This is a genomic window from Enterobacter sp. MEB024 (assembly GCF_030209635.1).
Taxonomy (GTDB): domain Bacteria; phylum Pseudomonadota; class Gammaproteobacteria; order Enterobacterales; family Enterobacteriaceae; genus Enterobacter; species Enterobacter ludwigii.
Map to the genome: position 1 here is coordinate 115,344 of NZ_JARVRQ010000001.1, position 56,367 is coordinate 171,710.

55 protein-coding genes and 1 other RNA gene (2 of these 56 running past the window's edge) are annotated in these 56,367 nt (G+C 54.9%); 33 read left to right on the plus strand and 23 right to left on the minus strand.

The window, feature by feature from the left end; genetic code table 11:
• From secD to QRN24_RS00565, 4 genes are all read left to right on the plus strand, one after another.
• Positions 1-488, plus strand: partial view of a protein translocase subunit SecD gene (gene secD, locus QRN24_RS00550; protein WP_014168844.1) — the 3' portion only. Its footprint begins 1,360 nt before the window's first position; 488 of the gene's 1,848 nt are visible here — the last part of the coding sequence; its start codon lies off the left edge, out of view; it ends in the stop codon at positions 486-488.
• Between the two features lie 10 nt (positions 489-498).
• On the plus strand, positions 499-1,470 hold the full coding sequence (gene secF / locus QRN24_RS00555; RefSeq protein ID WP_020885225.1) for a protein translocase subunit SecF: 972 nt from the start codon (positions 499-501) through the stop codon (positions 1,468-1,470).
• 142 nt (positions 1,471-1,612) lie between these two features.
• Entirely contained in the window at positions 1,613-1,978 is a 366-nt protein-coding gene (locus QRN24_RS00560) for a VOC family protein (protein ID WP_020885224.1), read from the plus strand.
• A gap of 14 nt (positions 1,979-1,992) precedes the next feature.
• Entirely contained in the window at positions 1,993-2,673 is a 681-nt protein-coding gene (locus QRN24_RS00565; RefSeq protein WP_014168847.1) for a helix-turn-helix transcriptional regulator, read from the plus strand.
• Between the two features lie 48 nt (positions 2,674-2,721).
• On the opposite strand, the gene QRN24_RS00570 is transcribed toward QRN24_RS00565, so the two are convergent.
• Entirely contained in the window at positions 2,722-3,606 is an 885-nt protein-coding gene (locus QRN24_RS00570) for a nucleoside-specific channel-forming protein Tsx (protein WP_025204975.1), read from the minus strand.
• Positions 3,607-3,872: 266 nt separating this feature from the next.
• Positions 3,873-4,412: a SadB/YajI family lipoprotein gene (locus QRN24_RS00575; RefSeq protein ID WP_025204974.1), complete on the minus strand. Its 540-nt coding sequence runs from the start codon at positions 4,410-4,412 to the stop codon at positions 3,873-3,875.
• 152 nt (positions 4,413-4,564) lie between these two features.
• Here QRN24_RS00575 and nrdR point away from each other — a divergent pair, with 152 nt between their 5' ends.
• The 5 genes from nrdR (at position 4,565) to thiL (ending at position 8,171) form a co-directional block, all read left to right on the plus strand.
• Positions 4,565-5,014, plus strand: a complete 450-nt coding sequence (nrdR, locus tag QRN24_RS00580) for a transcriptional regulator NrdR (RefSeq protein WP_008503337.1) — start codon at positions 4,565-4,567, stop codon at positions 5,012-5,014.
• Positions 5,015-5,018: 4 nt separating this feature from the next.
• Positions 5,019-6,122 (plus strand): bifunctional diaminohydroxyphosphoribosylaminopyrimidine deaminase/5-amino-6-(5-phosphoribosylamino)uracil reductase RibD, encoded by a 1,104-nt coding sequence (ribD, locus tag QRN24_RS00585; RefSeq protein WP_063925420.1) that lies wholly within the window; start codon positions 5,019-5,021, stop codon positions 6,120-6,122.
• A gap of 87 nt (positions 6,123-6,209) precedes the next feature.
• Complete coding sequence (gene ribH, locus QRN24_RS00590; protein WP_006176874.1) at positions 6,210-6,680, plus strand: 6,7-dimethyl-8-ribityllumazine synthase; 471 nt, start codon at positions 6,210-6,212, stop codon at positions 6,678-6,680.
• A 21-nt stretch (positions 6,681-6,701) separates the two neighbouring features.
• On the plus strand, positions 6,702-7,121 hold the full coding sequence (gene nusB / locus QRN24_RS00595) for a transcription antitermination factor NusB (RefSeq protein WP_006809908.1): 420 nt from the start codon (positions 6,702-6,704) through the stop codon (positions 7,119-7,121).
• Between the two features lie 78 nt (positions 7,122-7,199).
• A complete protein-coding gene (thiL, locus tag QRN24_RS00600; RefSeq protein WP_020885221.1) occupies positions 7,200-8,171 on the plus strand; it encodes a thiamine-phosphate kinase in 972 nt (323 codons plus the stop codon).
• Positions 8,172-8,252: 81 nt separating this feature from the next.
• Here thiL and QRN24_RS00605 read toward each other — a convergent pair whose 3' ends face one another.
• From QRN24_RS00605 to xseB, 4 genes are all read right to left on the minus strand, one after another.
• Positions 8,253-9,227: an aldo/keto reductase gene (locus QRN24_RS00605; protein ID WP_014168853.1), complete on the minus strand. Its 975-nt coding sequence runs from the start codon at positions 9,225-9,227 to the stop codon at positions 8,253-8,255.
• A 63-nt stretch (positions 9,228-9,290) separates the two neighbouring features.
• A complete protein-coding gene (dxs, locus tag QRN24_RS00610; protein ID WP_284942212.1) occupies positions 9,291-11,153 on the minus strand; it encodes a 1-deoxy-D-xylulose-5-phosphate synthase in 1,863 nt (620 codons plus the stop codon).
• A 24-nt stretch (positions 11,154-11,177) separates the two neighbouring features.
• Positions 11,178-12,077 (minus strand): (2E,6E)-farnesyl diphosphate synthase, encoded by a 900-nt coding sequence (gene ispA / locus QRN24_RS00615; protein ID WP_014168855.1) that lies wholly within the window; start codon positions 12,075-12,077, stop codon positions 11,178-11,180.
• Positions 12,078-12,320 (minus strand): exodeoxyribonuclease VII small subunit, encoded by a 243-nt coding sequence (gene xseB, locus QRN24_RS00620; protein ID WP_008503331.1) that lies wholly within the window; start codon positions 12,318-12,320, stop codon positions 12,078-12,080.
• Between the two features lie 312 nt (positions 12,321-12,632).
• Between xseB and thiI the strand changes: the two genes are divergently transcribed.
• The gene (gene thiI / locus QRN24_RS00625) at positions 12,633-14,081 is read left to right on the plus strand and encodes a tRNA uracil 4-sulfurtransferase ThiI (RefSeq protein WP_014168857.1); all 1,449 of its coding nucleotides are present in this window, start codon (positions 12,633-12,635) and stop codon (positions 14,079-14,081) included.
• A 45-nt stretch (positions 14,082-14,126) separates the two neighbouring features.
• Here thiI and yajL read toward each other — a convergent pair whose 3' ends face one another.
• Together yajL and panE are read right to left on the minus strand one after the other, a co-directional pair.
• Positions 14,127-14,720, minus strand: coding sequence for a protein deglycase YajL (yajL, locus tag QRN24_RS00630; RefSeq protein WP_020885217.1), 594 nt, complete (start codon positions 14,718-14,720; stop codon positions 14,127-14,129).
• On the minus strand, positions 14,683-15,594 hold the full coding sequence (gene panE / locus QRN24_RS00635) for a 2-dehydropantoate 2-reductase (RefSeq protein ID WP_014168859.1): 912 nt from the start codon (positions 15,592-15,594) through the stop codon (positions 14,683-14,685). The genes yajL and panE overlap by 38 nt, the downstream gene beginning before the upstream one ends.
• A gap of 203 nt (positions 15,595-15,797) precedes the next feature.
• Here panE and QRN24_RS00640 point away from each other — a divergent pair, with 203 nt between their 5' ends.
• The gene (locus QRN24_RS00640) at positions 15,798-16,289 is read left to right on the plus strand and encodes a YajQ family cyclic di-GMP-binding protein (RefSeq protein WP_020885215.1); all 492 of its coding nucleotides are present in this window, start codon (positions 15,798-15,800) and stop codon (positions 16,287-16,289) included.
• A gap of 32 nt (positions 16,290-16,321) precedes the next feature.
• On the opposite strand, the gene QRN24_RS00645 is transcribed toward QRN24_RS00640, so the two are convergent.
• The 8 genes from QRN24_RS00645 to QRN24_RS00680 form a co-directional block, all read right to left on the minus strand.
• Positions 16,322-17,683 (minus strand): MFS transporter, encoded by a 1,362-nt coding sequence (locus QRN24_RS00645; RefSeq protein ID WP_032681561.1) that lies wholly within the window; start codon positions 17,681-17,683, stop codon positions 16,322-16,324.
• A 149-nt stretch (positions 17,684-17,832) separates the two neighbouring features.
• Positions 17,833-18,720 (minus strand): heme o synthase, encoded by an 888-nt coding sequence (gene cyoE / locus QRN24_RS00650; protein WP_014168862.1) that lies wholly within the window; start codon positions 18,718-18,720, stop codon positions 17,833-17,835.
• An 11-nt stretch (positions 18,721-18,731) separates the two neighbouring features.
• Entirely contained in the window at positions 18,732-19,058 is a 327-nt protein-coding gene (locus tag QRN24_RS00655) for a cytochrome o ubiquinol oxidase subunit IV (RefSeq protein WP_006176899.1), read from the minus strand.
• Positions 19,058-19,672, minus strand: a complete 615-nt coding sequence (locus QRN24_RS00660; protein WP_014168863.1) for a cytochrome o ubiquinol oxidase subunit III — start codon at positions 19,670-19,672, stop codon at positions 19,058-19,060. The genes QRN24_RS00655 and QRN24_RS00660 overlap by 1 nt, the downstream gene beginning before the upstream one ends.
• On the minus strand, positions 19,662-21,653 hold the full coding sequence (cyoB, locus tag QRN24_RS00665; RefSeq protein ID WP_014168864.1) for a cytochrome o ubiquinol oxidase subunit I: 1,992 nt from the start codon (positions 21,651-21,653) through the stop codon (positions 19,662-19,664). The genes QRN24_RS00660 and cyoB overlap by 11 nt, the downstream gene beginning before the upstream one ends.
• A gap of 16 nt (positions 21,654-21,669) precedes the next feature.
• On the minus strand, positions 21,670-22,617 hold the full coding sequence (gene cyoA / locus QRN24_RS00670; protein WP_284942213.1) for a cytochrome o ubiquinol oxidase subunit II: 948 nt from the start codon (positions 22,615-22,617) through the stop codon (positions 21,670-21,672).
• 478 nt (positions 22,618-23,095) lie between these two features.
• Entirely contained in the window at positions 23,096-24,571 is a 1,476-nt protein-coding gene (gene ampG / locus QRN24_RS00675; RefSeq protein WP_025204965.1) for a muropeptide MFS transporter AmpG, read from the minus strand.
• A gap of 46 nt (positions 24,572-24,617) precedes the next feature.
• Positions 24,618-25,196: a lipoprotein gene (locus QRN24_RS00680; protein WP_014168866.1), complete on the minus strand. Its 579-nt coding sequence runs from the start codon at positions 25,194-25,196 to the stop codon at positions 24,618-24,620.
• A gap of 304 nt (positions 25,197-25,500) precedes the next feature.
• Here QRN24_RS00680 and bolA point away from each other — a divergent pair, with 304 nt between their 5' ends.
• The 9 genes from bolA (at position 25,501) to QRN24_RS00725 (ending at position 35,864) form a co-directional block, all read left to right on the plus strand.
• Complete coding sequence (gene bolA / locus QRN24_RS00685; protein WP_013095855.1) at positions 25,501-25,818, plus strand: transcriptional regulator BolA; 318 nt, start codon at positions 25,501-25,503, stop codon at positions 25,816-25,818.
• A gap of 330 nt (positions 25,819-26,148) precedes the next feature.
• Positions 26,149-27,447, plus strand: coding sequence for a trigger factor (tig, locus tag QRN24_RS00690; RefSeq protein ID WP_014168868.1), 1,299 nt, complete (start codon positions 26,149-26,151; stop codon positions 27,445-27,447).
• 260 nt (positions 27,448-27,707) lie between these two features.
• The gene (gene clpP / locus QRN24_RS00695; RefSeq protein WP_020885210.1) at positions 27,708-28,331 is read left to right on the plus strand and encodes an ATP-dependent Clp endopeptidase proteolytic subunit ClpP; all 624 of its coding nucleotides are present in this window, start codon (positions 27,708-27,710) and stop codon (positions 28,329-28,331) included.
• A gap of 126 nt (positions 28,332-28,457) precedes the next feature.
• Positions 28,458-29,732, plus strand: coding sequence for an ATP-dependent protease ATP-binding subunit ClpX (clpX, locus tag QRN24_RS00700; protein WP_020885209.1), 1,275 nt, complete (start codon positions 28,458-28,460; stop codon positions 29,730-29,732).
• A gap of 183 nt (positions 29,733-29,915) precedes the next feature.
• Entirely contained in the window at positions 29,916-32,270 is a 2,355-nt protein-coding gene (lon, locus tag QRN24_RS00705; RefSeq protein ID WP_014168872.1) for an endopeptidase La, read from the plus strand.
• Between the two features lie 210 nt (positions 32,271-32,480).
• A complete protein-coding gene (hupB, locus tag QRN24_RS00710; RefSeq protein WP_002444653.1) occupies positions 32,481-32,753 on the plus strand; it encodes a nucleoid-associated protein HU-beta in 273 nt (90 codons plus the stop codon).
• Positions 32,754-32,965: 212 nt separating this feature from the next.
• Entirely contained in the window at positions 32,966-34,837 is a 1,872-nt protein-coding gene (gene ppiD / locus QRN24_RS00715) for a peptidylprolyl isomerase (RefSeq protein WP_284942214.1), read from the plus strand.
• A gap of 148 nt (positions 34,838-34,985) precedes the next feature.
• Entirely contained in the window at positions 34,986-35,366 is a 381-nt protein-coding gene (locus QRN24_RS00720) for a helix-hairpin-helix domain-containing protein (protein WP_032677520.1), read from the plus strand.
• Between the two features lie 99 nt (positions 35,367-35,465).
• Entirely contained in the window at positions 35,466-35,864 is a 399-nt protein-coding gene (locus tag QRN24_RS00725; RefSeq protein ID WP_014168875.1) for a YbgC/FadM family acyl-CoA thioesterase, read from the plus strand.
• A gap of 60 nt (positions 35,865-35,924) precedes the next feature.
• Here the strand turns inward: QRN24_RS00725 and queC are convergent, their stop codons facing one another.
• Positions 35,925-36,620, minus strand: a complete 696-nt coding sequence (gene queC, locus QRN24_RS00730) for a 7-cyano-7-deazaguanine synthase QueC (RefSeq protein ID WP_044857055.1) — start codon at positions 36,618-36,620, stop codon at positions 35,925-35,927.
• A 66-nt stretch (positions 36,621-36,686) separates the two neighbouring features.
• Positions 36,687-38,387, minus strand: coding sequence for an SgrR family transcriptional regulator (locus QRN24_RS00735; protein WP_044857056.1), 1,701 nt, complete (start codon positions 38,385-38,387; stop codon positions 36,687-36,689).
• A gap of 101 nt (positions 38,388-38,488) precedes the next feature.
• Between QRN24_RS00735 and cof the strand changes: the two genes are divergently transcribed.
• Positions 38,489-39,307, plus strand: coding sequence for an HMP-PP phosphatase (cof, locus tag QRN24_RS00740; protein WP_014168878.1), 819 nt, complete (start codon positions 38,489-38,491; stop codon positions 39,305-39,307).
• 41 nt (positions 39,308-39,348) lie between these two features.
• Here cof and QRN24_RS00745 read toward each other — a convergent pair whose 3' ends face one another.
• Positions 39,349-40,395, minus strand: a complete 1,047-nt coding sequence (locus tag QRN24_RS00745; protein ID WP_032681555.1) for a PLP-dependent cysteine synthase family protein — start codon at positions 40,393-40,395, stop codon at positions 39,349-39,351.
• A gap of 115 nt (positions 40,396-40,510) precedes the next feature.
• Here QRN24_RS00745 and QRN24_RS00750 point away from each other — a divergent pair, with 115 nt between their 5' ends.
• From QRN24_RS00750 to amtB, 5 genes are all read left to right on the plus strand, one after another.
• Positions 40,511-40,969, plus strand: coding sequence for an Lrp/AsnC family transcriptional regulator (locus QRN24_RS00750; protein ID WP_020885204.1), 459 nt, complete (start codon positions 40,511-40,513; stop codon positions 40,967-40,969).
• A gap of 50 nt (positions 40,970-41,019) precedes the next feature.
• Positions 41,020-42,792, plus strand: a complete 1,773-nt coding sequence (locus QRN24_RS00755; RefSeq protein ID WP_032677523.1) for a SmdA family multidrug ABC transporter permease/ATP-binding protein — start codon at positions 41,020-41,022, stop codon at positions 42,790-42,792.
• Positions 42,785-44,566, plus strand: coding sequence for a SmdB family multidrug efflux ABC transporter permease/ATP-binding protein (locus QRN24_RS00760; RefSeq protein WP_020885202.1), 1,782 nt, complete (start codon positions 42,785-42,787; stop codon positions 44,564-44,566). Before QRN24_RS00755 ends, QRN24_RS00760 begins: the two co-directional genes overlap by 8 nt.
• Positions 44,567-44,788: 222 nt before the next feature.
• Positions 44,789-45,127: a P-II family nitrogen regulator gene (gene glnK / locus QRN24_RS00765; RefSeq protein ID WP_008503304.1), complete on the plus strand. Its 339-nt coding sequence runs from the start codon at positions 44,789-44,791 to the stop codon at positions 45,125-45,127.
• A 35-nt stretch (positions 45,128-45,162) separates the two neighbouring features.
• A complete protein-coding gene (gene amtB, locus QRN24_RS00770) occupies positions 45,163-46,449 on the plus strand; it encodes an ammonium transporter AmtB (RefSeq protein ID WP_020885201.1) in 1,287 nt (428 codons plus the stop codon).
• Positions 46,450-46,524: 75 nt separating this feature from the next.
• On the opposite strand, the gene tesB is transcribed toward amtB, so the two are convergent.
• Positions 46,525-47,385, minus strand: a complete 861-nt coding sequence (gene tesB, locus QRN24_RS00775) for an acyl-CoA thioesterase II (RefSeq protein WP_020885200.1) — start codon at positions 47,383-47,385, stop codon at positions 46,525-46,527.
• A 203-nt stretch (positions 47,386-47,588) separates the two neighbouring features.
• On the opposite strand from tesB, the gene QRN24_RS00780 reads away from it, so the two are divergent.
• Positions 47,589-48,116, plus strand: a complete 528-nt coding sequence (locus QRN24_RS00780; RefSeq protein WP_014168885.1) for a YbaY family lipoprotein — start codon at positions 47,589-47,591, stop codon at positions 48,114-48,116.
• A gap of 30 nt (positions 48,117-48,146) precedes the next feature.
• Here QRN24_RS00780 and QRN24_RS00785 read toward each other — a convergent pair whose 3' ends face one another.
• A complete protein-coding gene (locus QRN24_RS00785; RefSeq protein WP_025204849.1) occupies positions 48,147-48,458 on the minus strand; it encodes an MGMT family protein in 312 nt (103 codons plus the stop codon).
• Positions 48,459-48,628: 170 nt separating this feature from the next.
• Between QRN24_RS00785 and ffs the strand changes: the two genes are divergently transcribed.
• From ffs to QRN24_RS00800, 3 genes are all read left to right on the plus strand, one after another.
• Positions 48,629-48,725, plus strand: an RNA gene (ffs, locus tag QRN24_RS00790) — signal recognition particle sRNA small type.
• A gap of 268 nt (positions 48,726-48,993) precedes the next feature.
• Positions 48,994-49,245 (plus strand): hypothetical protein, encoded by a 252-nt coding sequence (locus tag QRN24_RS00795; protein ID WP_020885198.1) that lies wholly within the window; start codon positions 48,994-48,996, stop codon positions 49,243-49,245.
• On the plus strand, positions 49,242-49,457 hold the full coding sequence (locus tag QRN24_RS00800; RefSeq protein WP_014168888.1) for a hypothetical protein: 216 nt from the start codon (positions 49,242-49,244) through the stop codon (positions 49,455-49,457). Before QRN24_RS00795 ends, QRN24_RS00800 begins: the two co-directional genes overlap by 4 nt.
• A gap of 80 nt (positions 49,458-49,537) precedes the next feature.
• Here the strand turns inward: QRN24_RS00800 and yczR are convergent, their stop codons facing one another.
• A complete protein-coding gene (gene yczR / locus QRN24_RS00805; protein WP_025204848.1) occupies positions 49,538-50,959 on the minus strand; it encodes a MocR-like transcription factor YczR in 1,422 nt (473 codons plus the stop codon).
• Positions 50,960-51,046: 87 nt separating this feature from the next.
• On the opposite strand from yczR, the gene yczE reads away from it, so the two are divergent.
• The 3 genes from yczE to QRN24_RS00820 all read left to right on the plus strand — a co-directional run bounded on the left by yczE (position 51,047) and on the right by QRN24_RS00820 (position 56,003).
• Positions 51,047-51,658 (plus strand): membrane protein YczE, encoded by a 612-nt coding sequence (yczE, locus tag QRN24_RS00810; protein ID WP_032677524.1) that lies wholly within the window; start codon positions 51,047-51,049, stop codon positions 51,656-51,658.
• A gap of 78 nt (positions 51,659-51,736) precedes the next feature.
• Positions 51,737-52,807, plus strand: a complete 1,071-nt coding sequence (locus QRN24_RS00815) for a LacI family DNA-binding transcriptional regulator (protein WP_041162448.1) — start codon at positions 51,737-51,739, stop codon at positions 52,805-52,807.
• 103 nt (positions 52,808-52,910) lie between these two features.
• Positions 52,911-56,003 (plus strand): beta-galactosidase, encoded by a 3,093-nt coding sequence (locus tag QRN24_RS00820; protein ID WP_284942215.1) that lies wholly within the window; start codon positions 52,911-52,913, stop codon positions 56,001-56,003.
• A gap of 33 nt (positions 56,004-56,036) precedes the next feature.
• On the opposite strand, the gene QRN24_RS00825 is transcribed toward QRN24_RS00820, so the two are convergent.
• On the minus strand, positions 56,037-56,367 hold the final stretch of the coding sequence (locus QRN24_RS00825) for a nickel/cobalt efflux protein RcnA (protein WP_284942216.1). The gene runs 530 nt beyond the window's last position; 331 of the gene's 861 nt are visible here — the last part of the coding sequence; the start codon falls outside the window, past its right edge; the stop codon is at positions 56,037-56,039.

Consider the following 56,367-nt stretch of genomic DNA (forward strand, 5'->3'; position numbering starts at 1 on the left):
TGGAAGCGTGTCTGGCCGGTCTGGTGGTCTCCATCCTCTTCATGATCTTCTTCTATAAGAAGTTTGGTCTGATTGCGACAAGCGCACTGGTTGCGAACCTGGTGCTGATTATCGGCATCATGTCTCTGTTGCCGGGGGCGACGCTGACCATGCCGGGGATTGCCGGTATCGTCTTAACCCTTGCGGTGGCGGTCGACGCCAACGTACTGATAAACGAACGTATCAAAGAAGAGTTAAGCAACGGTCGCTCTGTTCAGCAGGCGATTGACGAAGGCTACAAAGGGGCATTCAGCTCCATCTTCGATGCGAACGTAACAACACTGATTAAGGTTCTTATCCTGTATGCAGTGGGGACTGGCGCTATCAAAGGCTTTGCGATCACCACCGGTATCGGTGTTGCAACGTCAATGTTTACCGCTATTGTCGGCACCCGTGCCATCGTGAACCTGCTGTATGGCGGCAAGCGCGTCAAAAAGCTGTCTATCTGAGGAGTGCGTTGTGGCACAGGAATATACTGTTGAACAATTGAACCACGGCCGTAAAGTCTGGGACTTTATGCGCTGGGACTACTGGGCTTTCGGCATTTCAGGTTTACTGCTGATCCTCTCCCTTATCGTGATGGGCGTGAAAGGCTTTAACTGGGGTCTTGATTTCACCGGTGGTACGGTAATTGAGATCTCCCTGGAAAAACCGGTCGATATGGACCAGATGCGCCAGTCTCTGCAGAAAGCGGGCTTTGAAGAGCCGTTGCTACAGAACTTCGGCAGCAGCCGTGACATCATGGTGCGTATGCCGCCGGTGCACGATGCGAACGGCAGCCAGGAGCTGGGCAGCAAGGTTGTTAACGTGGTTAACGAAACAACCAACCAGCATGCGACGGTTAAGCGTATCGAGTTCGTCGGGCCAAGCGTAGGTGCTGACCTGGCGCAAACTGGTGCGATGGCGCTGCTGGTGGCTTTGATCTCCATTCTGGTGTACGTCGGTTTCCGCTTTGAGTGGCGACTGGCGGCGGGTGTGGTTATCGCCCTGGCGCACGACGTGGTGATCACCATGGGCATACTGTCTCTGTTCCACATTGAGATTGACCTGACAATCGTGGCATCCCTGATGTCCGTTATCGGTTACTCACTGAACGACAGTATCGTGGTATCTGACCGTATTCGTGAAAACTTCCGTAAGATCCGTCGCGGTACGCCGTACGAAATCTTTAACGTGTCGTTGACCCAGACGCTGCACCGTACGTTGATCACATCCGGAACCACCTTGATGGTGATCCTGATGCTGTTCCTCTTCGGTGGCCCGGTACTGGAAGGCTTCTCGCTGACCATGCTGATCGGTGTCTCTATCGGTACGGCTTCGTCTATCTACGTCGCCTCCGCACTGGCACTGAAACTTGGCATGAAGCGCGAGCACCTGCTCCAGCAGAAAGTCGAGAAAGAAGGGGCGGATCAGCCGTCTATTCTGCCGTAAGACGACGTGTCGTTCGTTCCCGAAATCCCGGTCTGTTGACCGGGATTTTTTTTATCTGCTCCTGCCAAACACTCCTGACAGTATGCTGTCAGGAGCCCTGTCGTAGACTCTTTTCGAACCCAAACAACAGGCAGGAGGATGTATGAAAAGTGTGATTAACTGGTTTGAAATTCCGGTCGCCGATATGGATCGCGCTATCAAATTTTATGAACCCGTGATGCAGGTACAGCTGAGACGAGAGAAAATGGATGTGGCTGAGTTAGCCGTTTTCCCGCATGACGATCCGGCCACCGGCGGCGCGCTGGCAAAATTTGAGGGCATTACACCGTCCGTACAGGGCGCTATTATTTACCTGCATACTGACAACCTGGCGGCAACGCTCGATCGCATCGCGTCTGCGGGTGGCGAGTGCGTGTTTGGCCCGCTGGAATTGCCGCGTGGCATTGGCACCATAGCCTTGTTTACCGACAGCGAAGGTAATCGCGTCGGCCTCCATCAACCTGCCTGAGAGCTGAATACGATATGACCCGACGCGCTGACCGTTTGTTTCAGATTGTGCAGATCCTGAGAGGCAGGCGTCTGACAACGGCAGCGCATCTGGCGGACAGGTTGAGCGTATCGGAACGGACTGTATACCGTGATATCCGCGACCTGTCGCTTTCCGGCGTGCCGGTGGAAGGGGAGGCGGGAAGCGGCTATCGGCTGATGTCGGGTTTTGACTTACCTCCGCTGATGCTGACGAACAAAGAATCTGAAGCGCTGATGGTCGCCATCCGTCTGCTGAAAACCTGGGGGGGCGACTCGCTCTCGCGTGAGCTTGAGTCGGCGCAGGAGAAGGTACTGGCGATCCTGCCCGAGGAGAGCCGACGTAAGGCGGAGCAGACGCGAATATATGCGCCGGATATTGCGCTTCAGCCGCATTCGCGCAGCGACTTTGATGTTATTCATCAGGCTATTTCTGCCCAGTGCGTACTGGCGCTGCATTATCGTGATGAAGCCGGGCATCTGACATGGCGCGACATTCAGCCGCTGGGGCTGTTCTTCTGGGGAGAGCATTGGCTGCTGGCCGCGTGGTGTGAACGGCGTGATGACTACCGCTGCTTCCGGCTCGACAGGTGTCTGAATATTACGCTCACGCAGAGGCGTTTTAGCGAAAGCGCGGAGCGATCGCTGGCGGATTTTCTGCGTAAGGTTAAGCAATAAAAAAGCCAGCATATCAGCTGGCTTTGTCCGTTTTTGTTTTCTTTCACATCAGAAGTTGTAACCGACAACCAGGTAACCACCCCAGCCGGTAGAACGTACGCTGAAGTCGCCATTGCCAAAGTTCAGGCTTGCGTCATCGTTCCACTGACCGCCGTTATGCCAGTAACGCGCAACAACGGAGTAGTGCCAGTGATCGTAGTTCAGCGCCAGGATGTGGCTGGAGGCGATGGAGTCGTTGGTACGCGCTTTCTTACCGTTCAGGTCACGGAAGTCGTTGTCGCCCAGGTCTGAACCCCAGTCAAAGTTGGTGAAACCGATATAGCTCAGGTTACCGCCCCACAGCTGGGTAATTGGCACAAAGTATTTCACTTTGAAACGGTAGCCATCCCACTCGTTTTCGTTCGCGGCACCGTAGTTCTGCCACTGGTATTTCGCATAGACGTTCAGGGACAGGCTCATTGGCAGACCGGTATCGATGTCGGTACCCAGACCCATATACCAGGTGCTCTGACGACCGGACGCGTTACGGCCCATGTCGTAGATGTAGTTGTTCGCGAAGTACCACTCTTTGAATGGACCAAACGCCAGGCTGGTGCCCGTCAGCTTATCAATGGAGAAGCGGGGTTCGATCTCCATGAACAGGGGGGAACCGTGGTTCCAGATACCTTTCGCATCGGTGTTACCGCCGAAGAAGACCGGCGCATCCATATAGCCGTAGAAATCGAACCAGTCTTTCTTGGCGAAGGCTTCGTACTCCAGGTAGGTATCGTTGCGGATCTGTGGTCCGAAACGGGTGTGATAGCTGCCGACCACGTTAACGCTCTGGTGCCACCAGTCGGAGAGGTATTGTGGTTTATCGTTTTCCGCTGCGTTAACAGTGAAAGTGGAGGAGAGTGCCAGCACGGCGCCAGCCGCGAGTAATGTTTTTTTCATAATCATGCCACTGATTGAAATTCCCTTCCGGGAGTGAAAAATGCACGAATTGCGTTTCTAAATATTTCGTGTTTCTGCGGAGCCTATTATAGGAATCCTTGCTCACAAAAATATGTGTTGTTTCACATATCTCTCACACGCGTAATCGATTGCGTTCACGTTTGCGTACTTTAAACGGCGGGGATTGTAGCGGCAATGATTTCTGTTGCCAATCTTTGCGGATTGTAAATGTTAGCGGAGTGACATTGCACTCCGCTGAAAGGGGATTATTGCGCGGCGGGCTGGATATCGTGAATGCGGATGAAACCTAACTGATCCGGCGTAAGTCCGTTCAGCTGGATCGGAATGTCAACATCGCTCGGGGCCAGCACGCTGGCGGGAGCGGTGAACAGCTGGCTCTTCACGTTCACTTCCTGATAGTTCTCGGTGGTGCCCTGAATCTGCCCCCACTCGACGGTGCCGCTAAAGGCTGGCAGAGGATCGTTGGATTCCCCCTGAATGCGTAATGTTGCGCGAGTACCATCCGCATTGGCCGCCACGTTAACCAGCGACATTTTCAGCGTGCCAATCTGGCTGTTAAGGCGCGCCGGGGTGTTAGACCCGGGCAGCAGATAAACCCCGCTGCTGGATTTGGCATTCAGCGCGTTTTGCTGGGTGATCTTCACGGTTTCTTTGTTCAGTTTGTCCATCGCGGTATTGAGCGTATTCACGCTTTGTTTCATTTGACGGACTTCGGTTTGCTGTGCACAGGCGCTAAGGGTAAACAGACTCCCCACCAGCAATATTTTCAGGTAACGTCTTGTCATTGCGTTTATTTCCTTGAAATAACGGATCTCCGTAATGGTAGCCAGCATCGCATCAACAGGCATAGATCCTTTGTCTCAAAAAGCTCTTCCTTTGTTGTCAGGCCAGATCAGGGTAAAATGAAAATCAGTTAACCACATAACAGGGATACCGTATGCATTGCCCATTCTGCTCCGCTGTGGATACCAAAGTTATCGACTCTCGCCTTGTGGGCGAAGGGTCTTCCGTACGCCGCCGCCGGCAATGTCTGGTGTGCAACGAGCGTTTCACGACCTTTGAGGTTGCAGAGCTGGTAATGCCGCGCGTGGTAAAAAGTAACGACGTGCGTGAGCCGTTTAACGAAGAGAAACTGCGCAGCGGGATGCTCAAGGCGCTGGAAAAACGCCCTGTCAGTGCAGATGACGTCGAAATGGCGTTAAACCACATAAAATCTTACCTTCGTGGTTTGGGTGAGCGCGAGGTGCCAAGCAAGATGATTGGCAACCTGGTGATGGAGCAACTGAAAAAGCTCGATAAGGTCGCCTATATCCGCTTCGCCTCTGTGTACCGCAGTTTCGAAGATATCAAAGAGTTTGGCGAAGAGATCGCCCGCTTACAGGATTAAGCTCATGCAGGATGAGATTTACATGGCGCGAGCCATGAAGCTGGCGCAGCGCGGTCGTTTTACCACCCATCCCAACCCTAACGTCGGGTGCGTCATTGTCAACGATGGCGAGATCGTGGGCGAAGGGTTTCACTACCGTGCCGGTGAGCCCCATGCCGAAGTTCATGCCCTGCGCATGGCCGGCGAAAAGGCGCGCGGTGCAACGGCCTACGTGACGCTGGAACCCTGCAGCCACCACGGCCGTACCCCGCCGTGCTGCGAAGCACTGATTGCAGCGGGTGTCGCGCGCGTTGTCGCGGCGATGCAGGATCCCAATCCGCAGGTTGCCGGACGCGGCCTGTATCGACTGCAGCAGGAAGGGATTGACGTCAGTCACGGTCTGATGATGCAGGATGCAGAAGCGATCAACAAAGGCTTCCTGAAGCGCATGCGCACCGGGTTCCCGTACATTCAGCTTAAGCTTGGGGCCTCACTGGATGGTCGCACGGCGATGGCGAACGGCGAGAGCCAGTGGATCACCTCTGCGCAGGCAAGGCGCGATGTGCAACGTCTGCGCGCGCAAAGCCATGCTATCCTCACCAGCAGTGAAACGGTTCTGGCTGATAATCCTGCCATGACCGTGCGCTGGGATGAACTGAATGCCGATACCCAGGCGTGCTACCCGCAGGAAAACCTGCGTCAGCCGCTGCGTATTGTCATCGATAGCCAGAATCGCATCACGCCTGCGCACCGCATCGTGCAACAGCCGGGCGAAACCTGGATTGCACGCACGCAGGACGATGCGCGTGAATGGCCGCAAGGCGTACGCAGCATCATGGTGCCAGAGCATAACGGGCACCTCGACTTAGTGGTGCTGATGATGCTGCTTGGTAAGCAACAGGTGAACAGTATCTGGGTAGAAGCGGGGCCGACGCTGGCCGGCGCGCTGCTGCAGGCCGGGCTGGTGGATGAGCTGATTGTCTACGTAGCACCTAAACTGTTGGGTAACGATGCGCGTGGTCTGTTTGTGCTGCCGGGTCTTGAAAAACTTGGTGATGCACCGCAACTCAAATTTAGCGAGATTCGTCCGGTGGGCCCGGATGTCTGCCTCCATTTAACGCCAGCGTAATTGCTCCTGAAATAGGGAAGCAGTGCGCAAAGTATTATGATAAAATCCGCCCCCCTGCGGGGCCAAATGAACCCGTAAAGGAAGAGTATGAACATTATTGAAGCTGCTGTAGCTACCCCGGACGCTCGCGTCGCCATCACCATTGCGCGTTTCAACAACTTCATCAACGACAGCCTGCTGGAAGGTGCCATTGACGCCCTGAAACGTATCGGCCAGGTTAAAGATGACAACATTACCGTTGTTTGGGTTCCAGGTGCTTATGAACTGCCACTGGCAGCGGGCGCGCTGGCGAAAACCGGTAAATACGACGCGGTGATTGCGCTGGGTACCGTTATTCGTGGCGGCACTGCACACTTCGAATACGTTGCAGGCGGTGCAAGCAATGGTCTGGCACACGTTGCGCAGGATGCAGAAATTCCTGTCGCGTTTGGCGTGCTGACTACCGAAAGTATTGAACAAGCCATTGAGCGCGCTGGTACCAAAGCCGGTAACAAAGGTGCAGAAGCTGCACTGACCGCGCTTGAAATGATCAATGTGTTGAAAGCCATTAAGGCCTGATTTTTTTGTAAGGGGAATTCCGTGAAACCTGCTGCTCGTCGCCGCGCCCGTGAATGTGCCGTCCAGGCACTTTACTCCTGGCAGTTGTCCCAGAACGACATCGCTGATGTTGAATACCAGTTCCTGTCAGAACAGGACGTGAAAGACGTTGACGTTCTGTACTTCCGTGAACTGCTGTCGGGAGTGGCGACTAATAGCGCGTATCTCGATGGTCTGATGAAGCCATATCTGTCCCGTCTGCTCGAAGAGCTGGGTCAGGTAGAGAAAGCAGTGTTGCGTATCGCGCTGTTTGAGTTGTCTAAACGTGATGATGTGCCGTACAAAGTGGCCATCAACGAAGCGATCGAACTGGCGAAAACCTTCGGCGCTGAAGACAGCCATAAATTTGTAAACGGCGTGCTGGATAAAGCCGCACCTGCGATCCGTCCCCACAAAAAGTGATCCGCAAACCGGAGTTTTGCATTGCCTGCCGGGCAGTGCGGCTCCGGTTTTTTTATTTAATTTGCTGAGGCATAACGTATGGCATGCGGCGAATTCTCCCTGATTGCCCGTTATTTCGACCGTGTCAGAACCTCTCGTCTTGATGTTGAAACCGGCATTGGCGATGACTGCGCACTTCTCAATATTCCCGAAAAACAGACGCTGGCAATCAGCACCGACACCTTAGTGTGCGGACGTCATTTTTTACCTGATATCGATCCCGCCGATCTGGCGTATAAAGCGCTGGCGGTCAACGTAAGCGATTTAGCGGCCATGGGCGCCGATCCCGCGTGGCTGACGCTGGCGTTGACGCTGCCCGAGGTGGACGAAGACTGGCTTGAAGCCTTTAGCGATGCGCTGTTTGATCAGCTCAACTACTACGATATGCAGCTGATTGGCGGTGACACCACTGCCGGGCCGCTGTCGATGACGCTTGCGATCCACGGCTATGTCCCGCTGGGCCGGGCGCTGAAACGCTCGGGCGCAAAGCCGGGTGACTGGATCTACGTGACCGGCACGCCGGGCGACAGCGCCGCAGGGCTGGCAATCCTCCAGGACCGCTTACGCGTCAAGGATGCCGACGATGCGGCATATCTGGTGAAACGCCATCTGCGCCCAACGCCGCGTATTTTGCACGGCCAGGCGCTGCGCGAGCGGGCAAGCTCGGCTATCGATCTCTCTGACGGGCTTATCTCCGATCTCGGCCATATTCTGAAGGCCAGCGGTGTGGGCGCGCGCGTAGATCTGGATCTGTTCCCGCTGTCAGAGCCATTGCTTCGCCATGTGGAGCCCGAGCAGGCTCTGCGCTGGGCGCTCTCCGGCGGCGAAGATTATGAGCTGTGCTTTACCGTACCGGAGCTGAACCGGGGAACGCTGGACGTGGCGCTAGCTCACCTTGGGGCGAAGTTTACCTGTATCGGGCAGATTATGCCGGAAAGTGAAGGGCTGAAATTTGTGCGTGATGGCGCGCCGGTTACGCTTGACTGGAAGGGTTACGACCACTTTGCGTGATTCGTCTGCCGGGTAGCGCTGCGCTTACCCGGCCGAGGGGTTTTGTTCCCTCTCCTTTTGGGAGACGGGCAGGGCGAGGGCTTACTTAAACCCTACCACCGGATGCTGCTGGTACGGCGTTTCCAGCTCGGCGACTTGCTCAGGCGTCAGCGTTAAATCAACGGCACTCAACAACTCATCCAGTTGTTCTTCCCGCGATGTACCGATAATCGGTGCCGCGACTCCGCGTTTGCTCAGCAGCCACGCCAGCGCTACCTGCGCACGTGTGGCACCGGTATCATCGGCAATCCCCGCTAAACGCTCGGCGATCAACGCATCGCTGGCTTCCGTACCTTCGTATAAGGTTTTACCGAACGCATCCGACACCGAGCGGGCGGTGGTCTCTCCCCATGGTCGGGTGAGGCGTCCGCGCGCCAGGGGACTCCATGGGATCACCGCTACGCCTTCCTGATAGCAGAGCGGCAGCATCTCGCGCTCTTCTTCGCGATAGATAAGGTTGTAGTGATCCTGCATGGTGACAAACCGTGCCCAGCCGTGCTGCGCCTGAAGATCAAGCGCTGAGGCAAACTGCGAAGCGTGCATAGACGATGCGCCGATGTAACGCGCCTTCCCGGCCTTAACCACATCGTTAAGGGCTTCCAGCGTCTCTTCAATCGGCGTGTTGTAATCCCAGCGGTGGATCTGCAGCAGGTCGACATAATCCATATTCAGGCGCCGGAGGCTGTCATCAATGGATCGCAGGATTTGCGCACGGGAAAGGCCTTCAGGCAAATCACCCACCTGGTGATATACCTTGGTGGCGACGACCACATCGTCACGGCGGGCAAAATCGCGCAGGGCGCGGCCGACAATCTCTTCGCTGCTGCCGTCGGAGTAACTGTTGGCAGTATCAAAAAAGTTAATCCCGCCGTCGAGTGCGCGTTTGATGATAAGGCGGCTGCTCTCTTCCGGCAGCGTCCAGGCGTGATTTCCCCGGTCTGGCTCGCCAAAGGTCATGCATCCCAGGCAAAGTCGGGAAACCTGAAGGTCTGTTTTTCCTAATGTCGTGTATTGCATGGTTCCGCTCCTGCTTTTTTAAACAATACGTTTAAGCATAGCAGGAGCGGAAAAGGGGAGGGATCAGGCAAGCCAGGAGCGGATTTTCGACTCAATGCCGGCCGCATCCAGGCCAATCGCCGCACGGGCTTCGTCCTGGGTACCTTGTGGAATGAAATGATCCGGCAGACCAAGGTTCAGTACCGGCACGGCTTTACGGTTAGCCATCAGCACTTCGTTCACGCCGCTGCCCGCGCCGCCCATGATGGCGTTTTCTTCCAGCGTGACCAGCACGTCATGAGATTCCGCCATGCTCAGGATCAGGGCCTCGTCGAGCGGCTTCACAAAGCGCATATCCACGAGGGTCGCATTCAGCGTTTCAGCCACTTTCGCGGCCTCCGGCATCAGCGTACCAAAGTTCAGGATCGCCACTTTCTCACCGCGAAGTTTCACCAGACCTTTACCTATCGGCAGTTTTTCCAGCGGCTGCAGTTCAACGCCGACGGCATTGCCGCGCGGGTAGCGCACCGCACTAGGGCCATCCTGATAGTGGTAGCCGGTAAACAGCATCTGACGACATTCGTTCTCATCGCTTGGCGTCATGATGACCATATCCGGGACGCAGCGCAGGAACGACAGGTCAAATGCCCCCTGGTGCGTCTGGCCGTCAGCACCCACAATGCCTGCGCGGTCGATAGCAAACAGGACCGGCAGCTTCTGGATGGCAACGTCATGGATCACCTGGTCGTAGGCGCGTTGCAGGAAGGTGGAATAAATGGCGACAACCGGGTTATAACCGCCAATCGCCAGGCCTGCCGCAAAGGTCACCGCGTGCTGCTCGGCAATGGCAACGTCAAAATACTGGTCCGGGTATTTTTTGGAGAACTCCACCATGCCAGAACCTTCACGCATGGCCGGGGTGATCGCCATGAGCTTATTGTCTTTAGCGGCGGTTTCACACAGCCAGTCGCCAAAGATTTTTGAATAGCTCGGCATGCCGCCGCTGCTTTTAGGCAGGCAACCGCTGCTCGGGTCGAATTTCGGTACCGCGTGGAAGGTGATGGGATCTTTTTCCGCCGGTTCGTATCCACGGCCTTTTTTGGTCATGATATGCAGGAACTGCGGGCCTTTCAGGTCACGCATGTTTTTCAGCGTGGTGACAAGCCCCAGAACGTCATGCCCGTCCACCGGACCAATATAGTTAAAGCCCAGCTCTTCAAACAGCGTACCCGGCACGACCATGCCTTTGATGTGTTCTTCGGTGCGTTTAAGCAGTTCTTTGATTGGCGGTACGCCGGAGAAGACTTTTTTGCCGCCTTCGCGCAGCGAGGAGTAAAGCTTGCCAGAGAGCAGCTGCGCCAGATGGTTGTTCAGCGCGCCCACGTTTTCGGAAATCGACATTTCGTTATCATTAAGGATAACCAGCATGTCTGGCTTGATATCGCCCGCGTGGTTCATGGCCTCAAAGGCCATACCGGCAGTGATCGCCCCGTCGCCAATGACGCAGACGGTACGACGCTGTTTATTCTCTTTTTCGGCTGCCACCGCAATACCGATACCCGCAGAGATCGAGGTGGAGGAGTGCCCAACGCTTAATACGTCGTACTCGCTCTCGCCACGCCATGGGAACGGATGCAGGCCGCCTTTCTGACGAATGGTGCCAATTTTATCGCGACGTCCGGTCAGAATTTTATGCGGATAGGCCTGGTGGCCGACATCCCAGATGAGCTGATCGAACGGCGTGTTATAGACATAGTGCAGCGCCACGGTCAGCTCTACCGTGCCAAGCCCGGAGGCGAAATGGCCGCTGGAGCGGCTTACGCTGTCGAGCAGGTAGCGACGCAGCTCATCGCACAGCTTCGGCAGGCTCTCTTTCGGCAACAGGCGTAACTCCTGGGTGGAGTCAACTAACGCCAGTGTCGGGTATTTGGCAATATCAAAACTCATCAAAGGCTCATCGAGATAGTGTGTTTATTTATCACGCTGGATTATATAGTCCGCTAGCGCTTCCAGTGCCGAAGTATCCAGTGATTGCGCGGCCAGTTGATTCAGCGACTGGCGGGCATCCTCTATCAGATCCCGGGCTTTACGTTGGGCTTGCTCAAGACCCAGCAGGGCGGGGTAGGTACTTTTGCCAAGCTGCTGATCCGCACCCTGACGTTTACCCAATGTTGCAGTATCGCCCACCACATCCAGAATGTCATCCTGAACCTGGAATGCCAGACCGATACTTTCTGCGTATCTGTCCAGTATCGGCAGGGCTTTGCGCCCCTGTTCACCCGCGCTCAGGGCGCCCAGACGAACGGCTGCACGAATCAATGCGCCCGTTTTATGGCGATGAATACGCTCCAGCTGTTCCAGATTAACCTGACGTCCTTCCGCTTCAAGATCCAGTGCCTGACCGCCACACATACCGGCGACGCCGCTGGCCATTGCCAGTTCAGAGATCATTGACAGACGGTCACGGTCGGCCACTTCGGCCATCGGCGCATCGCTCAGAATCGAGAACGCCAGGGTTTGCAGGGCATCCCCCGCCAGAATGGCATTCGCTTCGCCAAACTTGATGTGGCAGGTAGGCTGGCCACGACGCAGATCGTCGTCGTCCATGGCCGGCAAATCATCATGGATCAGCGAGTAGGCATGGATGCACTCAACGGCGGCTGCCGGGGCATCCAGCGTGTTAGCGCTGATACCAAACATATTGCCCGTGGCGTAGACCAGAAACGGACGCAGGCGCTTTCCACCCAAGAGTGCGCCATAGTGCATGGCTTCAACCAGTGGAGTGTTCTGAAAAGGCTGTGGCTCAATAAAACGGCGCAGCGCATCGTTGGCACGCGCGACGCATGCCTGAAGCTCGTTGGCGAAATCCATTTACTCGGCGTCCGGTGTGAATGGCGTAGTTTTAGCGTCTTCGCTGTCGGACAGCAGGATCTGCACGCGCTGCTCGGCCTGCTGCAGTTTGACCTGCCCCTGGCGCGCCAGCTGCACGCCGCGCTCGAATTCATTGAGCGCCTCTTCCAGCGGTAAATCGCCGCTCTCAAGGCGGGTGACAATCTGCTCCAGCTCACTCAGCGCAGTTTCAAAACTGGCCGGTGCGTCGTTCTTCTTCGGCATAGTGAATTGACTCTTATATTCTCAGCCCCGACATGGTAACGGACTCGGGGCAATTATCAAATAACGCGCAATGTGCACAGGAGCGGCGTGAAGATGATATACTTGCGCGCCTGGATGCAGCCACGGGTGTGGGCTGCTATACACGTCATCCTTCAGGTTGTCTCTGTTTGGGCTACGTTTGCGCCTTTCCGTTACTTACTCGCGTAAGCTTGCGGGGGGCTGTGACTCGCCGCGTTGATGCCACCTGAATGATTTTGTGTATATTTCATTTTCCATTACAAGCCTTAAGCTTGCCTAAGAAACATTGCCGCCATGAAGTTTATCATTAAATTGTTCCCTGAAATCACCATCAAAAGCCAATCTGTGCGTTTGCGCTTTATTAAAATTCTCACCGGGAACATTCGTAACGTATTAAAACACTACGACGAAACGCTCGCCGTAGTGCGTCACTGGGACCACGTTGAGGTTCGCGCGAAAGATGAAAACAAACGTCAGGATATTCGCGACGCGCTGACCCGTATTCCGGGCATTCACCATATTCTGGAAGTGGAAGACGTTCCTTACACCTCCCTGCATGACATTTTTGAAAAAGCGCTGGTGCAGTATCGCGATCAGATTGAAGGCAAAACCTTCTGCGTGCGCGTGAAGCGTCGTGGTAAGCATGAGTTTAGCTCCATTGAAGTGGAGCGCTATGTGGGTGGCGGCCTCAATCAGCACGTTGAGAGCGCGCGCGTGCGCCTGACTAACCCGGACGTGACCGTTAATCTGGAGATCGAAAACGATCGCCTGCTGCTGGTGAAAGGCCGTTATGAAGGTATCGGCGGTTTCCCAATCGGCACGCAGGAAGATGTCCTGTCGCTGATCTCCGGCGGTTTCGACTCCGGTGTTTCCAGCTATATGCTGATGCGCCGCGGCTGTCGCGTACACTACTGCTTCTTTAACCTGGGCGGTGCGGCGCATGAAATCGGCGTGCGTCAGGTCGCGCACTATCTGTGGAACCGCTTCGGCAGCTCCCACCGCGTGCGTTTTGTGGCGATCAACTTTGAGCCAGTGGTCGGCGAAATCCTTGAAAAAGTGGACGACGGTCAGATGGGCGTGGTGCTGAAGCGCATGATGGTGCGTGCAGCGTCCAAAGTGGCAGAGCGCTACGGCGTGCAGGCGCTGGTCACCGGTGAAGCGCTGGGCCAGGTCTCCAGCCAGACCCTGACCAACCTGCGTCTTATCGACAACGTATCGGATACCCTGATCCTGCGTCCGCTGATCTCCTACGATAAAGAGCACATCATCGATCTGGCGCGCAAAATCGGTACCGAAGATTTTGCCCGCACCATGCCGGAATACTGCGGTGTGATCTCAAAAAGCCCGACCGTCAAAGCGGTGAAGGCGAAGATCGAAGCCGAAGAAGAGAACTTCGATTTCGGCATTCTGGAGAAGGTGGTGGCGGAAGCGACCAACATCGATATCCGCGAGATTGCCCAGCAGACCGAGCAGGAAGTGGTTGAAGTTGAAACCGTCAGCGGTTTCGGTGCCAACGACGCGATTCTGGATATCCGTTCCATTGATGAACAGGATGACAAACCGCTGCAGGTTGAAGGCGTGGACGTGGTTTCTCTGCCGTTCTACAAGCTGAGCACCAAATTCGGCGATCTCGACCAGAGCAAAACGTATCTGCTGTGGTGCGAGCGCGGGGTGATGAGCCGTTTGCAGGCACTGTATCTGCGCGAGCAGGGCTTTGCGAATGTGAAGGTCTATCGCCCTTAACCGTTTGCCGGGTGGCGGCTTCGCTTACCCGGCTTTCTATACACGCTACGCTTCGTAAAAATTATAAATCCCCGCTGCCATTACTAACGACGACGCCACCTCGTAGGCTTTCTCACGCCCGACCAGCAGGTCGATAATCTTCAGTCCAAAATCGATCGCGGTACCCGGCCCCTGGCTGGTGAGCAGATTGACGCGCGGATCCCAGACCACACGTTTATCCACCCATTGCTCTTCAGGAATGGTCTCTTTCAGTCCCGGGAAACCGGTCATATTCCCGATCGGGAAAATGTTATGCGGCACCAGAACCGTGCCGGCTGCGGCACAAATTGCCGCAACGATGCGCCCCGACAGATGGAATTGCCTGACAGTTTCGACCAGGAGCGGGCTGTCGCGAAAATACTCCGCGCCCTTCAGGCCGCCCGGCAGTACGATGATGTCGTAATCCCCGTCGGCCACCTGCACGAGCGGTGCATCGGCGAGGATTTTTACGCCCCGTGAACAGGTGATGGTCAGATTACCGTCGCTGGCGACACTGGCGGTGGTCACGTTAATGCCGCCGCGCACCATCAAATCAATGGTGGTGACGGCTTCTGTCTCTTCGCTACCAGGGGCGAGGCAGATCAGTGCTGACGCGCTCATATTCACTCTCCTTACGTTTAACCAGGTCATACAGACGGGCATTTTCCGGCACGGCAATGCCGTGGGCGCGGGCGCGTTTAAGCAAATAGCCCGTGATGTAATCAATCTCTGTGTGGCGTAATGCCCGAATGTCCTGCAACATCGAGGAGATGTTTTCTGCAGTACTTTCAATTACCTGCTCAACATAATAGCGCAAATCCTCCGCCGAGGTATGCAGGCCTTCACGTTCGATAACCGAGGCGACCTCCGCGCACAGGGTGGCAATTTCCTGCGGATGATTTTTCAGTTCCCCGTTCGGGCAGTTCCACAGCGCCGTCAGCGGATTGATCACGCAGTTAACCGCCAGCTTGCGCCACAGCTGCGGGCGGATAGTGTCATGCCAGGCCACGTCCGGCAGCACCTTCTGCAGAACATCCGCCAGATAGCTGTAGTCGCCATCCTGCGTACGGGCGGGGCCCATGTGCGTTACGCCGCTGGCGACATGCACGATAATGTTGCCATCGCGGCGTGCAGCGTGCGTGGTGGTCGCCATCAACAAGGGATGCGGGATGCTTTTCAGCTCATCAATGGTTCCCATGCCGTTATGCAGCAGCAGGATGGGGGAGTCTGGGGGAAGTTGCGCGGCCAGCGTCTTTACCGCATCTGATACCTGCCATGCTTTGAGCGTGACCAGCAGTAGATCGCTTTGCGCCAGAAAATCCGGATCGTTCGCGGTGAGTGATTCGTTGAATATACTTCCGTCTTCGTCAATCAGGTTCACACTGCAATAGGGCTGGGGCACGCGCAGCCAGCCCTGTACCTCATGTCCGTGCTTGCAAAGCGCGGTCAGCCATAGCTGTCCAAGGGCTCCGCATCCGAGCACTGTAATTTTCATTGTTCCTCCTCACCTGCAACTGCGCCAGGTGTTACGGCCTAAGTATAGCGCCGTCAGCTAAGCTTCTGTTGAGTAAACCCTGTGACATCTGTGCGGTGTTTCCTCACGTGAGCGGCCAGGGATAGCTGCAACTCGAATTATTTGGGGTATCTGCCTTGTAGCGGGTATTATGCAACGCAACAAAAATGAAGGGAGAAGAAAAGATGCCATCTTTCGATATTGTTTCCGAAGTTGATATCCAGGAAGTCCGCAACGGCGTTGAAAACGCAAGCCGTGAAGTTGAGTCACGTTTCGACTTTCGTGGCGTTGAGGCAACTTTCGAGCTGAACGATGCGAATAAGACCATTAAGGTCCTGAGCGAATCTGATTTCCAGGTTAACCAGCTGCTGGATATTCTGCGCGCCAAGCTGCTTAAACGCGGTATTGAAGGCACCTCACTGGATGTACCAGACGAGTTTGTGCATAGCGGTAAAAACTGGTTTGTCGAAGCCAAACTGAAGCAGGGTATTGAGAGCGCGGTTCAGAAGAAGATCGTTAAGCTCATCAAGGACAGCAAGCTGAAGGTTCAGGCGCAAATCCAGGGTGAAGAAATTCGTGTGACCGGTAAATCCCGCGATGACCTGCAGGCCGTTATGGCGCTGGTACGTGGCGGCGATCTGGGGCAGCCGTTCCAGTTCAAGAACTTCCGCGATTAAGACAAAAATGCCCGGTTTTACCGGGCATTTTTTCAGGCTTTGAGAGCCTGCTCGATTTCGAAGCGGTTAGTCACTTTACTGTCTATTTTGACGTAAGCGCTGCGCTCTTGTGGGGCAATAAGCACTTCACTTACCCCCTCCGTTGCTTCAAGACGCTGTTTTAGCGCGTCGGTAATCTCAACATCCTCAGGAATTTCGACCCGCAGACTGCTGACGTAGCGCGGCTCTTTCATGCTGCTTGCGACCAGCAGCCAGACCATCGCCAGCAGTGCGCCCGCGAGGAACACAGTTTGCGAATCAAACAGGCCGTCCACCCAGCCGCCGAGCGAGCCCCCGATAGCCACGCCGATAAACTGGCTGGTGGAGTAGATCCCCATTGCTGTGCCTTTATAGCCGGCCGGGGACTCCTTGCTAATTAGCGATGGCAGCAGAGCTTCCATCAGGTTAAAGGCCAGGAAGAAGAGCTGCACGCCGGCCACCAGTTCCCAGAAGTGCGGGCCGGACCCCCAGAGCACAATCTCGGCAATCAGCAGCACCGCCACGCAGCCAATGAAGACGCGCTTCATCTTGCGTTTCACTTCGGCGTAGATGATGAACGGCACGACCGAAACGAACGAAATCAGCATGGTCACCAGATAGATTTTCCAGTGCTCCGCGGCAGGGAAGCCCGCGGCGGCAAGCTGACCGGGCAGGGCGACAAAGGTCGACATCAGCAGGATGTGCAGACACATGATGCCGAAGTTAAGTTTAAGCAGGCGCGGTTCCACCAGCACTTTGCTGAAGCAGCCTTTCACCATCCCGGATTCACGGTTAAGGACGTGGTTTTTGCTGTCCGGCACCACCCAAAGGGTCAGCGCAATACCGACGGTCGCCAGCACGGCAATCATCCAGAACAGGGCATGCAGGCCGAGTTTATGGGTGATGATAGGCCCGAGCACCATCGCAATCGCGAAAGTGACGCCAAAGCTCACGCCGATAAACGCCATCGCTTTGGTGCGATTCTGCTCACGGGTTAAGTCTGACAGCAGCGCCATCACGGCGGCGGCAATCGCACCAGAGCCCTGCAGGGCGCGACCAAGAATAATTCCCCAGATGGAGTGGGAGAGGGCGGCTATCACGCTGCCGAGCACAAAAATAAGCAGGCCGCCGACAATCAGCGGTTTGCGGCCAACCCGATCCGAGAGCAGGCCAAACGGGATCTGAAATACCGCCTGAGCCAGACCGTAGATGCCAATCGCCAGGCCAATCAGCGCTTCGCTGGCACCCTGTAGCGCCATGCCGTACGTGGTCAGAACAGGCAGGACCATAAACATGCCAAGCATCCGTAGCGAGAAAACAGTCCCTAAACCCCAGGTCGCGCGCAATTCGCCTGGCGTCATTTTATAATCGTTCATTACCACCTCAATTCAAAAGCAGGCCATAGTGTAGTGCGGGGAAGGGGCGGGGTAAATAAAGGGTTATTTAACAAATATTACATGCGTTATTAATGGATTCGATGAATAAAAAAGGGTGCCGAAGCACCCTTTTATTCACCTGGTGTGACTTACCAGACGTAAGTCAGCAGGTTGTGTGAATCAGGCACCATGAAATCCACGGACATCATCACCGACAGCGAAGTGATAGCGACAATGGAGAACACGAACAGCTTACGTGCCCAGACCTTGTCATCTTCCACTTTGTAGCCGCGCAGGGCCATGCCGAGCCACCAGACGCTCACCGCAGCCGCTACCGCCAGGTATTTGTACCCGGCGTAACCGCCCAGAGAGAGCATCAGCGTTGCCACGGCAAAGGCGATGATGTACAGCGTGATGTGGTTTTTAGCCACGGAAATGCCCTTCACGACCGGCAGAACCGGGATGTTCGCTGCCTGATAATCCTTAAAGCGGAAAATCGCGATGGCATAGGAGTGCGGCATCTGCCACAGGCTAAAGATAGCCAGCAGGATCAGCGCACCGCTGTCGAACTCGTTCGTGACGGCGCAGTAGCCAATCACCGGCGGCGCAGCGCCGGAAAGAGAACCAATCAGCGTTCCGTAGACGGAGTGGCGTTTCATATACAGGCTGTAAACGCCCACATAGACGACGAACCCCATCACCCCCAGCCAACAAGCCAGAGGATTAGCGCCAAACCACAGCAGCATAAAGCCAGCAATACCCAGCAAGGTGGCGTACACCAGCGAGACGGAAGGGGCGATCAGGCCTTTAACCAGCACCCGATTTTTAGTCCTTTCCATCTTCTTGTCGATATCCATGTCGATGTAGTTGTTAAATACACAACCGGATGCAACAACCAGCGACACACCGACCAGCGTAGCGATAAAGAGGGTGTAATCGATGCTGCCTTTAGAGGCCAGCAGGAACCCCCCAATTACGGAGATCAGGTTGCCAAAGATGATGCCTGGTTTCGTGACTTGCAGGTATTGCTTAAACATACTCGCCGCTCTTAGTGAACCATCATGTTGTAGTTAAGGTTCCACATAATCCAGATGGAACCGACTACCAGGATAGCGATGATAATCACGGTAAAGATGAAAGCCGTCATGTTCCAGCCTTCATCGGACTTGGTGTTCATGTGCAGGAAGCAAACCAGATGCACCAGAATCTGAATCACCGCGGTTACCAGGATCGCACCCAGAATAACCGGCTTAGACGCAGAACCGCTCATCACCATCCAGAACGGGATCACCGTCAGAATGATCGACAGGATGAAACCTGTCATATAGGTTTTTACGCTACCGTGGGAAGCGCCATGATCGTTTGAATGACTCATTACATCGCCCCCATCAGATATACAACAGAGAACACACAGATCCACACAACGTCCAGGAAGTGCCAGAACAGGCTCAGGCACAGGATACGCGTGCGGTTAGTGCTGGTCAGGCCACGACGGGAGATCTGGAACATCAGTACTGCCATCCAGATCAGACCAGACGTTACGTGCAGACCGTGGGTCCCGACCAGTGCGAAGAACGCAGACAGGAAGCCACTACGATCCGGCCCGAAGCCTTCCATAATCAGGTGATGGAATTCATAGATTTCCATCCCGATAAAGCCAGCACCAAACAGCCAGGTCAACGCCAGCCAGGAGACAACCTGGCTCTTGTTGTTTTTGTACATGGCGATAGCCGCCATGCCGTAGGTGATGGAGCTGAACAGCAGCAGCGCGGTTTCTACCAAAACGAACGGCAGTTCAAAGATGTCCTTGCCAGCCGGGCCGCCCGCAGTGCCGTTCACCAGAACGGCATACGTTGCGAACAGACAGCAGAACAGAATGCAGTCGCTCATCAGGTAGATCCAGAAACCGAAGACTTTTGTCGGTCCTGTATCGTGGTGCGCATGTTCATGCGCGTGGGCAGTAGAGTGCGCCAAAGTATCAGTTGCCATTTTTCAGCCCCGCTTTAGAAATCTCATCGAAATGCTGGTTTTCCAGTTTTTCGACTTCACGGACTGGTACGTAGTAGTCTACGTCCTCGTCAAAGCTCTTCACAATCCAGCTGATTACGATGCCGGCGAAGCCAACAATCGCCATCCACCAGATGTGCCAGATCATTGCGAAGCCAAATACCGTTGCGAAGGCGGCAATAACAATGCCCGCACCGCTGTTTTTCGGCATGTGGATCTCTTCGTAATGAGCAGGTTGCTTGTACGCTTCACCTTTTTCTTTCATTTCCCAGAATGCGTCGCGTTCATGGACCTGCGGCACAATAGCGAAGTTATAGAACGGTGGTGGAGAAGAGGTTGCCCACTCCAGCGTACGGCCACCCCATGGGTCACCGGTCAGGTCACGGTTCTGATCGCGGTCGCGAATAGAAACGTAGAACTGAATCAGCTGAGACGCGATACCACAAGCAATCAGCACGGCACCGCCCGCTGCAACCATCAGCATTGGGTGGAACTGTGGATCAATCTGCTGGCTCAGACGACGGGTCATACCCATGAAGCCCAGCACGTACAGCGGCATAAATGCAACGAAGAAGCCGATGATCCAGAACCAGAATGCGCGTTTACCCCATTTTTCGTTCAGGGTGAAACCGAACGCTTTTGGCCACCAGTAGGTTACGCCAGCGAAGCAGCCGAAGACCACACCACCGATGATAACGTTATGGAAGTGCGCAATCAGGAACAGACTGTTGTGCAGAACGAAGTCAGCACCCGGTACCGCCAGCAGTACACCGGTCATCCCACCCACGGAGAAGGTGACGATGAAGCCGATAGTCCACAGCATTGCTGAGTGGAACACGATACGGCCCTGGTACATGGTGAACAGCCAGTTGAAGATCTTAACCCCGGTAGGGATTGCGATAATCATGGTTGTAATACCGAAGAAGGCGTTTACGTTCGCGCCAGCACCCATGGTGAAGAAGTGGTGCAGCCAAACGATGAACGACAGAACGGTAATACACACGGTTGCCCACACCAGAGAGGTGTAACCAAACAGACGTTTACGCGAGAAGGTTGCTGCGATTTCGGAGAACACACCGAAGACCGGCAGAACCAGGATGTACACTTCCGGGTGACCCCAGGCCCAAATCAGGTTGATGTACATCATCATGTTGCCACCCATATCGTTGGTAAAGAAATGGGTGCCCAGGTAGCGGTCCAGGGTCAGCAGCGCGATGGTGACGGTCAGAATTGGGAATGATGCAATAATCAGGATGTTGGCGCACAGAGATGCCCAGGTAAATACCGGCATCTTGAACATGGTCATGCCAGGGGCACGCATCTTGATAATGGTCACGAAGAAGTTGATACCGGTCAGGGTTGTACCGACACCGGAGAGCTGAAGTGCCCAAATCCAGTAATCGACGCCAACGCCCGGACTGTACTCAATTCCCGAAAGCGGCGGGTAAGCCAGCCAGCCGGTCTGAGCAAATTCGCCCACACCCAGTGACAGGTTAACCAGGATAACGCCGACAACCGTGAACCAGAAGCTCAGGTTGTTCAGGAACGGGAACGCTACGTCGCGCGCGCCGATTTGCAGCGGAACGACAACGTTCATCAGACCGATAACCAGCGGCATCGCCACGAAGAAGATCATGATAACGCCGTGGGCGGTAAAGATCTGGTCGTAGTGATGCGGCGGCAGGAAGCCGGCTTCACCCGCAGACGCGAGTGCCTGCTGGCTACGCATCATGATCGCATCCGCAAAGCCACGAATTAACATGACGATACCGACGATGCAGTACATGATACCCAGTTTTTTGTGGTCAACCGAAGTCAGCCACTCGTTCCACAGGTAGCTCCACTTACCGAAGTAAGTGATCAAGGCCAGTAAGGCTGCGCCACCGATGATAATTGCAGCAACCGTAACCACGATAATGGGTTCATGGTAGGGCACTGCATCCAGTGTCAATTTTCCGAACATTTTCTTCCTCGGCCCCTTAGTGAGCGGTTTCCGCGTGGCTCATGTCCATGCCTTCCATACCTTCGTGTGCGCTATGCTCACCTTCAGGCTGGGTCATGTCCATGCTCTTGCCGTGATCCATAAATTTGCCAATAACGTCTTTGAACAAATCTGGTTTCACGTTAGAGAAGTACTCCACCTTGTTATATTCGCTAGGTGCTGCCACTTTTTCGAACGCCGCCATGTCAGACATGGTGTTTGGAGACTGCTTCGCTTTTTCAACCCACTGGTCGAAAGCGGCACGGTCTGGCGTCGCGATAGCTTTGAACTTCATACCTGAGAAGCCCGGGCCGCTATAGCTGGCGGAGATACCAGCGTAGGTGCCTGCTTCATTCGCGATCAGGTGCAGGTTAGTCTGCATACCGGCCATCGCGTAAATCTGGCTACCCAGACGTGGGATGAAGAAGGAGTTCATTACGGAGTTGGAGGTCACTTTGAACTGAACCGGAGTGTTCGCAGGGAAGGCGATTTCATTCACGGTGGCAATGCCCTGTTCCGGATAGATGAAGAACCATTTCCAGTCCATGGAGACCACTTCAATGGTAATCGGTTTTTCATCGTGAACCAGCGGCTTGCTTGGCTCAAGTGCGTGAGTGGTTTTCCATGTCAGTACGGCAAGGAACAGGATGATTAGGATAGGTACCGTCCAGACCACAGCTTCCACTTTATTGGAGTGTGACCAGTTAGGGCTATACTTCGCATCTTTATTGCTCGCACGATACTTCCAGGCGAAACCAACAGCCATCAAAATGGCTGGAATAACCACAATCAACATCAGGCCAAAAGCCGTCAATATCAGTGAACGTTGTTCCAGTCCAATCTGTCCTTTGGGGTCAAGTAGTGCAGAATCGCAGCCACTGAGTAATACAGTGCCTGCGAATAATGACAACCATCCCAAACTTTTATTGTATTTCCTGAGTCTCATTTAACGACCTCAATTCCACGGGAGTCTGGTGGCGTTTAAAGTGTGGGGGCATTTTACGGGAAGGTTACATTACTGTAAACATCATTAGACCTGTGTCAGGAAGGTGTTACCGGGTTCTGCCGCACATGTCACAAGTGTTGCAAATTATGTCGCTTTTTAAGACGTAAGCCGCATGGCATGGGCTTTATAACGAAAGGACCCCCAAGCATACCCTAAAAGGGGCAATTGGTATAACCATTGTGAAAAATAAACAAAAAATTAACAATTAATTATCAATAAAAAGACAACTAAAAAACGAAAAATCAAACTCTCTGATGCTGAATCGTTTAATGAAAAATAGCGTTCTGCAATTGACTCCAATAATTTCCGAATCCTATCCCGCACAAAACAACAAATATTTTTTTAGCGGCTGGCGGCTATTTCACCGTTATAATTTCGGGTCGTGATTACAACGGGAAATAACCTTTCGGATTTTACTTCAGGTTAACTGCGTTTTACGCAGCGCCATGAAATCGAGCAGCCCGCCAGTCAGGATGCCGGCAACCGCCAGCAGCGCGCCGGCATCCAGCAGAAGCGCTTCGAGAGGCAGTACCAGAGAGGTGGTGGCATTAATAATGAGCACCACGAGCCACAGCACCAGGGCAAAGCAACCCGCCATTAACAGTCGTAACGCAAAACGGTAAGCGCGATGATATTCCGTGCGTGGCATAAAGTGTTCTGTTCGCTGGGTATATTCCAGCGTCTGGCGACAGACCAGTAACAATAAGAGCCCAGGCACTGCCGCTACCACGGAGAAGAGGTAGAACGTTGGCCAGCCATGGGCTTCAACAAACCAGCCGGCAATCGGCCCGACATACACGCGACCAACGGCGGAAAGCGCCGAGAGCAGAGCGAACTGCGTCGCGGAAAACGATTTGTTGCACAGGGTCATCAGCAGGGCAACAAACGCCGCTGTCCCCATACCGCCGCACAGGTTTTCAAAAAACACCGCGGCGCCCATGCTGATCATATGCTTATCCGTCACCGACAGCAGCCAGTAACCGGCGTTCGATGCCCCCTGCAGGATTCCGAAGATCAGCAGTGCGCGAAAGAGCGTCAGACGCTGCATTAATACGCCGCCGTACAGGGCCCCGACAATAGTCGCAAACAACCCGAGCGTTTTGTTCACTACGCCGACTTCGCCGGCATCAAACCCGACCCCGCGAATAAGGAAGGTGGTGGTCAGGCTCATCGCGAAGGCATCGCCGAGCTTATAAAGGACGATTAACAGCAGGATAAGCCAGGCGTTGTTGCGGCCAAAGAAGTCGCGAAGAGGTTCGGCAACGGCCTGCTCCAGAGAACGTGGAACCGGGATCACATCGCTCGGTTCGGGGGCGAGCAGGGTGGCAATAATACAGGGGATCAACAGGGCGGCCATCAGCCAGTACATGCCCTGCCAACCGAGATAACGGTCGGCCACCCACAGCGCCAGACCACCGGATACCAGCATCCCCAGACGATAGCCCAGCACGCTAATGGCTGCGCCGGCTCCCCGCTCTTCTGCAGGCAACACGTCCGTCTTCCAGGCATCAAAAACGATATCCTGCGAGGCAGAACAGAAGGCGATTACCACCGCAAGGGCGGCCATCCAGCGAAGCTGCGTCGTGGGTTCAAGAAAGCCCATCGCCGCGATTGCGATCAGCAACAGGACCTGGGTCATCACTAACCAGCCGCGACGACGGCCCAGGAACGGCGGGGTATAACGGTCCATCACCGGCGACCACAGGAACTTAAAGACGTAAGCCTGGCCGACGAGGGAGAAGAAACCAATGGTTTTGAGATCGATATTCTCGACGGTCATCCAGGCCTGCAGCGTGCCGGAGGTGAGGGCGAGAGGTAAACCGGAGGCGAAACCAAGGATCAGCAGAATGGCTGATTTAGGTTGCTGGAAAATGCGTAAGTAATGACTCGACATGTTCATATAAAGCTGACCCGGTGAAACACCGGGTCAGGAAGCGGGATTAACGCGCGTTTTGCTTGATGAAGTCGTGGATGCTGGTGTCCTGCGCCATATCGGAAATGGTGTCAGTCAGCACGCTGTTAACCGCGTTAGCAATATTTTTGTTGGACGCCTGGAACGCGCCTTCAACAGAGTAGCTCGCACGGTAGTTTTTGGTCATCTTGTTGCCGTTCTTCGCGGTCGCGATGATGGCGATATCCGCTTTGGTGGAGATGTTGTAGCGAACGTTACCCTGGGACACGTCAGCGTACAGGTTGTTCACGATGATCTGCAGATCAACCGCACCGCTTGGGCCAATCATATAGCCGCGGGAAGTCATCTGTTTCTCGAGCACTTCCTGCAGCAGGAAGCGCAGGTCACGTGAGGCGGTCAACGTCACCTGCTGGTTGTCGCGAGTCACTTTAGCCAGGGCTTGATCCTGACGCTGATCGGCACCGTTAATGCTCACGGTTACGCCCATCAGGCTAGGATCCTGCTGAGGCAGGGTAATCTTAGGGGAGACATCAATAGTTGTAGGCGGGGTAGCGCAGCCTGCCAGCATAAAAAGTGCTACCAACGGAAAGAAGAGTTTTTTTAACATTTTCAGGTTCTCAACGAATCGTAAGCATTACAGAGAAAAATTGCCGCCATCATAACATCGCTAACGGCCAGGGGAAGTGGTCAACGCATGTAAATTCATCGCCTTGTCCGAAAACTGACCAGCCCCGCCTTTTTCTCCACGCGCGAAGGTCAAAAGGTATGAGTCTCACAGTGAACTTCATTCGTCTGAATGAGAAAATAAGACGAAAGCTAAATATTTGTTGTCTTGTTGTAATGGAAACGGTAAAAGCGGCTAATATTTAAAGGGATGGGTGACATCCTGGCGTTGTCGGAGGAGTGATTTCATGATGATACGTGAACAGATAGAAGATAAATTAAGGGCAGCGTTCAACCCTGTGTTCCTCGAAGTCGTCGACGAAAGCTATCGTCATAACGTGCCGGCAGGTTCTGAAAGCCACTTTAAAGTGGTTCTGGTCAGCGATCGCTTCACGGGAGAACGTTTCCTGAACCGACATCGCTTGATCTACAGCACCTTGACGGAAGAACTCTCCACAACCGTACATGCGCTGGCATTGCACACCTATACCATTAAGGAATGGGAAGGCTTGCAGGATACGGTATTTGCATCGCCGCCGTGTCGCGGCGCAGGCACCATCGCCTGATAAATCGGATTTGCAACGGCTGGAGCTTTTCCAGTATGTTGCATACAGATTTCCTCAAAACGGCCTCCGGGCCGTTTTGTTTTGTCTGAGTTTTGAGCGGATGGTGCGTTTTTAAGGCTAAAAATAGCCTTAAAGTGTGAAAAAAGCCGCAGCAACATGCCCCAACCGTTCTCGACTCACCTAAGTGATGCCGCTATAATGCCGCGTCTTAATGAATGTCTTCGGGATGATTCTGGCGACAGGGAATGTGAATCTGCACTAAGAGAGCATCCCGGTATAACAGACAGATTCAGAGTTGACCGAGCACTGTGATTTTTTTGAGGTAACAAGATGCAAGTTTCAGTTGAAACCACTCAAGGCCTTGGCCGCCGTGTAACGATTACTATCGCTGCTGACAGCATCGAAACTGCTGTGAAAAGCGAGCTGGTCAACGTAGCAAAAAAAGTACGTATTGACGGCTTCCGTAAGGGCAAAGTACCGATGAATGTTGTTGCTCAGCGTTATGGCGCTTCCGTGCGTCAGGATGTGCTGGGTGAACTGATGAGCCGCAACTTTATTGATGCAATCATCAAAGAAAAAATTAATCCGGCCGGTGCGCCGAATTACGTTCCAGGCGAATACAAACAGGGCGAAGACTTCACCTACTCCGTAGAGTTCGAAGTGTACCCGGAAGTTGAGCTGAAAGGTCTGGAATCTATCGAAGTTGAAAAACCTGTTGTTTCCGTGACTGACGAAGACGTTGACGGCATGCTGGACACTCTGCGTAAGCAGCAGGCGAACTGGAAAGAGAAAGAAGGTGCTGTTGACGCGGAAGACCGTGTGACCATCGACTTCACCGGTTCTGTAGACGGCGAAGAGTTCGAAGGCGGCAAAGCGTCTGACTTCGTACTGGCAATGGGCCAGGGTCGTATGATCCCAGGCTTCGAAGACGGTATCAAAGGTCACAAAGCGGGCGAAGAGTTCACCATCGACGTGACCTTCCCGGAAGAGTACCACGCTGAAAACCTGAAAGGTAAAGCAGCGAAGTTCGTTATCAACCTGAAGAAAGTTGAAGAGCGCGAACTGCCTGAACTGACTGAAGAATTCATCAAGCGTTTCGGCGTGGAAGATGGTTCTGTAGCCGGTCTGCGTACCGAAGTGCGTAAAAACATGGAACGTGAGCTGAACGGCGCTGTACGTAACCGTGTGAAATCTCAGGCGATCGATGGTCTGGTAAAAGCGAACGAAATCGACGTTCCGGCTGCCCTGATTGACAGCGAAATCGACGTTCTGCGCCGTCAGGCTGCACAGCGTTTCGGTGGCAACCAGCAGCAAGCGATGGAACTGCCACGCGAGCTGTTCGAAGAGCAAGCTAAACGCCGCGTTGTTGTTGGCCTGCTGCTGGGCGAAGTGATTCGTACCCACGAGCTGAAAGCTGACGAAGAGCGTGTGAAAGGCCTGATCGAAGAGATGGCTTCTGCATACGAAGATCCATCAGAAGTGATCGAGTTCTACGGTAAGAACAAAGAGCTGATGGACAACATGCGCAATGTTGCACTGGAAGAGCAGGCTGTTGAAGCGGTACTGGCGAAAGCGAAAGTGACCGAAAAAGCGACCTCTTTCAACGAACTGATGAACCAGCAGGCGTAATTTCGCCCCCAGGGTTTAAAGTTTGAACAAAAAACCCGTTGCCTTCCGGCGACGGGTTTTTTTTATCACGGCTTTACCCCAGGAAGAGTGCTAAAACGCCCTTTCAGTGTTAGCGTAACAACAAAAGGTTGTTATGCTTGAAATAGGGCAGTATGAACCCCATAAGTGTGTAATCACGATGATTGAGACTGGCTGATAATCCGTCCGTAAGGTTACAATCAGTACAGCAGGTGTTTTCAATTTTGATCCAGGAGACGGAAATGTCATACAGTGGCGAACGAGATAACTTTGCACCCCATATGGCTCTGGTGCCAATGGTTATTGAACAGACCTCACGTGGTGAGCGTTCTTTTGATATCTATTCCCGTCTGCTCAAGGAGCGCGTTATCTTTTTGACCGGCCAGGTGGAAGACCACATGGCTAACCTGATCGTGGCGCAGATGCTGTTTCTGGAAGCGGAAAACCCGGAAAAAGACATTTACCTGTACATTAACTCGCCGGGCGGCGTGATCACGGCAGGTATGTCCATTTATGACACCATGCAATTCATCAAGCCAGATGTCAGCACTATCTGTATGGGTCAGGCTGCATCTATGGGTGCGTTCCTGTTAACCGCAGGGGCTAAAGGTAAGCGTTTCTGCCTGCCAAATTCCCGCGTGATGATTCACCAGCCGCTGGGGGGTTATCAGGGGCAGGCGACGGATATTGAAATCCACGCCCGCGAAATTCTGAAAGTAAAAGCGCGCATGAATGAACTTATGGCGCAGCATACGGGTCAATCTCTTGAGCAGATCGAGCGCGATACCGAGCGCGATCGTTTCCTCTCTGCCTCTGAGGCTGTTGAGTACGGCTTAGTCGACTCCGTTTTGACCCATCGTAATTGATGCCCGTGACGCGAGTGTGCCGCTATACTCAGGTAGGGCGGCATGTTGCTAAAAGCAGCTTGCGTCTGAAAATGGCATTTGCGTCGTCATGTGCGGCACAAAGAACTTAAAAAGAGGTTTGGACTCATGACAGATAAACGCAAAGATGGTTCGGGCAAACTGCTGTACTGCTCTTTTTGCGGCAAAAGCCAGCATGAAGTGCGTAAACTGATTGCCGGGCCGTCCGTGTATATCTGCGACGAATGTGTTGACTTATGTAACGACATTATTCGCGAAGAGATTAAAGAAGTAGCACCTCACCGCGAGCGCAGCGCGCTGCCAACGCCGCATGAAATTCGTCATCATCTTGACGACTATGTCATCGGTCAGGAGCAGGCGAAAAAAGTGCTCGCCGTGGCGGTATACAACCACTACAAACGCCTGCGTAACGGTGATACCAGCAATGGCGTAGAACTGGGTAAAAGTAATATTCTGCTGATCGGCCCAACCGGCTCCGGTAAAACGCTGCTGGCTGAAACGCTGGCGCGTCTGCTGGATGTTCCGTTCACAATGGCCGATGCCACCACCCTGACCGAAGCCGGTTATGTGGGTGAGGACGTAGAAAACATCATCCAGAAACTGCTGCAGAAATGCGATTACGATGTACAGAAAGCGCAGCGCGGGATTGTTTACATCGATGAGATCGACAAGATCTCCCGTAAATCTGACAACCCGTCCATTACCCGTGACGTATCGGGTGAGGGCGTGCAGCAGGCGCTGCTGAAGCTGATTGAAGGTACGGTTGCAGCCGTTCCACCGCAGGGTGGCCGTAAACATCCTCAGCAGGAGTTCCTGCAGGTTGATACGTCCAAGATCCTGTTCATCTGTGGTGGTGCGTTTGCCGGTCTGGATAAAGTGATCTCTCACCGTGTTGAAACCGGCTCCGGCATTGGTTTTGGCGCGACGGTGAAAGCCTCGTCCGAAAAGCCGAACGAAGGCGAGCTGCTGTCACAGGTTGAGCCAGAAGACTTGATCAAGTTTGGTCTGATTCCTGAGTTCATTGGCCGTCTGCCTGTTGTGGCAACGCTGAACGAACTGAGTGAAGACGCGCTGATCCAGATCCTGAAAGAGCCGAAAAATGCGCTGACCAAGCAGTATCAGGCGCTGTTCAATCTGGAAGGCGTTGAGCTGGAATTCCGTGACGAAGCGCTGGACGCGATTGCCAAGAAAGCGATGATCCGTAAAACCGGTGCGCGTGGCCTGCGTTCTATCGTGGAAGCGGCGCTGCTTGACACCATGTACGATCTGCCGTCGATGGAAGATGTTGAGAAAGTGGTGATTGATGAGTCGGTCATTAGCGGCCAGACCAAGCCATTGCTGATTTATGGCAAGCCGGAAGCGCAACAGGCATCTGGCGAATAATTCACCAAATCATACAAGCAGTTAATCAAAAAGGGGGGATTTTATCTCCCCTTTTATTTTTCCGTATACGCGGCGTTGAATGTGTGGGAAACATCCCCATATACTGGATACATGTTAATGGTTATGTGAAGCACAGTGACATGACCAGTTTACCTGGCGGACACTAAACTAAGAGAGAGCTCTATGAATCCTGAGCGTTCTGAACGCATTGAAATCCCCGTATTGCCGTTGCGCGATGTGGTGGTTTATCCGCACATGGTCATACCCTTATTTGTAGGGCGGGAAAAATCTATCCGTTGCCTCGAAGCCGCCATGGATCATGATAAAAAAATCATGCTGGTGGCGCAGAAAGAAGCATCAACGGATGAGCCGGGTGTAAACGATCTTTTCACCGTCGGGACCGTGGCCTCTATTTTGCAGATGCTGAAGCTGCCTGACGGCACCGTTAAGGTGCTGGTAGAAGGCTTGCAGCGTGCGCGTATTACCACCCTGTCTGACGATGGCGAGCATTTCTCTGCCAAGGCAGAGTACCTTGAATCACCTCAGCTGGATGAGCGCGAGCAGGAAGTGCTGGTGCGCACCGCGATTAGCCAGTTCGAAGGCTATATCAAGCTGAACAAGAAAATCCCACCAGAAGTGCTGACGTCGCTGAACAGCATCGACGATCCTGCGCGTCTGGCGGACACCATCGCTGCACACATGCCGCTGAAGCTGGCTGACAAACAGTCCGTGCTGGAGATGTCCGACGTTAACGAACGTCTGGAATATCTGATGGCGATGATGGAGTCTGAGATCGATCTGCTGCAGGTTGAGAAGCGTATTCGTAACCGCGTTAAAAAGCAGATGGAGAAATCTCAGCGTGAGTACTATCTGAATGAGCAAATGAAAGCCATTCAGAAAGAGCTCGGCGAGATGGATGACGCGCCGGACGAAAACGAAGCGCTGAAGCGTAAGATCGACGCGGCGAAAATGCCGAAAGAGGCCAAAGAGAAAGCCGAAGCAGAACTGCAGAAGCTGAAAATGATGTCTCCAATGTCGGCTGAAGCGACCGTCGTGCGCGGCTATATCGAATGGATGGTTCAGGTTCCCTGGAATGCCCGCAGCAAGGTCAAAAAAGACCTGCGTCAGGCGCAGGAGATCCTGGATACCGACCACTACGGCCTTGAGCGCGTGAAAGACCGCATTCTTGAGTACCTCGCCGTCCAGAGCCGTGTGAACAAAATCAAAGGCCCGATTCTGTGCCTGGTGGGACCACCGGGGGTAGGGAAAACCTCTCTGGGTCAGTCCATCGCCAAAGCGACCGGCCGTAAGTATATCCGTATGGCGCTGGGTGGCGTACGCGATGAAGCGGAGATCCGCGGTCACCGTCGTACTTACATCGGTTCTATGCCGGGTAAACTGATCCAGAAGATGGCGAAAGTGGGCGTTAAAAACCCGCTGTTCCTGCTCGATGAGATCGACAAAATGTCTTCGGACATGCGTGGCGATCCGGCGTCTGCTTTGCTGGAAGTTCTTGATCCAGAACAGAACGTGGCGTTCAGCGATCACTACCTCGAAGTGGATTACGACCTGAGCGATGTCATGTTTGTCGCGACCTCGAACTCCATGAACATTCCGGCGCCGCTGCTGGACCGTATGGAAGTGATTCGTCTCTCCGGTTATACCGAAGACGAAAAACTGAACATTGCGAAACGGCACCTGCTGCCGAAGCAGATTGAGCGTAACGCGCTGAAAGCCAACGAGCTGACCGTTGAGGACAGCGCGATTATTGGCATCATCCGCTACTACACCCGTGAAGCGGGCGTGCGTAGCCTTGAGCGCGAAATCTCTAAACTGTGCCGTAAGGCGGTTAAACAGCTTCTGCTGGATAAGAGTCTTAAACACATCGTGATCAATGGCGACAACCTGCATGCCTATCTGGGCGTTCAGCGCTTTGACTATGGTCGCGCGGACAATGAAAACCGCGTGGGCCAGGTCACCGGTCTGGCATGGACGGAAGTGGGTGGCGATCTGCTGACCATTGAAACCGCCTGTGTCCCGGGTAAAGGCAAGCTGACCTACACCGGCTCTCTGGGTGAAGTGATGCAGGAGTCGATTCAGGCCGCGCTGACCGTGGTACGCGCGCGCGCGGAGAAATTGGGCATTAACCCTGATTTCTACGAGAAACGCGATATCCACGTGCACGTGCCTGAAGGGGCAACGCCGAAAGATGGCCCAAGCGCAGGTATCGCCATGTGTACCGCACTGGTTTCCTGCCTTACCGGCAACCCGGTGCGTGCCGATGTGGCCATGACCGGTGAGATCACGTTGCGTGGCCAGGTGCTGCCAATCGGTGGGTTAAAAGAAAAACTGCTGGCGGCACACCGTGGTGGGATCAAAACCGTATTGATCCCTTACGAAAATAAACGCGATCTGGAAGAGATTCCGGACAACGTGATTGCCGATCTGCAGATTCATCCTGTGAAGCGAATTGAGGAAGTTCTGACTCTCGCCCTGCAGAATGAACCTTCCGGAATGCAGGTTGTAACCGCAAAATAGTGACCTCGCGCAAAGAGCGTCAATAAAAGTAAGGCTGGTAAGTCATTTCGCACTTGCCAGCCTTTTTTTGTATAGCTAATTTAGATTGCTGATTAGGCCAGCCATCAACAACGGGTGTTGTAAGGTCATGGCAGGCCTGATATAACTGCTGCGCGGTCGCGTTGTGAAGGATTCAGGCGCGATATAAATTATAAAGAGAGGAAGAGAACAGTGAATAAATCTCAACTGATTGACAAAATTGCTGCTGGTGCTGATATTTCTAAAGCTGCAGCTGGACGTGCGTTAGATGCATTAATTGCTTCTGTTACTGAATCTCTGCAGGCTGGGGACGACGTTGCACTGGTAGGCTTCGGTACTTTTGCTGTTAAAGAGCGTGCTGCCCGTACTGGCCGCAACCCTCAGACCGGTAAAGAGATCACCATTGCTGCCGCTAAAGTGCCGGGTTTCCGTGCAGGTAAAGCGCTGAAAGACGCAGTAAACTGATTGCTTTCCCATCTCAGGGAAGCCGAATAGTACAAGGGCGCATCATTTGATGTGCCTTTTTTGTTTGTCCAGGCCTGATTTGTGCGAGTTTATGCGAGTTGTGGGCTGACAATCGCACCGTTTTCTTGTCACAATACGCCTTTACGCGCGACGGGCAGGATTTTCCGTTAGCGTCAGGTAACCAGTCACCTACAGCGGAGTGTTGTTACACCATGATGGACAGCTTACGCACGGCTGCTAACAGTCTCGTGCTCAAGATTATTTTCGGTATCATTATCGTGTCGTTCATATTGACCGGCGTGAGCAGTTACCTTATCGGCGGTGGCGCGAACTATGCCGCAAAAGTGAATGGCCAGGAGATCAGCCGCGGTCAGTTCGAGAATGCTTTTGCCGGTGAACGTAACCGTATGCAGCAACAGCTGGGCGACCAATTCTCTGAACTCGCGGCAAACGAAGGGTATATGAAATCCCTGCGCCAACAGACCCTGAACCGTCTGATCGACGAAGCGCTGCTGGATCAATACGCGAAAAAACTGGGCCTGGGCATCAGCGATGAGCAGGTTAAAAAAGCCATCTTATCGACTCAGGCATTCCAGTCTAACGGCAAATTCGACAATGCGCGTTACAATGGCATCATTAATCAGATGGGCATGACTGCCGATCAATACGCTCAGGCTCTGCGTAATCAACTGACAACCCAACAGCTCATCAATGCCGTTGTTGGCACTGATTTCATGCTCAAAGGTGAGACGGAAGAGCTGGCAGCCCTGGTTGCACAGCAGCGCGTGGTACGTGAAGCGACCATCGATGTGAATGCTCTGGCGGCGAAGCAGCAGGTTAGCGACGCGGACATTAACGCCTATTACGAGCAGAACAAGAATAACTTCGTTGCTCCAGAACAGTTCCGTGTGAGCTACATCAAGCTGGATGCTGCCGCGCTGCAGGAAACAGCCTCTGACGCGGAAATTCAGTCTTATTACGATCAGCATCAGGATCAGTTCACTCAGCCGCAGCGTAACCGCTACAGCGTGATCCAGACCAAAACTGAGGCAGACGCCAAAGCCGTGCTGGATGAGCTGAATAAGGGCGCTGATTTCGCCTCCCTCGCGAAAGCAAAATCCACCGATATTATCTCTGCTAAAAACGGCGGTGATATGGGCTGGCTGGAAGAGAGCACCACGCCTGACGAACTGAAAAATGCCGGTCTGAAAGATAAAGGCCAGCTTTCGGGTGTCATTAAATCTTCCGTTGGTTTCCTGGTGGCGCGTCTGGATGACATCGAGGCCGCGAAAACCAAGCCGCTGGCTGACGTTCGCGATGATATCGCAGCGAAAGTGAAGCAGGAAAAAGCGCTGGATGCTTACTACGCGCTGCAACAGAAAGTCAGTGATGCTGCCAGCAACGACAACGAATCTCTGGCGGGTGCTGAGCAGGCTGCAGGGGTGAAAGCGGTTGAGACCGGCTGGTTCGGTCGTAACAACCTGCCGGAAGAGCTGAATTTCAAACCGGTTGCTGATGCCATCTTCAACGGTGGTCTGGTTGGCGAGAACGGCACGCCGGGCAGCAACTCTGACATCATTACCGTCGACGGCGATCGTGCGTTTGTTCTTCGCGTCAGCGAGCACAAACCAGAAGCGATTAAACCGCTGGCAGAAGTGAAAGATCAGGTGGTTGCTCAGGTTAAGCACAACAAAGCGGAACAGCAGGCAAAACTGGATGCTGAGAAGATTCTGGTTGACCTGAAAGCGGGTAAACAGGATGCGCTGAAAGCGGCAGGTCTGAGCTTCGGTGAGCCAAAAACGCTGAGCCGTACCGGTCAGGATCCTGTCAGTCAGGCAGCGTTCGGTCTGAGCCTGCCTGCGAAGGACAAACCAAGCTTCGGTACCACTACCGATATGCAGGGTAACGTCGTTCTGCTCGCGCTGGACAATGTGAAAGCAGGCACGATGCCTGAAGAGCAGAAGAAAGCGATGGTGCAGGGTATTACCCAGAACAATGCCCAGATTGCTTTCGAAGCGATGATGAGCAACCTGCGCACAGAAGCCAAAATCAAGCTCGGTGACGTGATGACTCAGCAGCAATAATTACGTATTTGCTCGCATATTTTCGTAACGCTCTGCAATAACTAAAGGCCGCTTTCGCGGCCTTTTCCATTTCTGCAATCTGCCGTTTGTGCCGGGTTATAACGCTGGATATTGTGGCCTGGCTGTCAACAAACAAGGAGATAACAGCATGAAATGTGGAATCAAGGCTCTGTTCATTACTCTGGCGATTGCCACCACCGGGATGAGCGCAGGTGCGCTGGCGACGACACCTGCGGCGAAAACACCGGCGGTGCAAAGCAGGTCTGACGCAGCGGCCCCCGCAGCTGGGCAGACGAAAGCCACGGATGCCGGAAAAAGCGCGGATGATGACGGTACGCGAGTCAGTATCAATTCGGCATCGGCAGAGGATCTCGCCCGGGTGATGAATGGCGTAGGGCTAAAAAAAGCGCAGGCGATAGTCAGCTATCGCGAAGAGTACGGTCCTTTCAAAACGGTTGACGATCTTAAGCAAGTACCCGGTATGGGCGGAGCGCTGGTTGAGCGCAACCTCTCACACCTGACGTTGTAATCACATAATTACTTGCACGGCAGCAAAATTTTGCCAGGATAAAGAGGTCATACCAGTCATGACCTCTTATCCTATAACAACAGTAAAGGCTATTGCGCTATGCAGACAAAAATCAAAGTACGCGGGTACCACATCGATGTTTACCAGCACGTCAACAACGCCCGTTATCTTGAGTTTCTTGAAGAAGCGCGCTGGGACGGTCTGGAAAGCAGCGAAAGCTTTCAGTGGATGACCGCGCACAACATCGCGTTCGTGGTCGTCAACATCAATATCAACTACCGTCGCCCGGCCGTGCTGGGAGATGTGCTGACCATCACCAGCCAGCTTCAACAGTTAAACGGCAAGAGCGGCGTGTTAACCCAGGCGGTGACGCTGGATCCTGAAGGCCAGGCCGTTGCCGACGCGCTGATCACCTTTGTCTGTATCGATCTGAAAACCCAGAAAGCGTTGCCGCTGGAAGGGGAGTTGCGGGAAAAACTGCAGTTGATGATCGTCTAGACGCGTTGTGTTCATGACCCGTGCTGTCGATATTCTGTTCGCCAGCACGGTCAAAGAGGCTTATTTGAGCCCGGTTTTTTTCTTCATCGCCAACATCACGCCCGCTTTATCGGCCAGATAGTGATTCAGTCCGTTTGCGCGCAGATTACAGGCCGCACACTGGCCACAGCCATCACCTTTAATGCCGTTGTAGCAGGTAAGGGTTTCGCTGCGAACCATGTCCAGTTTGCCCCAGTAGTCTGCCAGTGCCCAGGTTTCCGCTTTATCAAGCCACATCAGTGGCGTTTCAAAGCGCGTCTCTTTTGCCATCCCCAGATTCACGGCGTGGTTGAGAGCCTTCACGAACTCGTCACGGCAGTCAGGGTACCCGGAGAAGTCGGTTTCACACACGCCCGTGATCACCGCTTCGGCTTTCACCTGGTAGGCGTAGATCGCCGTCAGCGTCAGGAAGAGAATGTTGCGGCCTGGCACAAAGGTGTTCGGAATGCCGCTGGCATCAGGTTCATAGTCAGGAACGGGAATACTGTCGCGGGTGAGGCTACTGACGGCCAGTTCATTTAACAGCGTAACGTCCAGCACCTTATGCGCGCGCGCGCCCAGTTTCAGCGCCAGTTCACGGGCGACGTCGATTTCAGCGCGATGTCGCTGACCATAATCGAAAGTGACACAGTGAACTTCATCGTACTGATGAAGCGCCTGAACCAGGCAGGTAGTGGAATCTTGTCCTCCGCTGAACACGACGACGGCACGTTTCATAAATCATCTCGACAGTTACGGTAAAAACATCATGTTACCGTCTGACTACGGCGACGACCAGCTTCTTCACGATTTGGGGGCCGGGAGCCAGGCTTCGGTGAAATCGAACCAGCCGCGGGTATTAAGCCGTATGCCATTGACTCCCGGGGGCGCGCTGATTTGGTACTGGTAGTTAAACAACGGCGTCAGCACCGCGCTCTCCATGAGTTGGGTGAAAATAGCTTTCAGCCCGCGATGCCGGGCATGCGCGCCAGCCTGAGTCTGAACGGCATCCAGCGTCGCCTGCAGATGGGCATATTGCGGCGCGCTCAGCAGATGCGGCCATAGCGCATCGCAGCGAAGCCACTGCTCAAGGGTGTATTCCGGTGCTTCGCCAATCAGCCTGTCTCCCATCATGAGGTCCGCGTCGGCAAGATGCTGACATCCGTCCCACGTTTTGGCATCGTGAAAGATGACCGTTAACGCGCAGCCCTGGCGGGAAAGATACGCTTTTAGCTGACTCGCCATGGTATGTAACTCGACGGGCAGATGGTAAATCAGGGTCAGCGTCTCAGGCAAAGGGACATCCGTGAGATCCGGCCACTCAGGAATACGCCAGCCCGGCAGCAACTCCTGCGTTGGGGTGATAAGCCCCTCATCCAGAGGAAGAGTATGCAGAAGCGTTGAGAGGTGAATGATGTTGATAAGGCGTCTTGCCTGCATTTCGCTAAGACGCGGGCTGCGCTTCAGCGTGAGGTAGCAAAATCCCAGGCTGATGCTGTTACTCACCAGCCGCAAACGGGTCAGTTCGTCAGGCTCTCCGATGGCGATTTGTACCGGATGCCGGCAGCTGGTTCCAAGCCCCTGATCAAATAGCTGAGGGGTGATCCAGAACTCGATGGCCTTCAGTAGCGGGTGGCTAAGGTGATACTGCTCATGGCTTTCCAGACGAACCAGGTCCGGCTTATACGCGGTGAGCCTGAAAGGTCCGCTGCCTGTCATCGGTTGTGCCGGATGCGCCACACGGCTGCAATAGGTTGCCAGCCGATGCGCCAGCCAATAGTCGGGCTTGTGTAAAATAAACGTCAGACACTGCGGATGGGTAACTTCAATGCGCAGCACGCTCTGAAAAAGCCTGTGCATGGCCGGGAGCGTCAACATCGCATTCAGACTCTCCTGTAACTGGACCGTTTCGACTTTATCACCGTTATGCCAGTGAAGCGTGGAGCGAATATAAAAATGCCAGCGCAGCCCGTCCTCCGACACGTCCCAGTGATGGGCAAGATCGCCCGTCGGTTCGCTGCTGTTACCGTGAAAACGCGTCAGCCCGGAAAAAACCTGTCCTGCCAGATGCTGTTCCGCCCGACCGGGTAAAAAGCCGGGATGCAGTGGATCCAGCGAGCGGTAATAGGGAATGCGCAGCGTCGGCGTATCGTTTTGCCACTGGCCGCCTAAAAACGGATGAAGCAGTGACCGCAGCTCCTCCGGTGCCAGCTGGGCCAGCTCAAGCGCGTTATGCTGCTGCCCACGCTTCAGCGCCTCTTCCATCATCGCATTGCGCAGTGACTCCGGGGTGACGTGGAAAGTCAGCTCCCCACGCTTACCGCGGCCAGACTGCGCTCGCCAGCTAAGCCAGCCCGCCTCCTGCGCCTGACGCAGTAACGTACGGACATGCCGTTCGCTGCAAAAACAGCGGGCGGCCAGCTCGCTGATGGTGGCCTGCTGTGTCGCGCCAGCGGAAGGCTGCCACAAACGGTGGTACTGGTTGAGTCGGTTAAGCTGGCGCATGAGAAACCCTGAACAATAATTATCATCTATTCACTATTACTTCCGTATATATCACGCAATACTGATGCACAAGTTAACCGCATCACATTTCAGGAGTAATCATGGCTCGTCTCGCTGCGTTTGATATGGACGGTACGTTGTTAATGCCGGATCACCGTCTGGGTGAGAAAACCCTGAGTACCCTGAAGCGCCTGCATGAACGTGATGTCACCCTGACGTTTGCCACCGGCCGTCATGTGCTGGAGATGCGCCATTTGCTGGGGGCATTTTCCCTGGATGCTTTTCTTATTACCGGCAACGGGACACGCATTCACTCTGTCGAAGGCGATGTTCTCCACCGTCAGGATCTCAACCCGGAAGTGGCAGATATCGTCCTGCACAGCACCTGGGACACCCGGGCCAGCGTTCATGTCTTTAACGATAACGGCTGGTTTACCGGGCATGACATTCCGGCATTGCTGCACGCCCATGTCTACAGTGGTTTTCGCTATCAGCTTATCGATCTGCGCCGTATTCCGGCTCACGCGGTGACGAAGATCTGTTTCTGCGGCGATCATGACGATCTTTGTCGCTTACGCATTCAGCTGAATGACGCGTTAGGCGACCGGGCGCACCTGACCTTTTCAGCGGTGGACTGTCTCGAGGTTTTGCCGGTTGGGTGTAATAAAGGATCGGCGCTGGCGGTACTGAGCGATCACCTGGGCTTAACGATGCAGGAATGTATGGCGTTTGGCGACGCCATGAACGACCGCGAAATGCTGGGCAGCGTTGGTCGCGGTCTGATCATGGGAAATGCGATGCCGCAGTTGAAGGCAGAGCTTCCCCATCTACCGGTTATCGGGCACTGCGGTAACGAAGCTGTGTCTCATTTTTTGACGCATTGGCTGGACAACAACAACCTCCCATATTCCCCCGAATAGTGAGACCCTTCCAGCAAGCCAGACCCCGGTCTGGCTTTTTTTTATTTCACCAGCTGCGTAATCTGCGCTTTCCACGGCTCAATATCGCCGATGTTTGCCTGAACCCACTGCGCATTGTAATAGGTCTCAAGATAGCGCTCGCCGCTGTCGCAGAGTAAGGTGACGATAGAGCCGGTGCGCCCCTCTTCACGCATGCGAGCCGCAAGCTGCAGGGCTCCCCACATGTTGGTGCCGGTAGAAGCACCGACTTTACGGCCAATCTGTGTCTCCAGCCAGTGCGCGGTTGCCACGCTGGCGGCATCCGCCACGCGGAGCATTTCATCCACCACGTCCGGAATGAATGAAGGCTCCACGCGCGGGCGGCCAATTCCTTCAATCTTACTGCCCACCGGGCTGCGCAGATCCGCATTGCGGCTTTGCCAGTAGTCCAGGAACACCGAGTTCTGCGGATCAACCACCATCAGCTGCGTATCATAGCCCTGACAGCGGATGTAACGCCCCAGGGTGGCTGAGGTGCCGCCAGTACCGGCGCTCATCACGATGTACGACGGAACAGGGTGAGGTTCGTGGGTCATCTGGCGGAAAATACTGTCGGCGATGTTGTTATTGCCGCGCCAGTCTGTCGCTCGCTCGGCAAAGGTGAACTGGTCCATATAGTGGCCATTCAGCTCACGGGCCAGCATTTCAGACGCGGCGTAAATTTCGCAGGCGCTTTCCACAAAGTGGCAGCGTCCACCGTAAAATTCGATCTGCTCAATTTTTCGTTTCGCGGTGCAGGAGGGCATCACGGCGATAAACGGCAGGCCCAGCAGGCGGGCAAAGTAGGCTTCGGATACGGCGGTTGAACCGGAGGAGGATTCAATAATCGTGGTTCCCTCCTTAATCCAGCCGTTACACAAACCGTATAAAAAGAGCGAACGCGCCAGGCGATGCTTCAGGCTACCGGTGGGATGGGTGCTTTCATCTTTCAGGTACAGCTGGATGCCAGCAAAACCCGGCAGAGCCAGGCGAATGAGATGGGTGTCCGCCGAGCGCTGATAGTCGGCATTGATTTCGCTGATGGCATGTTTAACCCAGGCGCTATTCATCGTATTTATCCGTTTGTCATTTTGTGCCCAGCATAGCGAAAAGCACAGAAAAAATTGTTGCTATATGGCCTTTAAAATAGAATGAAGGGAGAAAATTTTTCTCTGTGAGGTGGGTATGCTAGATAAAATAGACCGTAAGCTGCTTTCTTTACTGCAAAGTGACTGTACCCTCTCTTTGCAGGCACTGGCAGATGCCGTTAATCTGACCACCACGCCGTGCTGGAAGCGCCTCAAGAAGCTTGAAGATGACGGCATCCTTCTGGGGCGAGTCGCGCTTTTAGATCCCGAAAAACTGGGGCTTGGGTTGACGGCATTTGTCCTGATAAAAACCCAACATCACAGCAGCGAGTGGTACAGCCGCTTCGTAACACAGGTCTCCGAGATGCCGGAGGTGCTCGGTTTCTGGCGCATGGCGGGAGAGTATGACTATCTGATGCGCGTCCAGGTGGCAGACATGAAGCGTTATGATGATTTTTACAAGCGGCTGGTGAACAGCGTACCGGGCTTGTCGGACGTCACCTCGAGCTTCGCCATGGAACAGATTAAATACACCACAGCACTACCCATTGATTAATTGAATAACTTCCCGGCGTAGCCGGATCCATACCTTCAGGAACAAACCGCGTGCGATTATTTGCCCAATTAAGCTGGTACTTTCGTCGGGAGTGGCAACGCTACCTCGGCGCTGTGGCCCTGCTTATTATCATTGCCATCCTGCAGTTAATTCCACCGAAAGTGGTGGGATACGTGGTGGATGGCGTTACAGAACAGCATTACACCACCGCACGGGTGTTGATGTGGGTCGGCACGCTGGTGCTGACGGCCATCATTGTCTATCTGCTGCGCTACGTCTGGCGGGTACTGCTGTTTGGCGCGTCCTATCAGCTGGCCGTCGAATTGCGTGAAGATTTTTATCGTCAGCTGAGCCGCCAGCATCCCGAGTTCTACCTGCGTCATCGCACCGGGGATCTTATCGCTCGCGCCACCAATGACGTTGACCGCGTCGTGTTTGCCGCCGGGGAAGGGGTGTTAACGCTGGTGGACTCTCTGGTGATGGGCTGTGCGGTTCTGATTGTGATGTCCACCCAGATAAGCTGGCAGCTCACGCTGCTGGCGTTGCTGCCTATGCCGCTGATGGCGCTGGCGATCAACCGCTATGGCGAACAGCTTCATGAGCGCTTCAAGCTGGCGCAGGCGGCGTTTTCCTCGCTGAATGACCGTACGCAGGAGAGCATGACCAGCATCCGCATGATCAAAGCGTTTGGCCTGGAAGATCGACAATCCGCGCTGTTTGCAGCCGATGCCGCCGACACGGGGGCGAAGAACATGCGCGTTGCGCGTATCGATGCGCGGTTTGACCCGACAATCTATGTCGCGATTGGCATGGCAAACCTGCTGGCCATTGGTGGCGGGAGCTGGATGGTGGTGCAGGGCTCGCTAACCCTCGGGCAATTGACCAGCTTTGCCATGTACCTGGGGCTGATGATATGGCCGATGCTGGCACTGGCCTGGATGTTTAACATCGTAGAGCGCGGCAGCGCCGCCTACAGCCGTATTCGCGCGATGCTTGCCGAAGCGCCAGTGGTGAATGACGGTAGCGAATCGGTACCGGAAGGGCGCGGCGTGATGAATGTCGACGTCCGTAAGTTTGTGTATCCGCAAACGGAACATACGGTACTGGAGAACGTCAGCTTTACGCTCAAACCGGGTCAGATGCTCGGTATCTGCGGTCCGACAGGCGCCGGGAAAAGTACCGTACTCTCCCTGATTCAACGTCACTTTGACGTCACGCAGGGCGATATTCGCTTCCATGATATTCCGTTGACGAACCTGCTGCTCGATGACTGGCGCGGTCGTCTGGCGGTGGTCAGCCAGACGCCGTTTCTCTTTTCTGACACCGTGGCGAATAACATTGCCCTCGGACGCCCGGCGGCGACTCAGGAAGAGATTGAGCACGTCGCGCGCCTGGCCAGCGTCCATGACGATATTCTGCGTCTGCCACAGGGCTATGAAACGGAAGTGGGTGAGCGTGGCGTTATGCTTTCCGGCGGGCAAAAACAGCGTCTCTCGATTGCCCGCGCGCTGCTGCTGAATGCCGAAATCCTGATCCTTGATGATGCGCTCTCCGCCGTCGATGGCCGCACCGAGCACCAGATCCTGCATAACCTGCGACAGTGGGGGGATGGAAGGACGGTGATCATCAGTGCACACCGGTTGTCGGCGCTGACGGAAGCCAATGAAATTCTGGTATTACAGCACGGGCACATTGCCCAGCGCGGACAGCATGAACCGCTTGCGGAGCAACCGGGCTGGTATCGCGATATGTATCGTTATCAGCAGCTTGAAGCGGCGCTGGACGACGCCCCGGAACAGGATGAGGAGAACGCTAATGCGTAAGACCGTGACGCAGTGGCCGACGCTAAAACGCCTGCTGGCCTATGGTTCTCCGTGGCGAAAACCGCTTTCGCTTGCCGTGCTGTTGCTGTGGATTGCCGCGATTGCAGAAGTGAGCGGTCCGCTGCTTATCAGCTACTTTATCGACAATATGGTGGCGAAAAGCTATTTGCCGCTGGGGCTTGTCGCGGGGTTAGGTGTGGCCTACGTTGGGCTACAGCTGACAGCGGCGTCACTGCATTACGCCCAGTCTCTGCTCTTTAACCGGGCGGCCGTGGGCGTGGTGCAGAAGTTACGTACGGATGTGATGGATGCGGCACTGCGCCAGCCGTTGAGCGAGTTTGATACCCAGCCGGTTGGGCAGGTGATATCCCGGGTGACCAACGATACCGAGGTGATCCGCGATCTGTATGTCACCGTCGTGGCAACCGTGCTGCGCAGCGCGGCGCTGATTGGCGCCATGCTGGTGGCGATGTTCAGCCTAAACTGGCGTATGGCTCTGGTGGCGATCACCATCTTCCCGGCCGTATTGATTGTAATGGTCATCTATCAACGCTACAGCACGCCGATTGTGCGTCGGGTGCGGGCCTATCTGGCCGATATCAACGATGGCTTCAACGAAGTGATCAACGGCATGAGCGTCATTCAGCAGTTCCGCCAGCAGGCTCGCTTTGGTGAACGCATGGGGGAAGCCAGCCGGTCGCACTATATGGCGCGTATGCAAACGCTGCGACTGGACGGTTTCCTGCTGCGTCCGCTGCTGAGCCTCTTCTCGGCGCTGGTTCTCTGTGGCCTGCTGATGCTTTTCGGGATGAGCGCGAACGGAACAATTGAAGTTGGGGTTCTGTACGCTTTTATCAGCTATCTGGGACGCCTTAATGAACCGTTGATAGAACTCACCACCCAGCAGTCTATGTTGCAACAGGCCGTGGTGGCGGGGGAGCGCGTGTTCGAACTGATGGACCGGCCACGTCAGACCTACGGCGATGATGAGCGTCCTTTGCAAAGCGGAGAGATTACGTTTGATAAGGTCTCGTTTGCTTACCGTGAAGACCGTCTGGTGTTGCAGGACATCTCTCTTGATGTGCCGTCGCGCGGCTTTGTGGCGCTGGTGGGGCATACCGGCAGCGGAAAAAGTACCCTCGCCAGCCTGTTGATGGGCTATTACCCGGTCAGTCAGGGTGAAATCCGCATTGATGGTCGTCCGCTCGCATCACTGAGCCACAATGTGTTGCGCAAAGGCGTTGCAATGGTGCAGCAAGACCCGGTAGTCATGGCCGATACCTTTTACGCCAATGTCACCCTGGGGCGGGATTATACCCAGCAACAGGTGTGGGATGTGCTGGAAACCGTGCAGCTGGCAGAGCTGGCGCGCGGCTTTAGCGATGGGATCAATACCCGGCTCGGTGAGCAGGGGAATAACCTCTCGGTAGGACAAAAGCAGCTTCTGGCCCTGGCGCGGGTGCTGATTGAAACGCCGCAGGTGCTGATACTCGACGAAGCAACCGCCAGCATTGACTCTGGTACTGAGCAGGCTATCCAGCTGGCGCTGGCCGCGGTGCGTGACCACACGACGCTGGTGGTTATCGCACACCGTCTTTCAACGATTGTCGACGCAGACACCATCCTGGTGCTGCATCGCGGTCAGGCCGTCGAACGCGGTACGCACCGGGAGCTGCTCGAAGCAAAAGGGCGCTACTGGCAGATGTATCAGCTGCAGCTGGCCGGTGAAGAGCTGGCCGCCAGCGTGCGTGAGGACGAGTCCCTCAGCGCCTGATGCACCAAAACAAGGCAGCGCGCTAACAGTCATTACTGTTGGTGCAAAACTGAAACGCACCGTGCACTGTCATGGTGCGTTTTTTTTCACCGGTTCGTTAAACATGCTCGTGTAATGCTCATTGCAGCGCGTTTCCCTCAGATTTTCATTTCTGGCACACCCCTTGCAATGTCTTCTGCGTATTAGCGGCGGCCATTACCGAATTCTGACTGGAGGGGATCTATGAAGCTGGTTACGGTTGTAATCAAACCATTCAAACTCGAAGACGTGCGTGAAGCATTGTCTTCCATGGGTATTCAGGGACTGACTGTCACCGAAGTGAAAGGCTTTGGTCGTCAGAAGGGTCATGCCGAGCTTTACCGCGGGGCAGAATACAGCGTTAACTTCCTGCCAAAAGTAAAAATTGATGTCGCGATTGCTGATGACCAGCTTGATGAAGTTATTGATGTCATTAGCAAAGCGGCCTACACCGGCAAAATTGGCGACGGCAAAATTTTCGTTGCCGAATTGCAGCGCGTCATTCGCATCCGTACCGGCGAATCTGACGAAGCGGCACTGTAAGTAACTCCTGGCACACAGTGATAGGGATCGAGAAAATGAAGATAGCAACAATCAAAACGGGTCTGGGTTCGCTGGCACTGCTGCCGGGCCTGGCACTGGCTGCCCCTGCGGTGGCAGACAAAGCCGATAACGCCTTTATGATGATCAGCACCGCGCTGGTGCTGTTCATGTCCATTCCGGGCATTGCGCTGTTCTACGGCGGCCTGATCCGTGGCAAAAACGTTCTCTCCATGCTGACGCAGGTTGCCGTCACGTTCGCGCTGGTTTGCGTGTTGTGGGTGGTCTACGGTTACTCTCTGGCCTTCGGCACGGGCAATGCGTTCTTCGGAAACTTTGACTGGGTCATGCTGAAAAACATCGAACTGACCGCGCTGATGGGCAGTTTCTATCAATATATTCACGTTGCCTTCCAGGGCTCGTTCGCCTGTATCACCGTTGGGCTGATCGTCGGTGCGCTGGCTGAGCGTATTCGCTTCTCCGCCGTCCTGATCTTCGTGGTGGTCTGGCTGACGCTCTCCTATGTGCCGATTGCGCACATGGTCTGGGGTGGCGGTCTGCTGGCGAGCCATGGCGCGCTGGACTTCGCAGGCGGTACCGTTGTACACATCAACGCCGCGGTGGCGGGCCTGGTAGGGGCATACCTGATTGGCAAACGCGTGGGCTTCGGTAAAGAAGCGTTCAAACCGCACAACCTGCCGATGGTCTTTACCGGTACAGCGATCCTTTACTTTGGCTGGTTCGGCTTCAACGCCGGTTCAGCAAGCGCAGCAAACGAAATCGCCGCGCTGGCCTTCGTGAACACGGTTGTGGCCACGGCGGGTGCGATCCTCTCATGGGTGTTTGGTGAATGGGCGGTACGCGGTAAGCCTTCACTGCTGGGTGCCTGTTCAGGTGCAATTGCCGGTCTGGTTGGTATCACGCCAGCTTGTGGCTACGTCGGTGTTGGCGGCGCGCTGCTTGTCGGGTTGGTCGCCGGTCTGGCGGGTCTGTGGGGTGTGACGGCGCTGAAACGTGTTCTGCGCGTCGATGACCCGTGCGATGTCTTCGGTGTACACGGCGTTTGCGGTATTGTCGGTTGTATCATGACCGGTATCTTCGCGGCGAAATCGCTGGGTGGCGTGGGTTACGCAGAAGGCGTCACCATGGTTCACCAGGTGCTGGTGCAGCTGGAAAGTATCGCCATCACCGTCGTGTGGTCTGCCGTTGTGGCCTTCATCGGCTATAAGCTGGCGGATATGACCGTCGGTCTGCGTGTTCCGGAAGAGCAGGAACGCGAAGGTCTGGACGTCAACAGCCACGGCGAGAATGCGTACAACGCCTGATAAGCAAAACGGCAACCCAGGGTTGCCGTTTTCGTTTTGTTCCCTCTCCCGTCGGGAGAGGGCCGCAGTACAGCATCACCCGCGGTTACGCATTACCCCTTCCTGCACCGTCGACGCGACCAGCACGCCATCCTGAGTGTAAAACTCACCGCGCACAAAGCCGCGCGCGCTTGACGCCGAGGTACTTTCCACGCTGTAGAGCAGCCACTCGTTCATGTCGAACGGACGATGGAACCACATGGAGTGATCGATGGTGGCCACCTGCATCCCTTTTTCAAGGAAGCCCACGCCGTGCGGCTGCAGCGCCACCGGCAGGAAGTTGAAATCTGAAGCATAACCCAGCAGATACTGATGAACGCGGAAATCCGCGGGCACGGTGCCGTTAGCGCGGATCCAGACCTGACGCTTTGGCTCGGCCGTGTGGCCTTTCATCGGGTTATGGAATTCGACAGGGCGGATCTCAAGCGGTTTATCGCAGAGAAACTTCTCCTTTACCTGCGGTGGAAGCAGATGCGCCAGCGCACGGGCGATATCGGTCTCGGATTTGAGATCGTCTGGCGACGGCGCGGGTGGCATCGTTTTTTGATGCTCATACCCCGGTTCCGGCGCCTGGAACGAGGCGGTCATGTAAAAGATAGGCTTGCCATTCTGAACCGCCGCGACACGACGCGCGCTAAAGCTGTTGCCATCCCGCAATACCTCAACGTCATATACGATGGGTTTCGCGCTATCACCAGGGCGTAAGAAGTAGCTGTGAAATGAGTGCACCAGACGGTCTGCAGGGACGGTCTCCTTTGCTGCGTAGAGCGCTTGTCCTACGACTTGCCCGCCGAAGACCTGGCGTAAGCCGAGATCTTCGCTCTGTCCGCGAAAGAGTCCTTCCTCAATTTTTTCCAGATTCAGTAATGTCAGCAGATTGTTCAGTGCCTGACTCATAGTTGTCCTCAATAAACGCCGTAGCGAAAGATAGGCAGAGTATAACGCAGAAATGAAAGTGGTCCGATGGGTAGAATAATCTGAATATCTGGACGATTTTAGGCATAAATCAGTGATCTGTGCCAAACTTACCTGTGTTATGTGATTGAAACGACATCGGATGGGATCGATCCCGCTGGTGCATTGATGATAAGGAGACTTCAATGAAACTCGTGCCCATGCTAAGTGGTGTAGCAATTGCGGTGGCGTTGTCCGCCTGTGCAGGAAAGAGCGCCCAGGTGCCGGTGCCAGCAGCAGATCCAAACGGGATTAATACACTCTCACAGCAGTCCATTCAGCAGCCTAACGTTTCCGGGACTATCTGGATTAAACAGAAAGTCGCGTTACCGCCAGATGCGGTATTAACGGTAACCCTGTCTGATGCTTCCCTGGCAGACGCGCCGTCTAAAGTATTGGCCCAGCGTGCCGTGCGTACGGAAGGTAAGCAGGCACCGTTTAGCTTCGTGTTGCCGTATAACCCATCAGACGTGCAGCCTAATGCCCGTATCCTCCTGAGCGCAGCAGTAACGATCAACGATAAACTGGTGTTTATCACCGATACGGTGCAGGAAGCGATTAACCACGGCGGGACAAAAGTTGACCTGAACCTGGTTCCGGTACAGCAAACCGAAGTGCCGGTTGCGCCACAGACTAACCAACCGTCTCTGCCAACCCCTCCGACCCAGATGTAACGCTTTAAACCCTCTCCTTCGGGAGAGGGTTTAATACACCCAGCGGTACTTTTGCAAATCAATCTGTCCTGACCCCGACACCTGCACCCCTTCTGACAGTAACGCCTGACGCTGGCGCTGCAGATCCGGCCCGGTCAACGAGATCGCCCCATGACGATTTACCACCCGATGCCAGGGCAGGGTACTTCCTTCCGGCAACCTTTTCAGTACGCCACCGACCTGCCGCGCCGCACGCGGAGAACCGGCCAGACGTGCTACGTCGCCATAGGTGGTGACATAACCTTCCGGCACAGAGGCCACAATTTGCCATACGCGTTGTGGAAAGGAGTCATGTTCGTCCATACGTCTACCTGTGGGGAATGTCTGGACAGTCATGTTAAACGAAGATAAACCCAATTGCTGCGCCAGTTTGCGCAAGAAACCAGCATCCAGTTGCGGGTCGCTTGCAATTGGCGGTAAGCACAGGGATAATGCGCCAGCGCGTTGGTTATCAACGCTCTCAATGGGGGCTCTGTTGGTTCTCCCGCAACGCTACTCTGTTCACCAGGTCAGGTCCGGAAGGAAGCAGCCAGGGCAGACGACGTGTGTGCCGGGATGTAGCTGGCAGGGCCCCCACCCATTTCTGCTCTCATCAACACTCTTCCTGTTTCTCTTCGCTTCGAATAGCCTTTAATCCACAACGTTATTAGGACTTTACTGACTGCATGTAATATATATTTCATTGCATTGAAATATTACTGTCATAAACCTGTAATAATAGACTGTCATTTTAATATCGGATGTCTTTTTTCTGTCATAACTTAAAAATATATATCTGGATAACATTGGTAAGTTCGTGTATTAAATAAAGTACTTATTCCGAAGGGAAGTGACAAACATGGCTACTGCGGTGTTAAACGTTAAGATTGATCAAGCGCTAAAAGAAAGACTTCGCCACTATGCAGAAGTTAATAACGAGAATTTAAGCGTGACGACAGAGAAACTGCTGCTGCTGGCATTCGAAGCGGTAGAAGAGGCGGGAGTATCGGAAGAGGATATTGATAACCAGCATACGGAAGAAGAGAGTGTTTCTCCATTTACTCCTAAAGAAATCAAGGCTCTACGTAAAATTCTTAAGAAGAGAAAATGAAACAACAACTGTCAACTGCCAGTGACTACAACGAGGCCTGCGATCTGTTGCGTTCAGGCTACGTGAAGCATGTACGTCTTGGCTGGAATGTAGGAAGTGATGAGTTCTTTCGTATTGCGTCTGACTGGTGTGATACCGGCGCAAAAATAAAGAAAGACGGTGAAAATTTCGTTATTTCACTGAAAGGTTTTCCTATTCCTCCTCAGCACTAAATCTTGAATGGTGAAAACTGCTGACTGTATCTGTGACAGTCAGCAGTTTTTATTTTATGATCCACTTCAAATTTTTTATATCAAACCAGACTTCTTTTTATTGATGGCACGTTTTTATTCAGGGCGAGCCACAAGGGTTTAATTCTCAGTAATGCCTGTTCAAGCTCAGCCGGATCGAGTGAAAAGGGCATACGTAAATACCGATCAAACGCACCCGATAAACCAAACCGCGTGCCGGTCCCCAGGTTGATTCCCAGTATCTCTGCGCGTGCAGCAAGTTGTGTTGCCAGCATCCCCGGCAGTTCAATCCAGTAGGAAAGCCCGCCTTCCGCTTCATGGAATGTCCATTCAGGGAAGTGCTCGCGCAACAGCGCGCCGCATTGATCTCGCCGTTCTGCCAGCATCTTCCGGCGAGCGGGCAAAAACGTTTCGCTGTTATTGATAAGCCACAGCGTCGCCAGCTGTTCGAGCATGGGCGATCCTAAATCCAGGGTATCCCGCGTCTGGGCAAGCGTAGCGATGGTGCGCGAGGAGGCACGGATCCAGCCAAGACGAAGGCCGCCCCAGAAACTTTTTCCGGCAGAGCCTAACGTTATCACGGTGGCCTGCGGGTTGAATGACGCCAGCGGCGGCGGCGGGGGCGAGTCAAACCACAGATCCACCATCGTTTCATCTACTACCAGCGTCGTGCGGGTTTGCGCGGCAATCTCGGTGATTGCCTGACGGGTGGGAATATCCATGCATCGCCCGGTCGGGTTATGAAAATCGGGCATCAGGTACGCCAGGCGCGGCGCTGTCTGGGCAAGCGTTGCGGCAAACCCATGGGTATCCCAGCCCGTTTCCGGCAGCGACACGCCCACTGGACGGCACTGCGCTCCCTGAATGGCGGCGATCGCCAGCGGGTAAGTGGGATGATCAACCACGACGCGATCCCCCGGACCGGTCATCATCCGCAGGACCAGCGCAAAACCGCTGACCGCGCCATTGACCACCATCACCTCGTCTGTCCGGGTCGGAAGCCCCCGCGCGGTATAGCGTGCGGCGATGGCTTCCCGCAGCGCCGGCAACCCAAGCTGATCGTAACCCGTAAGCGAGAGATGTTGCGTAATGGCCGTGAGCGCATGGGTATAGGCCTGGTGGATCTCAGGCCCGGCATTGAGCGCCGCGGTGGAGAGATCCAGCGCGGCACTGGCTGCTGAAAGGGTTGGCACGGCGCGTGTGTCGGGCAGGATCACGCGTGAACCGCTGCCGTGACGGCTTTCAAGATAACCTTCCTCACGCAGATGGGCGAGTGCGCTGCTGATGGTGGTCCGGCTCACATCCAGCGCAGTGGCCAGCTCCCGCTCGCCGGGTAGACGGGTGTTAAGCGCCAGTCGGCCATCAAGAATTAACAGGCGTAACGCATCCGCCAGCTGACGCCAGAGCGGGGTCCGGGACGAGGTTTGTTGCCAGTGGCCTAACAGGCGTACCAATGACTGGCTTCCGAAGCGGCGAGATGACATGTGCAGTCCACTATTTGAAAACTGGACATTAATCATAATGCCATTTTCGCTCAAGATGAAAGCCTGGTTCACTGGAGAAGATAAAAAATGGTACGTCGTCTGCTACAACTGTATGTCGGTTTAGGGCTGTATGGGCTTTCAACCACGATGTTTATTCGTTCGGATCTGGGGCTCGACCCGTGGGATGTCTTCCACCTGGGCGTGGCAATCCAGCTGGGGTTGAGCATTGGGATGGTGATTATTTTAACCGGTGCGGCGGTACTCCTGCTGTGGATCCCGCTGCGTCAGATGCCTGGTCTGGGAACCCTCAGTAACGTGATTATTATTGGCCTGGCGGCAGATGCCTCCATGGCCCTGATCCCCGAGGTGACCTCGCTGCCCCTGCGTATCGCGCTGCTGGTGGCCGGAATTGTCGTGAACGCGATAGCCACCGGTATGTATATCGGTGCCGGTTTCGGGGCGGGCCCGCGCGACGGCCTCATGACCGGGATCCATGCCCGTATGGGATGGTCCATCCGCAGTGTACGTACCTCGATTGAAGTGTCCGTGCTGCTGATTGGGTGCATGTTGGGCGGAACGTTCGGGATAGGCACCGTCGCGTATGCTCTGACCATTGGCCCGCTTATCCAGATCTGCTTGCCTCTGTTCCGTTATAAGCCGCGCGTTGAGAAGACTCCCCAGCCGGAGCGGGTTGTTTAATTCTGCGAAGCGCTCACATGTTTTCATGGCGTCGCTGTGTCAGAATAGTGGCCTTCGAATGACGCGATGCCAGAATGCATGAAAGCAATCACTCTTTATGATGTTGCCCTCCTTGCGGGGGTTTCTTATCAGACCGTTTCCCGTGTGATTAACGACGCGGAGCATGTCTCTGCCCGCACGCGGGAAAAAGTGCAGCAGGCGATGGCAGAACTGCACTACGTCCCCAATCTCAGGGCACAACAGCTGGCGGGTAAACGTACCCGTACGCTTGGCCTTATTACTACCGATCTGGCGCTGCACGCCCCTTCGCAAATTGTTTCGGCGGTAAAATCCCGGGCGGTTGAGCAGGGGGCGAGCGTGCTTATCTCAATGGTGGAACATCCACAGCAGTGCCAGTCTGCCCTTCAGGCGTTGCTGGCGCAGCGTGTGGAAGCTCTGCTGGTGAATGTGCCGCTGGAGGATCCTCATGCTGAAGCGCTAAAAGCCCTCGCATCGCCCATTCCGGTGCTGTTTCTGGATGTCTCGCCCTCGGCTCAGGTAAACAGTCTTGTGTTTAATGCAGAGCAGGGTGCTCGTCTCGGGATTGAGCATCTGCTTTCGCTGGGGCATGAGCGTATAGCGCTGCTGAGTGGACCGGAGAGCTCTGTCTCCGCCCGGGCACGTCTTGCAGGCTGGAACGCCACGCTGGCACAGGCCGGACTTGAGGCTGTCGCGGTGGCGCACGGCGACTGGAGTGCGGCAAGCGGCTATGAGAAAGGACATTTGCTGTTATCTGCCGCGCAACTCCCGGATGCGATAGTGGTCGCGAACGACCAAATGGCGCTGGGGGTGATGCGCGCCTGTGCGGAAAAAGGGACCGCGATCCCGGGCCAGATGTCGGTTGTCGGGTTCGACGATACGGCAGACAGCGCCTGGTTTTCTCCCCCACTGACCACCATTCGCCAGGCTTTTCGCGAGGCCGGCGAGCGAAGCGTGGAGTGGCTGCTGGCGCCAGTTGAGGGTGACGCATGCTGGCAGGTTCAGCTTCCGGTGACGCTGGTGACCCGCCATTCTACCGCTCGCCACGATCCGCAGCAGATCGAACGCGAGGATCTGGCACAGCAGCTCAGGAGCCTGGCGTTAGCGGCTGAGCAACTTGCTCGCCGGTAAGACTTTTGTGATCTGACTCGCTACCCCGCGATCCGACGCTTTACCGCACCCGGTAGCCAGGGCATGTTAGCTAAAATTGTGAGCGCTTCGCAAAGAGGTTAATATGTCCAACACTCCATCGCTGACCCTCAGCGCACTTCTGGCTCGTCGGGACTGGGAAAATCCCGGAGTCACCCAGTGGAACCGCCTGGCAGCACATGCTCCCTTGCACAGCTGGCGTGATGAACACTCCGCCAGAGAAGACGGGGGAACCGTCAGCCGACGCCTCCTTAACGGGGAGTGGCGTTTTAGCTTCTTTCCTGCACCAGAGCAGGTTCCTTCGGTATGGGTCAGTGAAGATTGCGCCGATGCCGTGCTGATGCCCGTGCCCTCTAACTGGCAGATGCAGGGGTTCGACACGCCCATCTACACCAACGTGACCTATCCGATCCCCGTAAACCCACCGTTTGTGCCGCAAGAAAACCCAACAGGTTGTTACTCGCTCACATTTGAGATGGATGATGTCTGGCTGCAGAGCGGCCAAACCCGCATTGTCTTAGATGGCGTGAACTCGGCGTTTCATCTGTGGTGTAACGGTCAGTGGATCGGTTATTCACAGGACAGCCGACTGCCCGCCGAATTCGATCTTTCTACGGTGCTGCGTCCTGGCCAGAACCGCATTGCGGTCATGGTGTTGCGCTGGTGCGACGGGAGCTATCTGGAAGATCAGGACATGTGGCGCATGAGCGGGATTTTCCGCGATGTGTCGCTGCTGCATAAGCCAGACACGCACATAGCCGATTATCAGGTTGTGACTGACCTGAATGCGGAGCGGGATCGCGCGGTGCTGAAGGTGGATCTCGCGCTCGCAGGCGCACAGTTTGCGGCATGTGAGGTGGCGTTTACCCTGTGGCGCAACGGCGAAAAATGCGCCAGTGCCACCGGGCGGCCGGGTACTGCCGTTGTCGATGAGCGCGGCGGCTGGGCCGAGCGGCTAACGGTGACGCTCCCCGTTGAGGCGCCCGCCTTGTGGAGTGCGGAAACGCCGGAACTTTATCGCCTGACGATGACGCTTCTGAACGCGCAGAGTGAGGTGCTGGAAACGGAGGCCTGCGATGTGGGGTTCCGCCGCATAGAGATCAGCAATGGCCTGCTGAAGCTCAACGGTAAACCCCTGCTGATCCGCGGCGTTAACCGGCATGAACATCACCCGGAAAACGGCCAGGTGATGGATGAAGCGACGATGCGCCGCGATATCGAACTCATGAAGCAGCATAACTTCAACGCCGTGCGCTGCTCGCACTATCCGAACCATCCGCTGTGGTACACGCTTTGCGACCGCTATGGTTTGTATGTCGTCGACGAAGCCAATATTGAAACCCACGGCATGGTGCCGATGAGTCGCCTTGCTGACGATCCGCGCTGGCTCCCTGCCATGAGCGAACGCGTCACCCGCATGGTGCAGCGCGACCGCAATCATCCTTCGATTATCATCTGGTCGCTGGGGAATGAGTCCGGCCATGGCGCGAACCATGACGCACTGTATCGCTGGCTGAAAACCACCGATCCGACGCGTCCGGTGCAGTACGAAGGCGGTGGGGCGAATACGGCAGCGACCGATATCGTGTGCCCGATGTATGCCCGGGTCGATCAGGATCAGCCCTTCCCGGCGGTACCGAAATGGTCTGTTAAAAAATGGATCGGCATGCCGGATGAAACGCGTCCGCTTATTCTCTGTGAATACGCCCACGCGATGGGGAACAGCTTCGGTGGTTTTGCCAAATACTGGCAGGCGTTTCGCCGCCATCCTCGTCTGCAGGGGGGATTTGTCTGGGACTGGGTTGACCAGGCGCTGACCAGAAAAGACGACAATGGCACACCGTTCTGGGCCTACGGGGGAGACTTTGGCGACACGCCCAATGACCGCCAGTTCTGCCTTAACGGGCTGGTTTTTCCCGATCGCACACCGCATCCGGCGCTGTATGAAGCCCAGCGCGCTCAGCAGTTTTTCACCTTTACGCGGATAAGTACGTCTCCGCTGGTGATTGAAGTCCACAGCGATTACCTGTTCCGTCATACCGATAACGAGGTGCTGCGCTGGACCCTTGTCCGCGACGGCAACGTGCTGGCCAGAGGGGACGTGACGCTCTCCATTGCTCCCCAGGGCACACAGCGTCTGGACATCGACCTGCCAGCGCTGGCGCCTGAAGCGGGTGACGTCTGGCTGAACGTTGAAGTGCACCAGCCGCGGGCGACGCCGTGGTCACCGGCAAACCATCGCTGCGCGTGGGAGCAGTGGCCGGTTCCGACTCCCCTGTATATCGCCCCGCCAGCACCAGAAGGTGTACCGCCGGTGTTAACGCAAACTGGCGACGTGCTTGAGCTGGTGCATCAGCAACAACGCTGGCAGTTCAACCGCGCGTCAGGACACCTGACGCAATGGTGGCGCAACGGCGTTGAAACGCTGCTCTCACCGCTGACGGATAACGTTAGCCGCGCACCGCTGGACAATGATATTGGCGTGAGCGAGGCCACGCGAATCGATCCGAATGCGTGGGTGGAGCGCTGGAAAGCGGCAGGCATGTACGAGCTCACCCCGCGATTACTGCACTGTGAAGGAGAGCAGCATGCAGCCGAGGCGGTGGTGAAAACCCTGCATGTCTGGGAGTATCGCGGTAAAGCGCTGTTCCTGAGCCGTAAAGTCTGGCGGGTGGACGATCGGGGCGTTTTGCATGGCGATATTCAGGTCGATATTGCGTCTGATATCCCGGAACCGGCACGCGTAGGCCTGAGTGTTCACCTTGCCGCAACGCCGGAAACGGTTCAATGGCTGGGGCTTGGGCCACATGAAAATTACCCGGACAGAACGCTGGCGGCTCAGCAGGGGCGCTGGACATTACCGCTGGAAGCCATGCACACGCCTTACATCTTCCCGACAGAAAATGGTCTGCGCTGTGATACCCGTGAACTGCTGCTGGGCGCGCATCGGCTGAATGGCCTGTTCCATTTCTCCGTCAGCCGCTATAGCCAGCAGCAGTTGCATGAGACAACTCACCATCATCTGTTGCGCGAGGAGCCGGGGTGTTGGCTTAACCTGGACGCGTTCCATATGGGCGTGGGCGGTGATGACTCGTGGAGCCCCAGCGTCTCGCCGGAATTTATTCTGCAAAAACGCCAGCTTCGCTATACCTTCAGCTGGCAGCAGAACCCTGACTGAGCAAAGAGGCGGCCACAGCAGTGGCCGCCTCGCTTACGCCAGGATACCGCTCAGGCCGTGCAGGCTCATGTAAATCCCGACCACAGTAATCAGGGCGGCGGAGATCCACGGTGCTTTTCGTGAAAACTCGCTGAAACCCGGCCAGCGTTTTGTCGCATGCTTAAGGCTCAGGGCGGCAATTGCACCGGAAGCGACCAGCGTTAACGCCAGACCAATACTGAAGCTGAATACCAGCGTTGCGCCGAGGGCAAAATGCTTCAGCTGCAGGCAGATGAGCAGGACCGTGATTGAGGCCGGGCAGGGGATAAGCCCTCCGGTCAGGCCAAACAGTGCAATTTGTCCGGTGGTAACGTTCTGGCCGTTG

Excerpts from the sequence above, each read along its gene's own strand:
- thiL (WP_020885221.1), top strand. The coding sequence starts at position 7,200 with ATGGCATGCGGCGAATTCTCCCTGATTGCCCGTTATTTCGACCGTGTC.
- tesB (WP_020885200.1), bottom strand. The coding sequence starts at position 47,385 with ATGAGTCAGGCACTGAACAATCTGCTGACATTACTGAATCTGGAAAAA.
- QRN24_RS00640 (WP_020885215.1), top strand. The coding sequence starts at position 15,798 with ATGCCATCTTTCGATATTGTTTCCGAAGTTGATATCCAGGAAGTCCGC.
- bolA (WP_013095855.1), top strand. The coding sequence starts at position 25,501 with ATGATGATACGTGAACAGATAGAAGATAAATTAAGGGCAGCGTTCAAC.
- QRN24_RS00720 (WP_032677520.1), top strand. The coding sequence starts at position 34,986 with ATGAAATGTGGAATCAAGGCTCTGTTCATTACTCTGGCGATTGCCACC.
- QRN24_RS00660 (WP_014168863.1), bottom strand. The coding sequence starts at position 19,672 with ATGGCAACTGATACTTTGGCGCACTCTACTGCCCACGCGCATGAACAT.
- QRN24_RS00680 (WP_014168866.1), bottom strand. The coding sequence starts at position 25,196 with ATGTTAAAAAAACTCTTCTTTCCGTTGGTAGCACTTTTTATGCTGGCA.
- QRN24_RS00760 (WP_020885202.1), top strand. The coding sequence starts at position 42,785 with ATGCGTAAGACCGTGACGCAGTGGCCGACGCTAAAACGCCTGCTGGCC.
- QRN24_RS00815 (WP_041162448.1), top strand. The coding sequence starts at position 51,737 with ATGAAAGCAATCACTCTTTATGATGTTGCCCTCCTTGCGGGGGTTTCT.
- QRN24_RS00780 (WP_014168885.1), top strand. The coding sequence starts at position 47,589 with ATGAAACTCGTGCCCATGCTAAGTGGTGTAGCAATTGCGGTGGCGTTG.
- QRN24_RS00750 (WP_020885204.1), top strand. The coding sequence starts at position 40,511 with ATGCTAGATAAAATAGACCGTAAGCTGCTTTCTTTACTGCAAAGTGAC.
- QRN24_RS00800 (WP_014168888.1), top strand. The coding sequence starts at position 49,242 with ATGAAACAACAACTGTCAACTGCCAGTGACTACAACGAGGCCTGCGAT.
- ispA (WP_014168855.1), bottom strand. The coding sequence starts at position 12,077 with ATGGATTTCGCCAACGAGCTTCAGGCATGCGTCGCGCGTGCCAACGAT.
- QRN24_RS00565 (WP_014168847.1), top strand. The coding sequence starts at position 1,993 with ATGACCCGACGCGCTGACCGTTTGTTTCAGATTGTGCAGATCCTGAGA.
- cyoE (WP_014168862.1), bottom strand. The coding sequence starts at position 18,720 with ATGTTTAAGCAATACCTGCAAGTCACGAAACCAGGCATCATCTTTGGC.
- nrdR (WP_008503337.1), top strand. The coding sequence starts at position 4,565 with ATGCATTGCCCATTCTGCTCCGCTGTGGATACCAAAGTTATCGACTCT.
- QRN24_RS00820 (WP_284942215.1), top strand. The coding sequence starts at position 52,911 with ATGTCCAACACTCCATCGCTGACCCTCAGCGCACTTCTGGCTCGTCGG.
- clpP (WP_020885210.1), top strand. The coding sequence starts at position 27,708 with ATGTCATACAGTGGCGAACGAGATAACTTTGCACCCCATATGGCTCTG.
- ribH (WP_006176874.1), top strand. The coding sequence starts at position 6,210 with ATGAACATTATTGAAGCTGCTGTAGCTACCCCGGACGCTCGCGTCGCC.
- ppiD (WP_284942214.1), top strand. The coding sequence starts at position 32,966 with ATGATGGACAGCTTACGCACGGCTGCTAACAGTCTCGTGCTCAAGATT.
- QRN24_RS00575 (WP_025204974.1), bottom strand. The coding sequence starts at position 4,412 with ATGACAAGACGTTACCTGAAAATATTGCTGGTGGGGAGTCTGTTTACC.
- cyoB (WP_014168864.1), bottom strand. The coding sequence starts at position 21,653 with ATGTTCGGAAAATTGACACTGGATGCAGTGCCCTACCATGAACCCATT.
- QRN24_RS00570 (WP_025204975.1), bottom strand. The coding sequence starts at position 3,606 with ATGAAAAAAACATTACTCGCGGCTGGCGCCGTGCTGGCACTCTCCTCC.
- QRN24_RS00655 (WP_006176899.1), bottom strand. The coding sequence starts at position 19,058 with ATGAGTCATTCAAACGATCATGGCGCTTCCCACGGTAGCGTAAAAACC.
- dxs (WP_284942212.1), bottom strand. The coding sequence starts at position 11,153 with ATGAGTTTTGATATTGCCAAATACCCGACACTGGCGTTAGTTGACTCC.
- QRN24_RS00725 (WP_014168875.1), top strand. The coding sequence starts at position 35,466 with ATGCAGACAAAAATCAAAGTACGCGGGTACCACATCGATGTTTACCAG.
- ribD (WP_063925420.1), top strand. The coding sequence starts at position 5,019 with ATGCAGGATGAGATTTACATGGCGCGAGCCATGAAGCTGGCGCAGCGC.
- QRN24_RS00795 (WP_020885198.1), top strand. The coding sequence starts at position 48,994 with ATGGCTACTGCGGTGTTAAACGTTAAGATTGATCAAGCGCTAAAAGAA.
- yczR (WP_025204848.1), bottom strand. The coding sequence starts at position 50,959 with ATGTCATCTCGCCGCTTCGGAAGCCAGTCATTGGTACGCCTGTTAGGC.
- clpX (WP_020885209.1), top strand. The coding sequence starts at position 28,458 with ATGACAGATAAACGCAAAGATGGTTCGGGCAAACTGCTGTACTGCTCT.
- QRN24_RS00785 (WP_025204849.1), bottom strand. The coding sequence starts at position 48,458 with ATGGACGAACATGACTCCTTTCCACAACGCGTATGGCAAATTGTGGCC.
- QRN24_RS00745 (WP_032681555.1), bottom strand. The coding sequence starts at position 40,395 with ATGAATAGCGCCTGGGTTAAACATGCCATCAGCGAAATCAATGCCGAC.
- xseB (WP_008503331.1), bottom strand. The coding sequence starts at position 12,320 with ATGCCGAAGAAGAACGACGCACCGGCCAGTTTTGAAACTGCGCTGAGT.
- glnK (WP_008503304.1), top strand. The coding sequence starts at position 44,789 with ATGAAGCTGGTTACGGTTGTAATCAAACCATTCAAACTCGAAGACGTG.
- thiI (WP_014168857.1), top strand. The coding sequence starts at position 12,633 with ATGAAGTTTATCATTAAATTGTTCCCTGAAATCACCATCAAAAGCCAA.
- QRN24_RS00735 (WP_044857056.1), bottom strand. The coding sequence starts at position 38,387 with ATGCGCCAGCTTAACCGACTCAACCAGTACCACCGTTTGTGGCAGCCT.
- amtB (WP_020885201.1), top strand. The coding sequence starts at position 45,163 with ATGAAGATAGCAACAATCAAAACGGGTCTGGGTTCGCTGGCACTGCTG.
- QRN24_RS00560 (WP_020885224.1), top strand. The coding sequence starts at position 1,613 with ATGAAAAGTGTGATTAACTGGTTTGAAATTCCGGTCGCCGATATGGAT.
- cof (WP_014168878.1), top strand. The coding sequence starts at position 38,489 with ATGGCTCGTCTCGCTGCGTTTGATATGGACGGTACGTTGTTAATGCCG.
- yczE (WP_032677524.1), top strand. The coding sequence starts at position 51,047 with ATGGTACGTCGTCTGCTACAACTGTATGTCGGTTTAGGGCTGTATGGG.
- QRN24_RS00605 (WP_014168853.1), bottom strand. The coding sequence starts at position 9,227 with ATGCAATACACGACATTAGGAAAAACAGACCTTCAGGTTTCCCGACTT.
- QRN24_RS00645 (WP_032681561.1), bottom strand. The coding sequence starts at position 17,683 with ATGAACGATTATAAAATGACGCCAGGCGAATTGCGCGCGACCTGGGGT.
- ampG (WP_025204965.1), bottom strand. The coding sequence starts at position 24,571 with ATGTCGAGTCATTACTTACGCATTTTCCAGCAACCTAAATCAGCCATT.
- tig (WP_014168868.1), top strand. The coding sequence starts at position 26,149 with ATGCAAGTTTCAGTTGAAACCACTCAAGGCCTTGGCCGCCGTGTAACG.
- lon (WP_014168872.1), top strand. The coding sequence starts at position 29,916 with ATGAATCCTGAGCGTTCTGAACGCATTGAAATCCCCGTATTGCCGTTG.
- panE (WP_014168859.1), bottom strand. The coding sequence starts at position 15,594 with ATGAAAATTACAGTGCTCGGATGCGGAGCCCTTGGACAGCTATGGCTG.
- cyoA (WP_284942213.1), bottom strand. The coding sequence starts at position 22,617 with ATGAGACTCAGGAAATACAATAAAAGTTTGGGATGGTTGTCATTATTC.
- yajL (WP_020885217.1), bottom strand. The coding sequence starts at position 14,720 with ATGAGCGCGTCAGCACTGATCTGCCTCGCCCCTGGTAGCGAAGAGACA.
- queC (WP_044857055.1), bottom strand. The coding sequence starts at position 36,620 with ATGAAACGTGCCGTCGTCGTGTTCAGCGGAGGACAAGATTCCACTACC.